The sequence below is a fragment of the Streptomyces sp. CB01580 genome (assembly GCF_001905795.1).
Taxonomy (GTDB): Bacteria; Actinomycetota; Actinomycetes; order Streptomycetales; family Streptomycetaceae; genus Streptomyces.
Genome location: NZ_LIXJ01000011.1, coordinates 1 through 56,315, shown reverse-complemented (window position 1 = coordinate 56,315; position 56,315 = coordinate 1). Strand labels below are relative to the sequence as shown.

Below are 56,315 nucleotides of genomic sequence, written 5' to 3'. Positions count from 1 at the left end.
AGTGCGGTGGTCAGCGGACGCAGCGCGACTGCGACGCCGATCCCTCCGGTCAGCCCCGCCACTGACGCAACCAGCCCGACGAGGAACGCCTCGATGAGGACGGAACGGGTCACTTGGCGGCGCGTGGCGCCCACCGCGCGCAGCAGCGCGAGTTCCTTGGTGCGCTGGGCGACCAGCATGGTGAACGTGTTGGCGATGAGAAAGGTGCCGACGAACAGGGCGATGCCGGCGAAGACGAGCAGGGTGGAGCGCAGGCTGCTCACGCGGGACTCGACCCTGAGAGCCTGGTCCTGCGCGAGGGTCTGGCCGGTGACGGACAGGACTTCCTGGGGCAGCACCTTGTCGACTGCGGACTGCAGGTCGTCCGGCGAGGTGGCGGGGGCGGCCTTGACGTCGATCTGGCTGAATGTTCCTGGACTGCTGAACAATTGCTGTGCGGTCCGGGTGTCGAAGAGGGTGAGCGAACCGCCTGCGGCGACCTCGCCGTCGTCGGTGGTGAAGACGCCGACGAGCTTCTCCTCGCGCACCGGGCCGTCGACGGAGATCCGGACGGTGTCGCCGACCTTGTAGCCCGCACGCTCGGCGGTCGCGGTGTCGAGCGCGATCTCGTCGGGGCCCGTGGGCGCGCGGCCGTCGTCCATCGGGTACCGGGCGTCTTCGCCACTGGTGCCCGGGCAGTAGTTGGCACCCTGGGTGGACCAGCCGTGGCCCAGTAGTGCTCCGTTCTTGTCGGCGACGGCTGTGAAGCCGTGTACCGCGCCCGTCACCGACTGCACGCCGGGCAGCTTCGCCACTTCGTTCAGCAGTGCGGAGGTGAGCTTGGGCTCGGCATCTGGCCGGGCGTCCGGGCCGGGCTGGATGGCGACGTCGACGTCGACGAAGCTCTTGTGGAAGCTTCTCGCGTAGGCGTCGGAGACGGTCGAGGTGTAGACCAGGGTGCCGGAGACGAAGGCCACGCCGAGTACGACGGCGAGCACGGTCATCAGCAGCCGGGCCTTGTGCACGAGCACATTGCGCAAGGCGGTACGGAACATGGTCAGGTCGTTCCTCTGGGAGTGGGCCGGGGGCAGGTGGCTGTCGGCTGCTGATCAGGTCGTACGGCGCCTGGCGTCGAAGCCCTTCATGCGCTCGAGCACCCTGTCGGCCGTCGGGTCGGCCATGTCGTCGACAATGCAGCCATCGGCAAGGAAGACCACCCGGCCCGCGTACGAGGCCGCCACCGGGTCGTGGGTCACCATCACCACGGTCCGGCCCAGCAGGCGCACGGAGTCGCGTAGGAAGCCCAGGACTTCGGCGCCGGAGCGGGAGTCGAGGTTTCCGGTGGGCTCGTCCGCGAAGACGATCTCCGGCTTGGAGGCGAGGGCTCGGGCGACGGCGACGCGCTGCTGCTGGCCCCCGGAGAGCTGGTGCGGGCGGTGGGTGAGGCGCTCGGAGAGGCCGACGGTCTCGACGACCGTGTGCAACCATTCTTTGTCGGCTCTGCGGCCGGCGATGTCCATGGGCAGGGTGATGTTCTCCAGCGCGTTGAGCGTGGGCAGCAGGTTGAACGCCTGGAAGATGAAACCGATCTTGTCGCGGCGCAGTTGGGTGAGTTGCTTGTCCCTGAGCCCGGTCAGCTCGACGTCGCCGATCCGGGCCGAGCCGGAGGTGACGGAGTCCAGGCCTGCCATGCAGTGCATCAGGGTCGACTTGCCGGAGCCGGACGGCCCCATGATCGCGGTGAACTCGGCGTGCCGGAACTCGACGCTGACGCCGTCCAGGGCGACCACCTCAGTCTCTCCCGTGCCGTAGACCTTGGTGAGGTCCGTGCTGTGAGCAGCCGGCGAAGGCGCGGTGAGTCGGCGCGCCGACTGTGCGATGAGGGGGCGGACTGTCTTTCCCGAGCAGGGCTTCATTACAGAGGGCTCCAGCGTGGCTGACTCGCGCGACCAGCGAGATGAAAGGAACGAAGGCGGCAGGTGAAGACACGTTCCGGCGTGTCCCGCATTCCGATGATCCGACGCAGTGGCGCTGCGGCGGATCAACCGGAAGACCGAAACCGTCAGGTGCCGGATGTCGGCCGAATGGCCGGGACGGCGGTATCCGGTGCGGCAGTACGTTGGATGCTGTGATCCATGCCTTTCGCGCCTGTACCCGAACCCAGCAGTTCCTGCTCGGTCTGGCGGGTGTCCTCGTGCTCGCCCTGCTCGTCGCCGAGGGACTCGCGACCGGCTACGCACCGACGACCGCGGCCACCGTCGCGAGCGGAGTTGTATGCGTGGCAGCACTGCTCGTGCCCCCGGCACGCTTCCCCCTGACCGCAGCCGCTGCCGTGGTCATGTCCTGCGCACTGTCCGTGGTCAGCATGCAGCTGACCCACCGGCCCGAGGTCACCCCGGGACTGACCGAGCTGGCCGCGTTGCTGCTGGTGATCACCCGCGCCGTGCGTCAGTACCCGCCACTGCGGGCGGTCACGCCGGCGGCCGGGGCGGCCTTCGCAGCAATTCTGCTGCCCCTGCGGCTTCCGGAGCAGGAGTATTCCCATGTGTCCGCCTACCTGGAACCGGGGATCCTGTTGGCCATGGTGCTGATGGTCGCACTGGGCCTGTATCTACGCCTCGCCGATACGCTGCGCGATCGCGAGAGGGCGGCCGACCGGCAGGCCCAGCGTCTGGAATACGCCCGTGACCTGCACGACTTCGTGGCCCACCATGTCACCGCGATCGTCGCTCAAGCCAGAGCCGTGCGCTTTGCCTCCGAGGCGGGACACGCGCCGAGCCCTGAGGAGCTGGACAAGACCTTCGCCCGGATCGAGGAGGCGGGGATGCAGACGATGGAGTCCATGCGCGGCATGGTCTCGGTCCTGCGTGATCCCGTGGTTTCGGTCGCCACCGGTCCTGTGGGCGACCTGACCCGATTGCGGGATCTCACCGAAGAGTTCTCCCGGGCCGGCTCACCTGCCGCCCTGTCCCTCGACGCGCGGCTCGCCGACTACTGCTTCCCGCCCGAGCTCACTACCGCAATTCACTGCGTCGTACGCGAATCCCTCACCAATATCCGCAAACACGCCGACCATGTCGGTCAGGTCACGGTAGACGTTCACGTGCGGCCCGGCGACCCCGAGCGGCTGGAGGTGGAGGTGCGCGACGACGGCCGGAGCAACGCATCGCAGCACAGCCGGAAGACGGGCAGTGAGGGATACGGCCTCCTGGGCCTGACCGAGCGGGTCGAAGCGGTCGGCGGCCGCGTCTCCGCAGGACGGCGTATCGACCACGTGGGATGGCAGGTAGTCGCTGACCTCCCCCTCCCCGCACGACGCTCGCCTCTGCCGCGACCTGTAATCATGAACTCATGACAATCCGGGTCCTGATCGCGGACGACCACGAGATGGTCCGGTGCGCGTTCCGCATGATCCTGGACTCGCAACCGGACTTGGAAGTCGTCGCCGAGGCGGCCGACGGCGCCGCCGCCGTCGAAACGGCACTCCGACTCCGTCCGGACGTATGCCTGCTCGACATCCGGATGCCGGAACGGGACGGCCTCGAAGCGACACGGCTGCTGGCCGGGCCCGGCGTCACCGACCCGCTGAACGTCCTCATCGCCACTACCTTCGACGACGACGAGTACGTCTATCGCGCCCTGCGCAATGGCGCCTGCGGCTTCCTCCTCAAAGACGGAGCCCCTGCCCTGCTTCCCGAAGCCGTACGAGCAGCGGCCGCAGGCAACTCCCTGATCTCCCCGTCCATCACCGTCCGGCTCCTTGAGCACATGACACTGCCTGCGCCGAAAGCCTCCGGCTCAAGACGCACCTCCACGAGGCGCAGAATGTCCCGGCTCCCCGAACCTCTGACCCAGCGCGAAGTCGACGTCGTACGCCTTGTGGCTCACGGATTCACCAACGAAGAAGTCGCCGCCGAGCTCTACGTGACCCTGTCCACGGTCAAGACGCACCTCGGCAATATCCAGCGCAAACTCACCGCCCGCAACCGCGTCGAAATCGCCGCCTGGGCCTGGGAGACCGGGATCTGCACCAGAGGCTGCTGACCGGTTGCCAGACACCGGCAGCGATCCGCCGCGTGGACAGTGGGTGGCTGACCGCTTGGCTGCGCAACCCTAAGGTCTGCAACGCTGCTCGCCCTCCTCGGCCAGGCCGAGAAATACCTCACCACCCTCGCCGACGAGAACCCCTGGCCGCCGCCCCGGAACGCCTCACCCAGCAGACGGCCGGCGACGTCACGGTGCAGCACAGCCAAGACCACGGTCTCCCCCAGCCACGGCCTCACCGCTTCAGCGGGGCCCGCCGATGGGCGCGGCCGGCGACGGCCCTTCTGCCATGTACGGGAGCGCGTCAGAACAGCGAGGCCTGTCCCTCATCAGCCGACGGACGCAGCGGGCGCGGGCCTTCGCCCCCACCGCGCCTCAAGGTGCTTGCGCCGCCCCTGCGGAGGCGGCCACGGCATGCCCCTCGCTGCCATGGACTCATCGCGCTGACACATGTCGCGTGCTGATCAGGGAAGTCCCGGTCGGGTGACGCGGCAACAGTGAGGGCAGGTCGTCTGCCTCGGCCACGTCCCTTGTCGAGGCTCAAAGCAGCGTCGGCCCACAGGGCTGTTAGCATGAAGGCATGCTGATTGAGGTCGACAGAATCTAGCCACCGAACTGCCGGTGGCCATCACGCGCGGGAGCACTGCTCCCTTACCTGTGATATCTGTCACTCCCTCTGACAGAGCAGTTGATCCGCCCGTTCATCCGGCTGGTCTTCCTGCTGAGCTGCGCCGACACGTTCGCACTGTACCGACCTCGGTCAATAGTCTGTGCTCGCGAGCGCACGTGATGTCGGCCTCGCCATTTCTTTGGTTCTCGCCGTATCCGACCTGCATCCCCACCACGGGGCATGCTGTCAGGTCTCTCGACCCCGCATCGGCTCCATTACCGCACTGACGCTTGGACTGTGGTCGGTTGCCCATCAGCTCTGCTGAATTTTGCAACCACTCACGGAAGACCATTGCCATGCAGCACCGCACGTCCCGCTCCCGCACTCGTCACCGTCGCGCGCACTGGAAGGTGAGCGCACCGGTTCTCACTCCCTGCACGAACTCCGCCTGCGGAAAGCTGACGCCACCGCACCGCGCCTGCCAGCACTGCGGCTTCTACCGCGGTCGCGAGGTCCTGCCTGCGGACGGTGACACATGAGCACCATTCTGACAGCGCGCAGCCGCTGGATACGGATTCGCGATCACCTCATCGAGGCGGGAGCGCCGACGTTGTCCGTGCACTCGCCGTTCTCGCAGGAACGGGCGCGTGATCCCGCTGGAAGAACGCTTCCCGCTCGCGCGGAACGCGACCAGGCGACGTCAACTCGGCACCACCATCGATGCCGCCTGTGGTCAGCTCCACGCCGAATACCTCGTGATCAATTCGCGACGCGTCGCACCAGTCGACACCGAACCGATCCCGATTCTCCCGTCTCGTGTTGACGGGAAGAAAGCAGAGAACCACCAACCATGTTCAGCAAGTCCGCCATCACCCTTCGTGACCTGACATTCGAGTGGCCCGATGGCAGTACCGCGCTCTCGGACGTGAACGGCACGTTCTCAACCGGTCGCACTGGCCTGATCGGCCGCAACGGCGCCGGAAAATCAACACTGCTACGGCTGATCGCAGGCGTCTTGTCCCCGACCTCCGGCCACGTCGAAACGATCGGCGAGGTCGGCTATCTGCCGCAGACACTGACTCTTCGGAAGGAGACGACCATTGCTGGGCTCCTCGGCATCGACGACATCATCGCCGCGATGAGGGCGATCGAAGCCGGCGATGTCGACGAGCGGCACTTCGACACGATCGGCGACGACTGGGACATCGAGGCGCGAGCCGATGAAGCCCTGCACCGGATTGGCTTTACCGCCGGCGACCTCGATCGCCGCGTTGCCGAGGTCTCCGGCGGAGAGGCGATGCTCATCGCCATGACAGGTCTGCGCATCCGCCGCACGCCGATCACATTGCTCGATGAGCCCACCAACAATCTGGACCGGACCACCCGTGCCAAGCTCGCGGAGTTCGTCGACGAATGGCCCGGCACGCTCGTTGTCGTGAGCCACGATCTCGAACTTCTGGAGCACATGGAGAGCACCACCGAGCTCTACGGCGGAGACCTCAACACGTTCGGGGGTCCATACAGCGCGTGGAAGGAGCACATGGAACAAGACCAGGCCGCTGCCGTGCAGGCAGCCCGATCGGCTCAGCAGGCACTCAAAGTCGAGAAGCGTCAGCGCATCGAGGCCGAGACAAAATTGGCACGCAGAGAGCGTACTGCCAGGAAGACCCAGAAGGATGGGGGCATCCCGAGGATTCTGGCGGGCAACCGGGCCAGCAAGGCCCAAGCATCTGCCGGGTCGTTGCGCTCCACCCTCGACGACAAGGTTCAGGCAGCACAGGCCACAGTTGACGCCGCTGGTGCCCGTGTCCGCGAGGAGCAGCACATCAACCTCGCCCTTCCCGATCCCGACGTGCCGCGTGGGCGTCGCATCGCCGAGTTGTACGACGAAGACCGCACCATCGTGATCCAGGGGCCGGAGCGAGTCGCACTTGTGGGGGCGAACGGGTCCGGAAAGTCGACGCTCATTGAGCAACTCGTCCATGGTGCGGCTCAGGCTCCTGGGCGGCCACATGGTCGTCTCCTGACGAACCTCGTGGGATACCTGCCGCAGCGGCTGGACGGGCTCGACGAGGACGCGAGCGCTCTGACGAACGTGCAGGCCGTTGCTCCCGGAACGCCGGCCGGGACGATTCGCAACCAACTTGCCCGGCTGCTGCTCCGCGGAGCCGGCGCCGACCGTCCCGTCGGCACCCTTTCGGGTGGGGAGCGGTTCCGTGTCTCCCTCGCGAAACTTCTCCTGTCCGAACCCCCCGCCCAGTTGCTGGTTCTCGACGAGCCCACCAACAATCTTGACATCACCAGTGTCGAGCAACTCGCGGAAGCGCTCGACGTCTACCGCGGTGCGCTCCTCATCGTCAGCCATGACTTCGCGTTCCTCGAGCGGATCGGGATCGACACAGTCATCGAGCTCAACAAGAATGGACGCATGCATCGGCGACGCGACCTGAATTTCTGAGCGGTTCCGCGGGATGGGCGGAGCATCGTGGTGAGCATGCGGACGGTGGTGCTGCGGTGCTCACCGCGGTGGCCGCACCGCCGTGCGGATGAATACGCACGGCGGTGCGGGCGGTGGGGGCACGACGGCTGGAAACCGGGCGCAGTTGCTTCCGTCTCGGCGCCGGCCGGGACTGCCGGGGCCGACCGTGTCCTGCTCAGCCGGGCTGAACGACGGTGGTGATCCTCCCGGTCGCGAGGTCGTACGTGTAGCCGCCGATCTTGATGTTGCCGATGGCCGACGCGAGCTCGGGTGCCGCGCGCAACTTGGCGATGTCCTTCTGGACCGTCTTGGACGGCTCCAGGACGGCCATCTCCGAGGAGGTCTGTTCGTCCCAGCCGCCGCGGGCGGCGTAGCCGGCGCGTAGACCGTCGTCGGCGAGAAATCCCGAGCCGCAGTCGGTGTGGTGGATGACGGCGATCTCGAACCAGTCCGCGTCGGGCGTCTTGTTCTCGTGCAGGTGCACGATCCAGGCAAGGTCCTTGATGATCGCCGGCGTCACGCGGCCTCCGACGTTGCGTGCGACGATCGCTTCTCCGAGCCGGACGCCCAGCACGGCCGCGGGCTCCACGCGAGGATCGATGCAGATGATCAGGTACAGCTGCTTGAAGGGGACGAAGGGGATCCGGGGGACGTCGGCCTGGGCACCGGAGGCAGCGAAAGCCTGGTTGCGCTCCAGGTACGGGGAGAAGTTCGACATGGCTGATCCCTTCAGGAGGTGGTGGCAGCCTGGGGCTGTGAGACCGGCACCGTATGCGTGCTGTCGATCTGCGCGGGGCGCGAGCCGGCCCGTTCGGCCATGAACCGCACGGCAGCAAGCCGTCCCAGGCGCCACCATCGCCCACGAGGGGATCACGCGCCAGGCGGGCTCGCCCGGCAGGGGAGACGGCCGGGGCGGTGGTTGGCGGGCGGCGGGTGGGATCGAGGTCGGTCAGGGGCCAGCGGGCGGTATGGAGACGGTAGGCCGACATCCGGCCGCGCAGTGTCTTCTGCGATGCGCGATCTACTTCAGGCGCCGCTGACAGTGGGCGAGTTCAATGTGTTCGCCGGAGGGTGTGCGGTCAACGTTGAACCCTGTCTGCTTGAAGCCGCTGCGCTCCAGGCATCGCCGAGACGAGAGATTGCTGGTCGCGGTGCGTACCGTCAGTTCGCGTTCGGGCCACCAGCGGGTCGGCTCATAGCCGTGGGTCCGCAGGAGGCCGATGATGGGGGGTGGCCTCCTCCCGTGCGTCGGCGACGAGCCGGCCTGGCCGGGCAGACTCCCTGGCCCCGAGGTATTACAGGCCGCAGTCCTCCTGCCGGGCCGGCAGTGCGTGCCCTATGCCCTCGCTGCTGCGGCCGGGGGGCACAGTGGTGTCCAGGTCGACCCGGACCACGGTTCCCCGGCTCGCCGATGTGGTGGTGGAGCCGAAGGCGACCGCTCGCCCTGAGAGGTCGAGAACAACCACTGCGTCACGCTGCGGATCGAAGGCGTCGTCGTCGACCGCCTCCACCAACTCGTCCAGCACCACCGGGGAGCGCGGGAGAACGAGGAGCTGCGTGCGGCGGGCCGCCCCGTATCGTCGGCGGCCGGAGCGACGACCCGGGCGTGGCGGGACGAACTCGACGCGATCGCCCCGGGTGGTGCCCGGCCTGGGGCACGACGTGGCAGCGCTGCTACCGCCTCGTCCACAACCGCCTTCAGGCCGACGGAACGCTCCTCACGGCCGCGGGCACCGTCGTCGTCCAGGGCGAAGACCTCGGACGGTGGGTGACCGCGCAGCGGCACCGGTGGGAACGGCTCCTGCCCGCACAGCAGTGGCTGTTGGAGAACACCCTCGGGCTCGCGCCGGCCGGACGGGACGAACGGCCTGTGAAGCGGACACGGGACGACAAGTGGGCCGCGAACCTGGAGGCAGCCCGCCAGTTCCACACCCGTGAAGGGCACCTCAGAGTGCCCCGCGAGCACGTCGAACGCCTGGAGGCCGTGGTCGTCAAGCTCGGCACGTGGCTCGACAACGTCCGCAAACGGGTCGCGAAGCTCCCCGAACAGTGGCGCGCGGACCTCGACGCCCTCGGCATCCCCTGATGAACGGGCGGGGTCTTCAGGACCGTGGAAGGGGCTCGGATCCGATGCGGATCCGAGCCCCTTCCACGTCTGTCCGACCGTCTTCTCCCGGGGCGCCGGACGGGTGTCATGGCGCGCTGCACATCCCGGCGCAGCGTCGTCCGGGCGGGTGAATCCCGGCCTTCGTCCGCGGGCGGGTAAGGCTCTGCCCTCTACCCGATGCCGCGCCGTGCGAGGTCGGCGGCGATGCCGTCCAGGACGCCCGTGAGGCCCGAGAGGAAGAGGGCGTCGAGGTCCCAAGGGTCGGCGCCCGCGCGCATCGCGCGGCCGAGTCGTGGGTACGCGCCGGGCTCGTAGAGCGAACCGCGTGCATCGTCCGTGGCGTTCGCCGGGCGCCGGTCGGTACGTCGAGCCTGCCGTTCCGCCTCCACGTCGCTGACGTAGGTCAGGGCCACCCCTTGGACGTAGGAAGCGAACATGAACATGTAACGGAAGGCGTCGGCGGGTTCGAGGCCGAGCCCGTCGAATACGGCGAAGGTGCTCTCGCTGTCCGCGGCGAGTGCCCGGCTGGAGTGCGTGCGGGTCGTCACGAGGACCTTCGACAGGATCCACGGATGACGGTGGTACAGCTCCCAGTCGCGGTGGGCGGCCCGTTCGAGGCCGTGTCGCCAGTCCTGCGGCGGCGTGTCGGGCAGCGGGGCGTCGGTCAGCGCTGTTTCCACCATCAGGGCCACTAGGTCGTCCTTGGATGCGACGTGTCGGTACAGGGCCATGGTGCTCGCGCCGAGGTCGGTGGCGACCCGTCGCATGGACAGCGCGTCGAGACCCTCCGCGTCCGCGATGGCGATCCCGGCCCGCGTGATGCGCCCGGCGGTGAGATGGGGTGCGCCGGCCTCGCCTTCCAGGGCACTGTTCTCCGTACTGCCTGCCTCCGTCGGTGCTTCTGTCTTCCGCGCACGGTACGCGCGCGCCCGGCAGGCATGGGAGCAGAAGCGTCGCGGCCGCCCCCGATCCGCAGGCGCCAGATCTTTCCCACAGGCCGCGCAGACCATCTGCTCCGGCATCACCGCACTCCTTTTCGCCACACCCTGCATTCGTGACGAAATCCTAACTCGCCAGCAAGGCGAACGGCCTCCAAGGGTTCTTACCGGCTTCCAAATCATATTTGCCGTAGAGGGCAACCGCGTGCGTATGCTGTACACCGTGACGCGTACTAAGTACGCACGAAGTGACGTAACTGATCCGGCTGATTCCGCCAAGGCTGTCGGCCGAGGGAGCACGAGTGATGGACATGACGCAAGGAAGCAAGAGAGCCGGCACCCGGCAATGGACCGGACTCGCTGTCCTGGTACTGCCGTGCGTCTTGGCCTCCATGGACATGTCCGTCATGTTCGTCACGCTCCCGTCGCTGTCGGCCGACCTTCAGCCCAGCAGTTCGCAACTGCTGTGGATCATGGATTCCTACGGGTTCCTGCTGGCTGGTCTGCTCATCACGATGGGCACTCTCGGAGACCGGATCGGGCGACGGCGGGTACTACTGACCGGCGCCGCGGCCTTCGGCCTCGCCTCGGTCCTGGCTGCCTACTCGACCGGCCCCGAAATGCTCATCGCGACCCGCGCCCTCATGGGCATCGCCGGAGCCTCGCTGGCCCCCTCCACCCTCTCCCTGATCCGGAACATGTTCCTCGACGAACGGCAGAGGGCCACTGCCGTTGGCATCTGGACGGCCGGTTTCGCCGGCGGCGCCGTCGTCGGCCCGATCATCGGCGGTCTGCTCCTTGAGCACTTCTGGTGGGGCTCGGTCTTCCTGATCAACGTCCCCGTGATGATCCTGCTGGTGGTTCTCGGACCACTGCTGCTGCCCGAGTACCGAGACCCCGAGCCGGGACGCTTCGACCTGCCCGGCGCCCTGCTGTCCCTGGCAGCCGTCCTCGCCGTGATCTACGGCCTCAAGACGACGGCGGGACACGGCTTCGGCTGGACCGGGGCTGTGTGCGTGGCCGCCGGGCTGAGCGCCGGAACCCTGTTCGTCCGCCGTCAGCGCACGGCCGCCCATCCGATGATCGACCTCGCGCTGTTCCGCACCAGTCGGTTCAACGTGCCGCTGCTCATCGACGCCCTGGCGACCTTCGCGATGATCGGATTCTCTTTGTTCAACTGGCAGTTCATGCAGATCGTCCTGGGAATGGGGCCGTTCGAGTCGGCCCTGTGGTCCCTGCCCACCTTTCTCGTGATGCCTGTGGGCATTGCCCTGGCCACGGCGATGGCGCCGCGCATCGGCAAGCCGAACGTGATGACCGCCGGGCTGGCGGTGGCAGCAGCCGGCTACATCGCCCTCGCACTGATCCGGACCGACTCGGGCATCATGCACCTGGTGAGCGCCCTGGCTGTGGTCTCCGTCGGCATCGGGGGCGTGTCCGCCGTGGTCACAGAGGTGATCCTTTCCGCCGCACCGCCGGAGCGAGCCGGGGCGGCCTCGGCACTGGCGGAGACCTCCGCCGAGTTCGGCGGTGCGCTCGGCATTGCGGTCCTGGGCAGCATCGGCACTGCCGTCTACCGCTCGCAGACGGAGTCGCAGGCCCCCGCAGGCCTCACCCCCGGGCAACGGGCAGCGGCAACGGAAACCCTCGGCGGCGCCGCCGACACCGCAGCGACCCTGCCGCATCAGACCGCAGAGGCTCTGCGCAAGGTGGCCTTCGATGCCTTCAGCCACGAGATGCGGATCGCCGCGGTCGCCAGCGTCGTAGTGACGGCGGGCGGAGCCATTCTGATCGCCTCCCTGCTCCGCAACGCCGAACAGCCCGGCTCCGTGGTGGTCCCAGCAGCGGAGCCGGAGCACACGACAGGACACGGCGGCCAAGAAAATGCCAACGAACGGCCCGCCAGGACGCCCACGTCGTAGATGTGCGGTCGTAGGACGCCACGATTCCTCCCGGACCTCGGATCCCAACGGGGGAACGCGCGCACCAGGGCCACCGGCAGACCCCCGCCGATGCCGTGACCGCTGCCACCCGCGACAGCCGACGAGACGCCGCCACCGCCGTCGTGCTCCTTCACCGGTGCCTGTCCTGCGGCGAGTTCAGCGCGCCGAGCCCCACCTTCCTGCGTCGTGTGACAGAACACACCGACGTCTCCACGTCCACGATTCCTTCAGCTCGTCAGGAGAAGCAATGCGCCCCATGACCAGGGAAGAGGTTCGCGGCGCGATCGTGAACCGGGACCCCGCCGCAAAGAGGGTCCGACTTCCCGTCTGGTTCGACGACGTCCGGTGGCACCGGATCGACTACCTCGGGTGGCGGGACCTGCGCGCTCCGAAGCTCGCCTACCTCGTCACCGAGGCCGACGGCCAGGCGTTGGGAGTGCTGCTGAGGCAGGCGCCGAACGATGCCGCACTCGGATCGCGCGCGGTGATGTGCGACCTGTGCCGGTCCTCCCGCCGGTTCAACGAGGTTTCGCTGTTCACCGCTCGACGCCCATCACGCGACAAACGCGAACGCCTGAACGCGCTCGGTCTTCTCCTGTGCACCGATCTCGACTGTGCGGTCAAGGTGAACGCCAAGCCGATCCGCCAAGGATTCGATCCCCCGGTCGACGACCACATCGAGGCACGCCGCGAAGGCTTGCGTTCACGCACGATCGCCTTCATTCGTTCGGTGTCCGACACCGAACGAACCACGCGGCACAGAAGGTGATACTCGACCTGCGACAACGTGATGCAGATCTTCGCCCTTCCCGGGTGACGGGCCCTGCACGGTTCAACGGCGGAGTACCGGGGCGGCCGGCCCTGGGCCGTGAGTGGGGCGCGCCAACGGCTCGGTCCGCGATCGATGGTGGGCGTAGCTCCGTCTCGGGGACAGCTGATCCGGGGTGCTGCGACGACCGTTGATGAGCCCGGGGTGTTGTGATGGGCGGTGCTCGATCGGGATATTCGCTGGCCGCCGCTTGCTGGTGGTGTTCATACCGCCGCAATGGATCGGGTGACTCTTGAGACCGGCCGTCTGGTGCTGCGGGCCTTCACACCTGCCGACGTGGATGCGGTGTACGAAACCTGCCAGGACGAGGACATTCAGTTCTATACGCCGGTGCCGTACCGGCGTGCGGACGCGGAGAAGCGCATCGGCGAGGAACTGCCCGCGGGCCGGGCCACGGACAAGAACCACACCCTCGGCGCCTTCCGTGGGACAGTGGCGCCCTGGTCGGTTCGCACTGCCTGTTCGTCATCAGTCCGGGCGTCTACGAACTCGGCTACTGGGCGGTCAAGGAACAGCGTGGACGCGGAAGTGGGCGCAGAGGCGTTCCTTGCTGGTCCCGGCCCCGTCATCGCCCAGGCACTGGGCTACCACGACAAGAGCACCACCCGGATCACGATCGATGCAGGCGCCCCCTGGAAGAGCTACGCACCCGGCGAGCACACACGCTGAAACGGCCCCGCCTTGAGCTACGCGCCCGGCGAACGGTCGCCTCTCTCGGCTGCCTTCACCCCACAGTGGTGACCATGCTGAACCGAGTAGCCGTCCTGTCCGACATTCACGGAGTCCTGCCGGCCTTGGAGGCCGTGCTCGCCGAGCCAGACGTGCGCGCCGCCGACCGCATCGTGCTCACCGGCGACATCACCGCCGGCCCGCAACCGACCCAGGTTCTCGACCTGCTGACCAGCCTCGGCGACCACGTCATCTGGATCAGCGGCAACGCCGACCGCGAACTCCTGGAATACCGCCGGGGACAACGCGACACCATCCCCGATCCGATCGCCCCCTGGGCAGCCGAACAGCTTCGCGAGGACCACCTGGACCTTCTCGGCTCGTTGCCGCAGTCACTCTCCCTCCCCGTGAGCGGCCTGGGGAAGGTGCTGTTCTGCCATGCCACCCCTCGTGACGACGAGGAGGTCGTATTGGTCGATTCGCGCCTCGACCGCTGGAAAGAAGTCTTCAACGGACTCGACACCGACGTCCGCACCGCGGTCTGCGGCCACACCCACATGCCGTTCGTCCGCCTGGCCCACGGCCGCCTTGTGATCAACCCGGGCAGCATCGGGATGCCTTACGGACGAACCGGAGCACACTGGGCCCTCCTGGGCCCTGGCGTCGAACTCCGCACCACGAACTTCGACATCGAGGCCGCAGTCACCCAGCTCAGCCGGGCCTCCTCCTACCCCGAAATCGCCGAGTGGGCCGACTACTTCCTGCACGCTCGCGCGACCGACGCCGACGCCCTCGCAGCCTTCGCCCCACGGGACGGGCGCGACCACAGCCCGTGACACCCGCCCCTTTCCACGACAGCGGGCAGCCGAACACCGACTACACGATCAACGACGCCTACCGATCCCGAGGACGTGTCCTGCACCACTTCCAGAACAGGACCTATGCGCAGACGGCCACCGGCAGGATCCGGTCCGTCCACGGCGGACGCCGCAGCCCGGGGCCGTGGGCGGGGGTTCTCCCATCCGATCGGGTGTGGCTGGCCGCCCTTCGGTTTCGGTGTTTCCGCTCCGGTCCTCGATCCGCCTGGACGGCGCCCCGCCGGGTGTCCTGGTCGTCCGGACGCAGAAGATGGGCGGTTCGTACGGCTGCAGAAGGCGGAGAGCCCATCCCGTCGATCACCGACGCGACACTTGCCGACATCGCCGCTCACCTCCCCGACCGGCCAGGAAGCCGTCCTGGAACTGCCGCTCGGCTGACCGACGCCCCCGGCGGGTGCGCGTGCACCGAATCCGCCCGGTCACCTCCAGGGCCCGAGCGCCACGGCACACCGTCCGCAGCAGAACCGGCGCGGCCAAGGAGTTGGTGCCGAGCGGGAGAACGCCCGATCGACACCGGGCCGGGCGCATCGTAGCCGATGGCGGCAACGTGCCCGGCCAGGTCCGGAGCGATGGCCGCCCCTCGTTCGCGCAGCGTCGTGCCGGCGGCCGGGACTGCACAGGCCTGCTCGGCGACCAGCGCGGTGAGCGCCGCCGCCGCCGGGTCCAGCGACTCCCGCCCGCCGCGCCGGACGGGCGCACCGGTACGCGGCTTCGGCTGGGTGCGGTCAAGTGAATGCCCCAGGGGCAGAGACAGATCCGTGAACCCCCGGCACGGCGCGAGCTCGCTCCGGAAGTCCTGGAAGCCGCCGCTGCCGCTGCCCACCATGACGCTCGAATACCGCGTGCAGGCCTTGTCGACCGGATCGCCCCCGCCGACCAGGCGCTCCGGCAGGAGCGATCTTGCCTACCGCTTCAGCTCTCATCAACGAGGCCCGAGGCCACAGCGGACCAGCCCCCCAACTGACGAGAGCGGCACGGTTCCTGGCCCGTCCGACTGCCCCGGCCGGACGGGGCACCGGCCAGGGGGTGCGCGCCTACTGTCCGGGGGTGGCCGGGTCGGACGCACGGGCCGGAGTGTCGCGGACGCCGAGGCGCAGGTGCTCGACGTGATAGAGGGCCTGATCGAGGAGTTCGGCGACGTGGTTGTCGTAGAGGGCGTAGACGATCGAGCGTCCGTGGCGTTCGCCGGCGACCAGGCCGAGGTTGCGCAGCAGGCGGAGCTGGTGGGAGCAGGCGGAGGCTTCCATGCCGACGGCGTCGGCGAGGTCGCTCACCGAGCACGGGCCTTCCTGGAGTCGGGCCAGGATGTGCAGCCGCGAGGGCGTGGCGAGGGCCTGAAGGGTGGCGGCGACGTCGGCGGTGCCGCCCTGGCCGACGTGGGAGGTTTCACCTCCATGCCCGGCCAAGGCGTCACCGCCACCGTCGACGGCCGCACCGTCACGGTCGGCGCGCCCGCCCGGCTCCTGGACCGCGCCACCCACGAGCCGCACCAAAAGGCAGTGGCCGAACTGGAGGACGCCGGTCGCACCGCAGTGGTGGTCCTGCGCGACGGCATCCCCGTGGGCGTGCTCGGCATCGGGGACCGGCTCCGGCCCGACGCCGTGGCCACCGTCGCCGTCCTCACCCGCCTGACCGGCCGCGCGCCGGTGCTGCTGACCGGCGACAACAAGCGCGCCGCCCGGCGCCTGGCGACCGAGGCCGGCATCACCGAGGTCCGCGCCGGACTCCTGCCGCAGGACAAGGTCGCCGCCGTCAAGGAATGGGAGGCCCAGGGGCGGCGGGTGCTCGTGGTCGGTGACGGCGTCAACGACGCCCCCGCCCTGGCCGCCGCGCACTCCGGGATCGCCATGGGGCGGGCGGGCTCCGACCTTGCCCTGGAGACAGCCGACGCCGTCGTCGTCCGCGACGAACTGGCCACCATCCCCTCCGTCGTGCAGCTCTCGCGCACCGCCCGCCGCCTGGTGATCCAGAACCTGGCCATCGCCGGAGCGTTCATCACCGTCCTGGTGGCCTGGGACCTGATCGGCACCCTCCCCCTGCCGCTCGGTGTCGCCGGGCACGAGGGCTCCACCGTCATCGTCGGCCTCAACGGCCTGCGCCTGCTGCGCGAAGCCTCTTGGCCCCGCTTCACCAAGGACGCCTCGTGAGCGAACGCGCCGCTGTATTGGGGCCCGGGCCGGTGTCGGCCTGGAGCACGGAGCGCAGGACGGAACCGCAGTTGATGCCGGTCAGTACGCATGCGACGTCCTTGTGGGAGTCGAAGAGGCCGACGTTCTCGTAGGCGCGGTCCAGGGCGCGTTCGAGTTGTTCTTCCGGGATCTCGGCGACGGTGTCGGTTGGGGCGATGCAGAACTGGCCTTCGTCGACGCGGACGGGCCAGGGGCCGAGCAGGTGGGCCATGGGTGCCTACTTTTTCCCGTGCACCCATGTCTGGACGAGATACTCCTCGCCGTTGGCCGTTCGGCGGGCGTGGACGCGTATGCCGTACTGACGGGGGCCGTGCAGGGCTGCCCCCTCGCACTCCTTCGTGGGGCCGTCGGTCGAGCACAGGACCAGGTGACCGGTGGTGGAACGGACGACGGCTTGCTCGATTTCGTCCCACTGAAGCGGATCGGGCCGCGGGTCCCGGTCAGCGGGATGCAGGGTGACCGTCACGGTGCCTGGCGATGTCCTGGTGGTGACCAGGGCCCAGTCCTTCTCGGTCGAGACGAGCCCGGCCGGACGCGGAATGGTCTGCGCCTCGGGGTCCCGCAGGGAGAACGTCCCGTCGATGACAGCGACGGTGAGCGGGCCGGCCCAGTCGTCCAGGGACCACTTCGCGCCTCGCTCGCTCATCGCCGCGAGCCGGGTACGCAGCGCGTGGCCGACGGTGTCGGTGGCTTTGTGCACGGTTTCGGGGGCGGCCGGGGCGGGCCAGATGTGGAACAGGTAGTGCTCGGTGGGCTTGGAGTTGCGTCGTCGGCTCACGCCGGGCTCGGAGTCGCGGCCTCTGGCGTGCAGGCGCAGCCGGTAGGAACCGGGGCCCTGGTGGGCGACGTTGAGGTCGAGGGCGTGCTCGTAGGAGCCGATGAGGGCGTGGCCGGTGGTGGAGGTGAAGGTGGTGTCGATCACCTCGTCCCAGTCGCTGACGTCCAGAGCGGGTTCGGCGTTGCAGAGCCGGGCTTCGAGGTGGACGTTGCCCTTCTTGATGCCGGTATGGATGCCGGCGGCGTTGCGGGTGACCGCGATGAGCCCGTTGACCGGCTCGCCGAGCGGCGGTTGGATGTCGGGGCTTTCGTCCGCGTCCGGCTCGGTGGGGTCGATCTCGAAGCGGCCGTTTTCCACGAAGAGTTTCATGGGCTGGGACGCATGGGACATCGCGGCCACCCTTCAGCTCGGTTGAGGCAAGCCTATGCGGCGGCGATGACGGTGACTGTTCTTTCCTGCCACAGGGGCGGCCACCCGGATTGCGGGGCTACTTCAAATGACCACCGCGCGAGTGACCACGGCGCCGAACCCCCTCCCCTGCGGGGGAGGAGGTTCGGCGCCGCAAAGGAGGGATACGTGTGCGTGCGCAGAGCACGTAGCCCCTGCGTTCATCAACCCTCGCCGTGCGCAGTGCCTGAACCACAGCGCAGGGGCCGGATCGCTTCATGGATTCATGCAGTTTACCTGCACCGAGCTTTCCGGCATTTGAGAAATTGATTCCCCGTCTCGCCGATACGGCCCGTCGCCGGATGGGTGATCCCGGAGCTCGCGAATAAGCATCCGAAAATTACCATCACGCGACACCGGGAGCGGCGCTTTCGGTTACTTACCAGCTGACGCCGATGCCGACGCCGAAGGCGCTGACTCCGATGGAGAACGTTGGGTGAACGCCATCGGATAGAGGGACAGGCTGCTGGATGGGTTTGACGGTATCCGCGATCAGAAGCGAGCGGATAGGGACTCCGGAGCTGCTCCGCCAACGGAAGTCCGTGTCGACGCCGTTGGCCAGCGTCCAGAATCCGTTGTAGAGGGCCATCGGGTCGGCCACTGCAGCCGGTGCAATACCTTGGGTTTCGGCCAGGTCCCTGACTGCTGTGGCGAAGGTGTTCGGGTCCTTGAGCTTCTGGAGGATAGCCGTGATGGCGTCCGAAAATCCCTTGCTCACGACTTGGGTGACGGTCTGATACGCCTCGTAGTCAGCGTCTGTTGCTGGTGCCGGTACTGGTGCTGTTGCTGGTTGCGTGGCGACCATATTGAATTCCCTTTCTGATTCGACCCCAACTCTGCACCGATGATGGCGCAGGGGGTGCGGATGTGGCGCCCCCTCGTCGATATCAAGCCATGGATTCCCGGACTCCCACTAAGAAAACCTGCCTGGAACCGGCATTGACAACCGACGTCTGTTTTTTAGTGAACCTCAGTCACGCCCGATCAGCATCCCGAGATACGCCGAACTTCCCCCGAATTTCGTCACACTCATGTTCGTGACAAAAAATGGTGAAGGAAATTCAGCAGCCGAGCCGGTGGAGGTGATCGAGCAGGAGACACTGGCGATGTGCGAGGGGTGCGGCGAGCCGCTGCCGCCGCCGAAGCCAGGCCGAGGGCGGCCACGGGAGTTCCACAGCGGGAAGTGCCGGATGCGGGCCCACCGCAGGAAGCACCAGCCTGGCCCCGACGCCCTGCGGGCCGAGGCCCTGGCAATCCTCGCCGACCTGCGCCTACCGGCCCTGGGTGACGAGTTGGACCAGCTCGACGCCGAGACACTGTCCGAGGTGGTCCGACAGGCCCAGGCCGCCCGCGCCGCTCTCGCCCGCCTCGCCGAACTCGTCCCTGTCACCAGCGTGCCGCCCAGCTGGCCGAGTTGGAGCCATCCACCACCATCGACGAGCCCATGACGCAAACCCCGGCGGCCGTCGTCGCCGCGCCGCTGGCCCCGGCCCCAGAGATTCGGGTACGCGAGGCGGCCGGCTTCGGGTCCGCGCCTGGTGGCGTTCCTGCGCGGACAGCAGGCGGCAGCCGCCGTGATGACGGATGACCGGCGTGCGGCTGTGGCGCGGCTGCGCGAGGCCGAGACGGCGCTCTCGCGTGCCGACAACCGGCGGGACACGGTCAGCGGCGGAGCGCGGCGCGCACCTCACCGCCCCACGCGCCGGAGCCCTGGCGGCCGGTCTGCCGACAGTCACCGTGACCGGTCCAGAACTGCTATGGGCTGGTTCGCGGGGCCCGCATGCGGTGATCCGCTCAAGATGACGGCAGTGGGGGCGTTGCCCCCGTCGTCGGCGGTGGCGGGGCGGCCGTAGCAGCGAGGCCGACGGCGGCCATGAGCGCCGCGAGATCAAGAAGATGTCGACTCACCGGGCCGGCCCACAACAGCGTCGTGTCCGGCCTCGGCGAGACCCCTCTCAGAGCTCTTCGGTCCCACGGGTGGCGGCAGCGCCGAGTACACCGTCGGCCCTCCGAACATTGACCTTCATGGGCATACCGGGCCGGCAGCACACCGGTTGGTCATGCATGGGTTCCTGATGCCCCGACGGGTCAGCCGGTCCGGGAATAGTGCTGGAGGTAGAGGAAGATCGAATTCCAGCCCGAACCCACGTGCACGATGTGCAGCTGACCTGCCGAACCGAAGTCCCAGGCGGCGATCCCCTCGACCTCGTCCCCGGACTCGACGTCCTGATCGAACGCATGGGAGACCTGTCCGGAGGCCGCATCGATCGAGTAGACCGACTTGGCCGAGTCGTCCACGGACGCGTAGAGCTTGCCCTGCCACATCGCGGCACCCTGGATCCTGCTCAGGGGCTGCGACAGCGTCACGGTGTTCACCACCGGGAGCGTGGAGCCGGCCGGAAGGGTCAGCAGATCGTTCAGGCTGTATGCGACCAGTTTGTTCGTCCCCTGTGCGGCGTCCTGGGTCCAGGGCGCGGTGTAGACCAGTCCGGCGGCTGCGTCCACCGCGACCCACGGCACGCCACCCGGCATCTGCGCGAGCGGCAGTTGCACGTAGCGGCCCGTGTAGCTCAGGTCACTCGCGTTGTACAGCGCCAGCAGCGGATGTCGGTAGTCACTGCCGCCGTCCTCGATCGGCGCGATCACGTAGCCGTCGTGGTACTCCACGTCACCTATGTGATCGCTGCCGTACGTCCGGCTCATCGCCGACGGAATTGGGAACATCGACGACGCGACTTCCGAGTCGTTCGCGACGGTGGCCTTCACCATTCCGCCGGGTCCGGCGTAGTAGAAGTACGTCCCGTCCGTCGCCACGCCCTGCCCGCGTTCCAACGCGTTGAACCCGGTCCAACGGTAGTAGTCCCCCGTCCGCGTCCAGGCCGAAGCCATCGCTGGAGACGCCACACCCCCGACGGCCAGCACGATCGTGGCCGCCAAGGCCGTCGCGGTCGCTGAAATCCTGCCCGGCTTCATCTGAGCCCGACCTCCTTCGTCCGGTGTCACACACCTACGTCTGCCGTGAGCAAGAGCGGTGGCATCCCGATGCCGAGCCACGGTGCTTCCTGCTCATGCGCCGAGGACGTGGTTGCGCATGGTGGCGACGGCCCGGACCGTGTGATGCCATCCGTCCTGCCAGGTGGTCACGGCGTGGGAAGCCGCCCCGAGCCGCAGATCGCCGCTGCCTCCCCCACACCACCCGCAACAACCGCTCGCCCGCCGCGTCCGCGGACCGGGAGAAGTCTCACACCACAACGCTCGGACCTCAACACCTCATGCAGACAAGCGAACTGCCCCGATCACAGCCTCCTGCACCACACGCCGGGCCCCGGTCACCAGCACGGCTCTGCCCGGCGGGCTCTCCGTGCTGAAGAATGCCGCGATCGCCGTGCTGGACATCACGGGACATCAGGGCTGGTCTCCTGTCGGCGTGGACGACGCCCTGGACGTGATCGCTCCACCTCGTGGCGGAGGGTGGCCTCGACGAGGAGTGACCGTCGCGGACATCGCGACGGCGACGGGGGCGCGTCGAAGGCCGTTCTCGCGAGTGCGGACAGCAAGAGCGCCATCCTCAGCCGGGTGGTCGACAAGAGGATTACCGCGTCGGGCTACGAGCAGACCATGAAGCAGGTTCTCGCCCCGCGGACGCCCGAGACGGTCGTGGAAGCCCTCGCCCGGGGTACGCGGTTGGGCGACAAGGGACAGTTCGCCGTGCACGAGGCGATCCGCAAGGCCCTGCCCTCGCACGAGCACAGTGAGGTGCTGTGCGAGCGTGCGTTTCGCCACTGCCGAGACGCGCTTCGTACCGTGGGCCGTCACCTCCGCACTCCGGCTCCACCGCCCTGCTGCACGGTGGAGGAGACGGCGGGCCCGATGTGGTTCCGGTTCGGCCCCAGTGGCTGGCGCACGCTGGTGTCGGGAACGGTTGGTCGTGGGACCGGGCCGAGGCATTCCTCCACCGAACCGCAGTCGCCACCCTGTATGGGCACTGCGTACGGCGGTGCTGCCCGCAGGCCGGGAAGGGGGACCAGGGGCGGTCACGGGTGCGAGTGACCGCTTCGTGCGGGATCGTGGCAATGAAGCGGCGGTTCCGCGGTACGGACGCGGCCCGCGAACCTGGACGCAGGAGTGATCAACGATGGCGAAGCTGCTCTTCGTGCTGACCGGATCTCCCTACTGGACTCTCAAGGACGGCACCCGGCACGCCACCGGCTACTGGGCCGAGGAGTTCGCGGCGCCGTACAAGGCACTCACAGAAGCCGGCCACCAGGTCGTGGTGGCCACTCCCAACGGCGTGGTCCCCAGCGTCGACATGATGAGCCTGCGCCCTGACATGGCGGGCAGTGCCCAGATCGCCCTGGAGATGGAGGACATCATCCGTTCCGCGGAGGAGATCCGACGGCCGATCCAGCTGTCCGACGCTCGCTTGGAGGACTACGACGCCGTCTATTTCCCGGGCGGCCACGGTCCTATGGAGGATCTGTGGCTCAACGCCGACGCGGGTCGGCTGCTGACCGCGGCGCTCGCCTCGGGCAAGCCGCTCGCAGTGGTCTGCCATGCCCCCGCCGCGATGTTGGCCACCAGGGTGCGCGGGGCTTCTCCGTTTGCCGGCTACCGGGTCACAGCCTTCACCAACGACGAGGAGGACGCCGTCGGACTGGCGTCCAAGGCCCGCTGGCTGCTGGAGGACGAGCTGAAGGAGCTCGGAGTACAGTTCGAGCGCGGAGAGGTCTGGAAGCCGTACACGGTGGTCGACCGCAATCTGTACACAGGGCAGAACCCAGCCTCTGCCAGCGCCTTGGCGCAGCAGCTGCTCGACGTTTTGAAGTAGGCGGCAAACTCTGGAAGGCCCTGACCGACCTGCGGCACCGTGCGTGCCGAATGCGTCGCCGAGGAGCCGAACTTCGACCGGGCGGCGGCCCGGCTGCAGATCGCCGGCCCGTCGCTGTCCCAGCAGATCAAGGCGCTCGAACGCGATCTCGGGGTGGTCCTGTTCGACGGGACCGGCGTTCGGTCGCGCTCACCGCGGCGGGTACCGCGTTGCTGCCGCACGCCCGCGCTCTGCTGCCGCACGCCCGCGCCCTGCTGGACCGGGCCGACGATCTCAAGCGCCGGGCCGGGCGGCTGTCCGCTTCGCAGCCGGTCCGGCTGGGCTACGTCAACTGGCTGCCGCCGGATGCGGGCTGCCGGCCTTGCACACGCCGGTGGCGTGGGGCGCACACGTGCCCGTCACCTCAGCCTGGGCACCGGGGCGAGGAACGCTGCCTGCCGGTGCAGGACCGGCGGGCCCGTGGCGGGATCCCGAAGTCGGCAGTCGGCCGTGTGATCGCCGACATGGGACCCCGCCCGGCACCGCGGCCGAGGCGCCGATTTCGGCGGGATACGTGCTCATGATGGGCGGCGCCCTGGCGCCCACCCGCGACCACACGGTGGCCGAACAGTCGAAGGACTACGGGTACTCCACCAACCACCAGGTCGTTGTCGACGTCGGCGGCGGGAGGAGCGGTTCGATCAGGGCATCGACTCCGGGCAGCGGGCCCGCACCGGAGCCGGGTGTCAGACAGCCTGCGGGGCGACGGCCGTGTTCTGGCCGGCCGCGATGCGCCAACCGTCCACCTGCCCGGCGATCACATGGAGCGTCGCTCCCCGCGAGCCGTCGACAGGGTTGCCCGTGCTGTCGGTGGGCGTCTGGACCACGTTCACCGCGATCACGTCGGGGGCTGTCTCCAGCATCTTGACCACGTCGTACCGGGCAAAGGAGTCGTGCAGGAAGCTCTTCATCGCCGGAGCACTGAACCCGGCGATCTCTTCCCTTCCGTCAAGACGCGTACCCCTCGCGTTGGTCCAGGAGGCGTGCTGGGTGTACTGCTCGCCCAGCGCAACCGGGTCTTCAGTCAGGCGCGCGGTCTTGGAGGAGGGCCGTTCTGAGCAACGGGGACCGACAGGTGCAAGGGCGGTATGACCCGTTCCAGCTCTCTTCCCAGTCTCTGGGCTTCGCCACGCACCTGGGCAGGGATATCTCCCTGCTCTGCGATGAGGCGGTTGTAGATCGGGGTCTCGTGAAACACGGGCGTATCTGCTTTCTGGTGGCGACGGCGCCTTCTCGGTAACCGTCTGTGGAACGGGGACGCCGCGAAGGCGGTGGAGCGGTCAAAGCTGCGGATCGAGGCCGAACTGCGTCGTCGGATCGGCAGCGGCCCGGCGGACCATGTCGGAGTCCGGTGGGCCGGGAGCAGCGCCGAGGTGCTCATGCAGTCGTGTCCAGGAACGGGTCATACCTCGCAGCCTAGAGGCCGGGGCCGACAGCACCGGACCGGCAGAACCTTGTCCAAGGCATGCGTGCCGGGTGCAGACTGATGGTCACGGTGGAGGCAACCGGGCACACCCCGCGCACGACGGCGCCGCAGGGGCAGCGCCCACGACGCGTACACCGGACGACAAAACACCGCCGGGCCGGGCTCAGACTCAAGCGCCACGCCGCTTCCTGGTGGGGCCAGGCGACCTTCTGGTCGGTACGGATTGCGATCCCTTCGCCCGAACCAGTCAGGCGGTTCAGCTGATTCGGACACCCACCCAGAGGTTTTACGTTTCCTTTACCCATGAATGGCGCTGACGGTCAACAGTCGGTCTCCGGCCAAACACGGACGACGGCGCCCGCCGCTGACTCACAGGTCGATCCGGATGAAAGGCCCCGCTGCTCTGGGCCCCTCGTGCCCAAGTGCCCGGGACAGGGCTCCGAGGCTGTGCCCTACCGTGTACGTAGCAGTGCGTCACCGGCGCATTGGACTCCGCATGCCCAGTGATGTCGATGGCAGTGGTCACTACGCCCCCTCCGCCTCGGCCGTGACGGCGAACCGGACAGGCTGGATGTGGCTCTGCGCGCGGTGAGCGCGGACTTCGGCCTCGGCGAAGCCGGGCATCCGAGGTACGGCGGCCGTCATGGCCGGCCCCTCCACGAAGCAGCGCACCTTGCCGCCCCCGACGCTGTAGCGCAGCCGTACGGCCGGAACGCCGTGCGCGGCGTAGATGTGGGCGGAGGTGTGCTCGGTACGGGCGCGGACCTTGCGGCGTGAGCGGTTGTGGTCCTCTTTCCAGTCCGGGAGGTCGGTCCGGCCGCGTTCGCGGCGGTGCGGGATGACCAGGCCGGTGCCGCGGTAGCCGCCGTCCGCGATCATCGTGGCCCTGCCGACTGCATCCTTCGCGCCGGACAGTTCCCACGCCTTGCAGTCGTTGCGGTTGCCCGGCAGCGGCCGACCGACGGCGACGACCAGCCGGGGGTCCGCGTCGCACGCGATAGCCGTCGAACTCGGCCTCGAAGGCGAGCCCGCCAGGCAGCATGCCGGATCCGGGGACGGATCGCCGGTGGCCGTAGCACCCGGATCCTCGCCGCGGGGAGGGAGCCGTGCCGCTTGAGGGTCGGCGCGGCTCCCGGCAACGGGGCAGCCTGCCCGGTCCTGTCAGCGGACTCGGCTGACCTTCATGTCCACGGGCCGGGAACGGGTCGCACGACCGCCGCCTCGGCCAGCGGCACTTGAGCTGTCGATGTCAATCACGGATCCGGGTTCCACCTGCTGCGCGACTGTCCAGCGGAGTTGGCCGAAGCCCTCCGGCACTCGCTTTCCCGACCGCCGGCCCGGCCACGGACGGTCAGAGTCTGCGGTGCACGGAAACGGCGTACTCCCCGTCGTTGTAAGAGGCTCGGGACCAGGTCGCGTATCTGGCTTCAAGGGTGAGTCCCGCCGCACGGCAGTGAGCGTCGTAGTCGTCCAGCGTGTAACCGCGGTCCAGGGAGAACCCCGCAACAAGATGGCCGTACGGACGGACGTGACCTGCCACCCCGGCCACCAGGGCCGGTTCCGTTCCCGGCGGGGTGAACAGCGGAACGTTGCCCGCCATCACCACGACATCGAACAACAGCCCCAGGTCGAGGCCGACCAGATCGTGCTGGTGCCAGCGGATCTCCGGCGCCAGGCGCCGGGCGGTCGCGATCATCGACTCGTCGACGTCCACGCCGACCACGGCGTTCCACGTCATGCGTTCACCGTGGCACACTCCCCGCTCCGACCCCAGCCCGACCTCCGAAACCTCCGTCACCAGCCGCGGCCGGCCTGGCGGGGGTGCGAGCCTGCGCCGACGTGGGCTTCGACGGCCCGTGGTCTGCGTGTTCCGCTCCAGCGGGTTCAAGAAGCGGCGCCGGAGCGTGGGCGATGTCGAGCAGCAGGTACGCCTGTGCCCGGGAGATGCCGGACTCCACGGTGCGGTACGCCGCCCACGACTTCTGTGTCGAGTTCAGCGTGCTGGGGCTGAAAAGGGCCTTGCGTTCCGCACGTGCGGGTGCTCAGGCAGCGGCGCGGTGCGGCTGAGCACCCTGGGATGCGCGGGTCAGCCGCCCTGACCGGCACTCCCCATCGGGCCGACCTTCACCTGGGAGCCGGAGCCGTCCGTGACGGGCAGCGTGTCGGCGCCCGGCCAGTCGAGGGTGACCGACTTCGTCTCGTCCGGCGGGGTCACCACCAGGCCCGTGATGCGGACGCCGGAGCCGCCCGACTTGTTGATCGGGTAGTTGATGCCGAAGTACACCGACTTCCCGTCCTTGAGGGTCATAGGGGTGGCCTTCTCACCGGTGCGCTTCGCGGACAGCGTCCCCGCGCTGGTCTTCAGGTCGACGCCCGCGTACCCGGAGAGCCCGCAGTCCCGGCCGCCGCCGTTCTTCAGCTCCACCGCGACGGTGCCGTCGGGGTCGCCGTCGATGGTGCTGTCCATCGCCGTGATCTCCAGCTCGTCGGTGCGGCACTTGCCGACCTTGCCGTTCTCGTTGGAACCGGTCCCGGCGGCGGTGCCCTGCCCGCCGGACTCCTTCCCTGCGGGGTTCTTCCCGTCGCCCTGATCCGAACCGCTCGAGCCCGAACCGCCGCTCGCGGAAGACGCGCTGGACACGGACGACGGGGCGGCCTGTCCCATGTCGTCGCCGTTCTGACAGGCCGTCAGCGAGAGACCCGCGGCAACGGTCAGGGCTGCGAAGGTGAGCTTGTGTACGCGCATCGTTTCTTCCTCAGTGTCAGTGGGGGGTGTCGGTCGCTCGGTACGGGTCGGTACGAGCGAGCGTTTCTGCCCACCCAGAGCCGCCCGGCCCGACGAGGCGTTCCGCCCAACCACCCGCTAATACACCCCTGTTACACGCACGGCCGGGCACAACGCGCACCACCACCGGGCGCACCCCGCCCGCGCCCGTCCCCGCCGCACCCAGCCCCTGCAGCCGTCCGGCGCGGAATACAGGGCCCGAACACAGCGCGCCGCAACGCTCACAGGCACGCCACCGACGGGCCGGGACGGCGGTTCCCGCCACCACCGCGCACCTGCTCGCGGCCAACGCCCGCTGGGACAGACCCGTAACTCGGCAGATCTTGACCACAACCGGTGACAAGCCCACCGGGCGAAGCACCAACCCGCCACGCTTCCCTGTCCGATCCGCTTCAGCACGTCCGTCCAACAGAAAACGATTCGTAACCGAGCTGACCCGGACGGTGCCCGCATCGCACGGACGGCTTCCTCGACAGCCGGGTCGGCCGGCTGCAGGGGCCCGCCGAACGAGGCGAAGACGCCACCCGGCTCCAGCAGCGCGGCCATGCGCGACCACCGGCCGTCCGGCTTGGTCCAGTGCAGCGCTGCTCCCGGGTGAACCAGCCTGTACTTCTCGCTTGGCCGCAGGTCCTCGAACGCTGCCCGCGCTGTCCGGACGTCCGTCGGCACGTGCTTGCGAGCGTGGCCGCGTCGGGATCGGTAGCGATGACCGCGACCCCCTGTTGAGCGAACAGGCGGGTTGCCTTGCCTGTCCCGGCGCCAGTCTCCAGGGCGGTCCGAACCGGAGGACCCGCGTACGCCATCACCATGTCAAAGACCTCCGCGGGATACCCCGGCCGGAACCGTTCGTACGACTCCGCCGTTGCTCCGAAGCCCAGTGCGCGATCAGGCATACGGGGCAGCCCGACATGAGCTGCATCGTCCGCGCTCGTCCCTCTTCGAGTGTCCCGGCCGCCCGACGAGTCCGCGTCTGAGCTTGTTCTGCTTCATCGGTTCATGCCCGCATGGTGGATGCCTGCGGCTCGTGTCGGTTTCGGCGGCGTACAGCGCGGAAGCCGTTCCGGAGCAGCATGCCGAACGGGATGGCACCGAGCAGGATGACGGACAGTGAGGTCAGGACGTTCTGGACGCGCTCGCCGTCCGCGTCGGAGGCGTCGGCTTCACCGACGACCCGCCCGTCCATCACAACGTTGCACCGCACCGTTTCCGAGGGGGTGCAGCCCGGGTCGGTGTCGGACAGCAGGTTCACCCCGAAGACCACCACAGCGGCCGAGAGGACCACGCCGGCCGGCCAGGCGACGACCAGTGCCGCCTTGCCCAGCTTCCGTCGTCCGCGCAACAGCGGGCCCAGCACCCTCGCCGCGTACTGAGCCAGGAGAAGAGCTGGGAAGACCAGCAGCGGACGCCAGTCCATGAGGGCGAGCGCCGTCGGGGCCCCGAAGAGTAGCGCGCCGTACCCTGCGCAGCCGAGGTCTTCCCTGAATTGCTTCCCGCTCGTTCTCCACTCCGGATGTCGATCCTGATCGCCGGTATTGGACGGTCCCGCTCCCGGCTGGAGTTGACGCCACTCGGTGCCCACTCCGTCGGTCTGGCGGATGCCTGCACGGGGCCGCCGCGGCGGCGGGTCAACCCACGGCCGCCTTCAGCGTGACGACGGGCGTCTCCCCGTACTTGAGCGTCTTCGACGGTTGGGTCGACTTCACGGCTGGGCGCGTCGCTGGGCGGCGTCGAACGCGGGCGCGAGCGGGGCCAGCGCCGCGCGGAGCTGGTCGGGCAGTGAGCCGGAGGGCACGACCAGTCCTCCGGCGCCGAAACTCCCGTCTTCCTCTGCGTTCCCGGCCGGCCGGAGCCAGCCTTCCAACGCGATGCGAACCGCCGCGGCCACGCTTGCCGCGAGAACGCGGGCCGTGTGCGCTCCGGCGTCGGCCAGGCGTTCGGCGATCACCGCCGCGAGAGGGGGCTCGATGCCGACGGTGGTATCGAGGAACGCGTCGCGCAGCGCGGTCCGGGTGGTGATCAGCAGCAGCGCCTCGTGTTCGCGCTCAGCGGCGTTCGTGTACTGCTCGACCACTGCTTCGGTGACGGCGTCGGCCAGGCACACTCCTGCGGGCCGGGCCGCGACCGCCGCCGCGATCCGCGCCTCCCGGTCCGCGGTGACAGCGGAGACGATCGCCTGCTCGCGGCTGGCGAAGTAGTTGTTGTAGGTGCGCGGCGAGACCCCGGCCGCCTCGGCGATGTCCTCCACCCGCACCTGGTCCGGGCCGCGCTCCATGGCCAGGCGCAGGGCCGCCTCGCGCAGCGCCTCGCGCGTTGCCTGCTTCTTCCGCTCCCGCAGTCCTGGCGATGGTGTCGTCACGGTGTCAGCGTTCCACACAGGACTGCGCACACGCAAACTTACGTACAGGCAAACTTGCGCACAAGTAAACTTGCGTACACGCATTTTCCCTGTCAATCTCGACCCGCCCGAGAGCGCCAGAGAGGACGTCACCATGCGAGCAAGAGGAATGACCTACGACACCGGGTTCGTCGTGCACGGCCGGATGTCCCGCGAGCGCTCGGACCCCGCGGTGGTCCGGCGCGAGCTCGCCATCATCCGCGACGACCTGCACTGCAACGCGGTCCAGATCATCGGCGGCGACCCGGACCGACTGGAGCTGGCCGCCGGTGCCGCCGCCGAGCTCGGCCTGCGAGGAGGACGCCACGAGAGACCGTGGTGCGCGCGTTCCTGCCCCGGCGCCTCGGCACCGACGACGGGGGCCTGTTCTTCGACGAGACGGGGCAGGCCAGGAAGGGGCCGAAGACCGCGGCCTCGGGTCGGCAGTATTCCGGCGCGATGTGCCGGGTCGAGAACGTGATCGTCGCCGTGTACACGATGTACGCGACCGAGCGGGGCCACGCCCTCGTCGACCGGGACCTGTACGTGCAGGTCGACTGGTTCGCCGATCCGGCGCGGATGGCGACGGCGGGTTCCCCAGGAATCACGCATTCGCCACCAAGCCGGCGCTCTCCCTCGCACAGGCGAAACGGGCGCCGGCCGCCGGGATCAGACCGGAATGGGCGACCGGGGGCGAGGTGTACGGGCGCAGCCGGGAGTTGCGCGTGTTCTTAGGGCGCCGCCATGACTGAGGACGGCGATGACTACAGGCTTCGGGAATCGGACTCGGACCTTCAGGCGTTGGTGCGCCTCCGCGCCTTCTACGGCGGGGCGACGTGACGATCTGGTCGATTCTGCAGGCGCACTGACATATCGCAGCGTGAGGATGCCCGGTGGGGGTCTCGAACGGTGGCCCGTCGGCGGTGGTCAGTCGTGCCGGGGGCGACGGTCGGTCGTACCGGTGTCGAGCGCCTGCCGGGCGAACCGCAGGGCGTACGGCAGTGCGGCCCGGGTCAGCGGGCCGGCGCCGACGGCGCCGACCGCGGCGGAGAGCAGGGGCTCCGCGCACACGACGGCGCGCAACAGGGTGACGGGAGCGGCGCACAGCCGGGCGGGCAGGTCAGGGAGGTCCGGAAGTACGAGGGTCAGGGTCCGATCGTCCGTGTCGGGACGCGGCCAGGTGAGTTCGATGCGCATGAGGCGGCCTCCGCAGAAGTGGGAATCGAAGCCCGAGGCCCGGACGGCGTCGCCATCGCTGTGCCTGTGGGGCGTCTCCCCCGAGCGGCGGACATTGCCTCGGCTCGTCCGGCGGAGGGAATCGCGCGGCGAGGCGCCGCATCGTCGAGTCCGTCCTCCGATGGGGTAGACACTTTCAGAGTTGCCGAAATTGCCGGATCTGGTCAAGGTTGTCGAGAATATGAGGTATGCCACAACCTCGATGCATGCCTCACCTGTCCTACGGAGGGAGTGCGGACCATGACTGACAGTTCCCATGCGCACGGCTCAGGGGACACGAAGGAGCGGCATCCCGTTCAGGAGACGCTCACGCACCCCATGGAGACGATGACGGCGGCAGTGGAGAAGGTTCCTGGCGCGGACCGGGCCAAGGAGTTCGTCGACGGTGTGCTGGACTCCGTCGGGATCGTCTCGCCCCGCGCGCGGCGCGTCGCCGCGTACACGGGTGCCGGGCTGCTCGGTGTGGCTGGTGTGATCGAATGGCCGCTGGCCGCGGCGGGCGCCGCAGCCGTGTGGCTCACCCAGCAGCGTCCCAAGGACGCCGCGGCGGCCGACGAGGCCCGTGCCGAGGAATCGCGGACGAAGCGCACCGGCAGGTCGGCCAAGGCATCGACCGTCGCAGGCAAGGCGAAGTCCCGTTCCGGCAAGGCGACGACCCGTCCCAGTAAGGCAAGTGCGGGGACGGCGAAGAGCCGCACGCCCAAGTCGGCGAGTACCAAGGCCAAGGCCCGCCCGTCCGGGCGGACCACCAAGAGCACCGCGGCGGGCACCTCGCGTACCCGGGCGGGTGGGCGGAAGAAGACCTGACGACGCCCCGCCCGCTTCGGCGGCCGAACGTGGGAGCCGGCCATCGCGCCGCCGTCCGCCACAGCGGCCGATCACCACGACCATCACGCGCTCGACGGCCGGCCGCCGTGTCCGCAACCCGCTCGACGACCCCGTTCGACGATCCTTACTCCCCCGCTCCGACGACCCACCGTCCGTACCGCCCCAGCCCAATGCGGCAGGCTCGCGAAGGTGACACATGCTGCTCCGCTTGCTGACCGGGCTGCCCGCCGTGGTCCTGCAGAACGCCTTGGCGGCCCCGGTCGGGGCCGCACGCCGGATCGCCCCGCCGGCCACCAACACGGCACGAATGGCCGCCGAACTCGTGAGCGCCGGTGCGCGTGGCGTCTTGAGCGGTGCGGCGGAGGTGTCGGAGACCGCGGTGCGGGTCGGCAGAGTCGCCCGCAACGCCATGACCCCGCGGACCGGTCACTGGCGTGCCGGGTCCCGCATGCACCTCGCGCTGCGGCGGTCTCCGGAGACGCGGAGACCGGCCCTGGAGCAATTCGAGGCCGCCTGCGAGAAACTGGCCGTCGAACTGGCCGAGCACCCCGATGTGCTGGTCGCCTACTGGGACGGCGGCCTGGAACGGCTGGTCGTGCAGACCACCGAGGCCGCGGTCGATGAGCAGTTGGTGGACCGGGTGTCCGAGATCGCCGCCCGGCACGGGCTGGTGCGCGTCGACGACCAGGCGCTGGAGCACACGCACCCGGGGACGACCGGAGGTGTGCGCGTCAATGCGGTCGCCGTGGCCTGCGACGCGGTAGGCATCGCCACCGCCCTCGTGGCCAGGACGATCCCGCTGAGATCCGTGCCGGAGATCGTCGTTGCCGCAGCCGTCGTGATGCGTGAGGACTCCCGCGTACGGGGGGCGCTGAACCGGACGCTGGGCCCGGACCTGGCCGACCTGGCACTCGCCGCCGCCCATGCTGCCGCCTGCGGGATCGGGCAGTCGCCGAGCCCGCTGCTGCTCGACGCGGCCTTGCGGATCGCCCAGCTGACGGAGTCCGTCGCCCGGCTCGCGGCATTCGACGCGGCGCACGACACCCTGTGTGTCCCGGGCAGGCCGACGGTGGGCGGGGACGACACCGTGCGCCCGCCGCTGCGTTCGTGCCCCGGCGAGCAGTATGCCGACGCCGCGATCAACGGAATGCTGGGCGGTGCCGTCACCGCGCTCCTGTTCACCCACAGTCTCGACGGGGCGGCGGAGACCGCACTCGCCGGTTCGCCCAAGGCCGCGCGCTACGGCCCGGCGGCCTTCACCGCAGCGCTCGGCAGTGTCCTGGCACGCGAGAACGTGCTGGTCCGCAGCCCGGAGCGACTGCGCCGACTGGAGATCGTGGACACCGTCGTCCTCCATCCAGGAGCGCTGCGCAGCACCCGGCGCACCGTGCTGGAGGTCCATCCCAGCGCGAGCGGATGGGATCACCGCCGACTGTGGCGGGAGGCCACAGCGACCCTGTGCACGCCCGAGGACGGGGCGTTGGTGTCCCGGGCCGGGAAACCGGGGCTCGGCCTGCGGCCGGTGCCCGACGAGGCGGCGCCGTACACGGAACCGCCCGACACCGGCCTGATGATCGCGTCGGTGCGCGGCAGGGATGTCGGCACCGTCCTGGTCGGCCGGGAACTCGATCCGATGGCTGAGGCCGTGCTGGACGCCGCGCGCCGGGCCGGTCTGCACGTCGTCGTGCCGGATGACCGCTCGCTCGGCGAGTTCGGGACCCTGGCCGACCAACTCACCCCTCCGGGGCTTCCGTTGGCCGAGGTGGTGGCCGGATTACGGAACGGCGGGCGGACGGTCCTGACGGTGGCGCGCGTACCGATCGACCGGACGGCGGCGGAGGGGGCGCCGACCGACCGGACGGCGAAGGAAGGAGCGTCGGCCGACGCCGCCCGCGACGTGCTCGAAGGGCTGCTCGGCAGTGATGTCGCCGTGGCCCTCGCCGACGAGCGCGGGGCCGTCGTCTGGGGTGCGGACGTCCTGCCTCTGCAGGGTCTGGAGGGTGCGTGGCGGCTGCTTTCCGCCGTGCCCGCGGCACGGGCGGCCGGCCGTCGGGCCAAGTTCCTCGCCGAGGCGGGTGCCACGCTCTCCGAACTCCTGGTGCTCACCCGCGGGGCCCGGACCCAACCGGTCCCCTTCCCCCTCGAACTGCGGATCAGCCCGGTCACCATCGCCGCCGCCGCGGCTCTGGTGTCCGGCTGGTGCGGCGCGCTGGGTGCCGCTTCCGGCGAGTCCCCGCATCCCGGACCGCGGGTGCCGTGGCACGCCCTGCATCCGGAGGAGGTCATGGCCCGGCTGGCGAGGGCGCCGCGGGCCGCGCCCACGACGTGGGAGGTGGTGCGGGGCCGGACCGGCCACGCCCTCAACGCCGCTGCCGCCCACCCGATCCTCGCGCCGGTCCGGATCGGCGCGCGTCTGGCGGGCGCCACCTGGGCCGAACTCGACGACCCGTTCACCCCCGTCCTGCTGATCGGCGCCACCGCGTCCGCGCTGCTGGGGTCCGTGGTGGACGCGTTCCTCGTCGTCGGCGCCGTCACCGGGAACGCCCTGGTCGGCGGGGTGCAACGGCTACGCGCTGAGCGGGCGCTGGCCGAACTCGCCACGGGGCAGCGGCGCACGGCCCGGCGCCTGCCCGACGTGTCGGCGGACGAACCAACCGTCGTCGAGGCCGGACGACTGTCACCCGGCGAGGTGATCGAGCTGCGCACGAATGACGTGGTGCCGGCCGACGCACGTCTGCTGGAGGTCAGCGGCTTCGAGGTCGATGAGTCCTCGCTGACCGGCGAGTCGCTGCCCGCGCCCAAACAGGTGGCGCCCGTGGCGGAGCCGTCCGTCGCGGACCGCAGTTCGATGGCGTTCGAGGGCACCACGGTGGTGGCCGGGCACGCCCGCGCCGTGGTGGTGGGCACCGGCGACCAGACCGAGGCCGGCCGCGCGGCGTCCCTCGCCGCCCGGGTCCCCCCGTCGGCGGGGGTCCAGGCGCGGCTGCACCAGCTGACCCGTCGGGCGCTTCCCCTGACCCTCGCGGGCGGCGCCGCGGTGGCGGCTCTGTCCCTGCTGCGCGGCCGCCCGGTGCGTACCGCGCTCCAGGGCGGGCTGGCGGTCGCGGTGGCCGCCGTTCCCGAGGGCATGCCCTTGGTGGCGACGGTGGCACAGATGGCCGCGGCGCGGCGGCTCAGCCGGCTGGGCGTCCTGGTCCGCACGCCGCGCAGCCTGGAGGCCCTGGGCCGGGTGGACACCATGTGCTTCGACAAGACCGGGACCCTCACCGAGAACCGGCTGCGAGTCGTCTGCCTGGTCACCGCCACCGGCGCCGAGCACCAGACCTCGGCCCCTGAAGCGGAACAGATCCTTCGCATCGCCGCCCGGGCCTGTCCCCGCGCCGCCGAGCAGCCGGGCGTCCACGCCCACGCCACCGACGAGGCCGTCCTGGCCGCCGCCCCGCGGGAGACCGGGTGGACCGTCCTGCGGGCCCAGCCCTTCGAAGCGAGCCGGGGCTACGCGGCCGCCGTCGGAAGAGACGCGGACGGCACGGACACCCTGGTCGTCAAGGGAGCTCCCGAGGTCATGCTGCCGTGTTGCCCCGACGCGGATCCGGCAACCGTCGACACGGCGCGTGCCCTTGCCGCCCGGGGCCTGCGGCTGCTGGCCGTCGCCCGACGCCACCTCGCGGCGCAGGAGGCGACCGAGGCACTCGACAAGCCACTCGAACTGCTGGAACTCGTCGGGTTCGTGGCGCTCGCCGACCGCCCTCGCGCCAGTTCGGCCCCGCTCGTGGCCGGACTCGGCGAGGTCGGCGTACGACCCGTCATGCTCACCGGCGACCACCCCGAGACCGCCCGTTCCGTGGCGCTGGCCCTCGGCTGGCCGCCGGACGTCACGGTCGTCACCGGCGACGAACTCGCCGCGCTCGACCGGGCGGGGCGGGCGCACCTGCTCCGGGACTGCGGCGTCGTGGCCCGCGTCGCACCCGAGCAGAAGCTGCTGGTGGTCGAGGCGCTCCAGGAGGCGGGGAGCGTCGTGGGCATGGTCGGGGACGGCGCCAACGACGCCGCCGCCATCCGTGCCGCCGATGTCGGGGTCGGCATCGCGGCGCGTGGGTCGGCCGCCGCGCGCAATGCCGCGGACCTCGTGGTCACCACCGACGAGCTGTCGGTGCTCATCGACGCCATCGGCGAGGGCCGTGCCCTGTGGCGGAGCGTGGCCGACGCGATCAGCATCCTGCTCGGCGGGAACGCCGGAGAGGTCGGCTTCTCCGTACTGGGCACCCTGCTGTCCGGCACCTCGCCGCTGTCGACGCGACAGCTGTTGCTGGTCAACCTGCTCACCGACATGTTCCCTGCGATGGCGGTCGCGGTCACCCCGCTCGACCCGGAGCCCACCCGCGAGCCTGCCGACGTCGACGAACCCGTAGGTCTCGCCGTCCTCGGGCCGGCGCTGACTCGTCAGATCCGCCACCGCGGCGTGATCACCGGGGTCGGCGCGGCCGTCGCGTGGCTGCTCGGCGGGCTCACCCCCGGCTCGGTCCGGCGTACCAGCACGATGGCCCTGTGCGGTGTGGTCGGCGCCCAGCTCACCCAGACCGTCGTCGGGCGCCGCCACAGCCCGCTGGTCCTGGTCACCGTCCTCGGGACCGCCGTGCTGCTCGTCGCCCTCGTCCAGACGCCGGGAGTCAGCCACTTCTTCGGGTGCACACCGCTGGGACCGGTGGCGTGGACCGGCGTGGCCGTCGCCGTCGGTACCGCCGCCCTCGGACCCCGCGTACTGCCGCAGGCCGACCGGCTGCTGTCCGACCTCGCGGCGCGGGTGCGTCCCGCGGTGCGTTTCGTCCGCTGAGGGCCGCTCGGTGAACCCTCGCCTGGTCGACGTGCGTTCTTTGAACCGTCGAGGCAGCCGCGGCGGTCCAATCGCCGACCTTCGACCGCGACGCTACAAGCATCGCGAGGTCGTGGGACGGTGCTTCAACCGCCTCAAGGTGCGACACGAAGTCGCACACGTTAAGTGGGAAAGCCACGAAGGAAGGAGAAATGTGCTGACCCCGGATTAGTGTCCGTATCCGTTCCCGCGCTCACATGCGTCGCCGGTAACAGCGGGGTGTGAAGCTGAGTGTTCAAGCCCAAGAGTTTCCCGGCCACCGGGAAGCAACAGGCTAGGGAAAGGCTGGACGGGTGAACCGCGTGAACCCCTGTTGATGTCTCGTAAGGTTGAAGCTGCCTGGTGGTTCGCAGTCGGCAGCTATAGAACCCGACGCTGAGAGGCGTCAGGCGACTTCCGGAGATTTGAGACCGGAAGGAGGACACCGCCGGTTCCGGGATAGAGGGGGCACCCACCCCAGCCGTAACTTACGTGTGTGGAACGTGGAAACCCCGATGGAGTCCGGGCCTCGGCCCGGTAAGTCAACCGCAAGGAAGGTCCAATTCTCCAGCGGGAACAGGATGGTCCAAAAAGCGAATACCGGTAGATCGAAAGATCAGGGGAAAACTGGAGGCGACCTTCACGCCTCCAGCCATAACCCGCCGGATACGGGTCCCAGTGACCCGGCCCGAAAGGGCGCCCACGTGGACCAGGTGAGCCTTTGCAGTATCCCGAGTAAAGCAGCCAGAACCTGACGGACAAGTTAGACGCGAAGGGGGAACCTACAGATGGAGTTACCCAAGCCTGTTCGGACTTCCATAGCGAACGGACCCCAGGGCGGACATCTCGACTGGCACAGCATCAACTGGGCCGAAGCCGAGGAGAACGTACGGCGCCTGAGACAAAGGATCTTCAAAGCGACACAGGAAGGGGACCTCAAGAAGGTTCGCAATCTGCAAAAGCTCATGCTGAGAAGCCGCAGCAACACGCTCGTGAGCGTGAAGCGGGTAACACAGCAGAGCAAGGGCCGCAAGACGGCAGGGATTGACAGGGAACGTGCTCTCACTCCCAAGGCGAGAGCACGGATGGCAGTTGAAGTTGACCGCCAAACACAACCCTGGCGGGCCCGGCCCGTTAAGCGGGTCTACATCCCAAAGAGGAAAGGAAAGCAGCGACCACTCGGAATCCCTGTCATGCGTGACAGGGTCATCCAGGCACGTGTGAAGAACGCGCTGGAGCCTGAGTGGGAAGCTCGGTTTGAATCACGTTCTTACGGATTCCGGCCGGGCCGCGGCTGCCACGACGCCATCCAGGCGATCTTCAGCACCGCGAAGGGCAAGGCGGCCAAGCGTCAGTGGGTACTGGACGCCGACCTGGCCGCCGCGTTCGACCGCATCGACCATCCCCACCTGCTCGAAGTCGTCGGGCAATTCCCAGCCCGGGAATTGATCCGGCAGTGGCTGAAGGCTGGTGTGATCGATGACGGACGCTTCACCCGGACCGAGGAGGGAACCCCTCAAGGCGGAGTGATCAGTCCCTTGTTGCTCAACATTGCTCTGCACGGGATGGAGGAGGCCGCAGGAGTCCGATTCGCTACCCGCAAAGGAAAGGTCATGTGGGCTGCGAAAGGTACTCCGATCCTGGTGCGTTACGCCGATGACTTCGCCGTGTTCTGCACGAGCGAGTCAGAGGCGGAATCCGTCAGGTCACGCCTGGCTGAATGGCTGAAACCCCGAGGGCTTCGCTTCAACGAAGAGAAGACGCGAATCCTCCACCTGTCGGACGGGTTCGATTTCCTGGGGTTCAACATCCGCCGCCATGGTGACAGACTGATCATCACGCCCAGCAAGGACGCGGTCAAGAGAGTCCGGAACCGACTGAGATGCGAGATGCAAGCCCTGTTGGGGCAGAGCATCACGGTCGTACTACGCCGTCTCTCCCCTATCGTTAGGGGCTGGTCCGCGTATTACCGGACAGTGGTGTCCAGTCGCACGTTCTCGGCGCTGGACAGCTACGTGTGGACGCTCACCTACAAGTGGGCCAAGCGCACCCACCCGAAGAAGCCGAAGCACTGGATCGTGAATAAGTACTTCGGCAGGCTCAACCGATCCAAGATGAACAACTGGGTATTCGGTGACCGCGCCACGGGCGCACACCTTCCCAAGTTCGCCTGGACCAACATCAGGCGGCATCAGTTGGTCAGGGGTAAGTCGTCACCTGACGATCCTGCGCTCCTCGACTACTGGAGTCAACGCCGCCAGACGCGCACACCACCGCCCATGGACAAGATCAGCCTCACTCTGGCAGCCCGCCAGAAGGGCATCTGCCCACTGTGCGGTCAAGCGCTCATTGCCGGCGCGGAATATGAGCCCGACAGTCCACGCGAGTGGATTGACTGGTTCGACGCGATGAAGAAGCGGTTGCATAAACACCACTTCACCTACCGGCGGCACGGCGGTTCTGATGAGAGCAAGGACCTTCGGCTCGTCCATTCGGAATGCCATCGCCAGCACCACGCAGGCGACAGTGACCGGAAATGAGCAGAACCTGTGAAGCCTTCGGGCTTGCTTGAGCCGAGATGCTTGGAAACAGGCACGTCCGGTTCTGAGGGGGCCGGGTCATGGCGACGTGACCCGGCTACCCGACCAGTGGTGCGGCATCGCCGCCCGGTACGACAAAACAGCCCAGTCCTGCAAAGCAGCCCTCACCTTCGCATCACTCCTGATGTGGGCCCGACACTCTGACGACAGGTCCTCACACACCGGGTGTGGCTGCCGCTGGGATGCGCGGCAAGGCCGCTGGACGGGCCTCGCCGGTGGTCACAGTCCGGTCGCGCCGGTGGAGTTTCTGACTGATGAGCAGGCGAGGCCCGGACGCCGTCGAGAACGACGAGGCCCGACGGCCGGCATGCCACCCCTTCCGGGTACGAGCTCAAGCGGGCCGTGTGCCCGGGGACCACACGCCCATCCACTGTTCGGCGCCCCACGCCTCGTACCGTTGCACCTCGGTGAACCCCAGCTTTGCCGCGAGGCGCATCGAGCGGTCGTTGGCGGTCTGGGTGCAGAGCACCACCGGCTCACCGGGAAGCGCGTCGGCGAACCAGCCGAGCACCGCCCCGCACGCCTCGGCGGCGTACCCGTACCCCCATGCCTCCGGCAGGAACAGGTAGCCGAGCTCGGCCTCCCCGGCATCCGGACGGACATGACTCCGACGCTCCGCGTCGCGCCGGTTGAGCTCGATGGTGCCGATCATCGCTCCGTCGAGCTCGATCACGAAAAGGCCGGGGCGCCTCTCGGGCGTCTCCGGCAACGCACGCTCGCACTCATCACGCGGTCGAGGGCCACCTATGTAGGCGCCCACCTCCGGCGAGGCGAACAGCTCGATGAACGCCGCACGGTCCCGAGCCTCGGACTCGCGGAGCAGGAGCCGCTCGGTCTTGATCGGGGCGGGTGGCCAGGCGACGGACCCGAGTTCAGTCATGGCGGGGAACCTATCGCACGCTCGCCGAGCAGTACGATTTCTCATCAACTCGGTTCTGACACACGTTCCGTGACGACGATCACCGGGTTCTGGGTCGGTGACGTACCGTCATCCGTCCGCAATGCTCACCCGGTCTGGAGCCGACCCAGCCAACTGCGTACTCCACATCGGGCAGGCCGTCATCACCGCGTCCGGGGCGACGTGATGCCGGGGCTCATGGATGTGAGGTCAATGAGTGCGGGTCCAAAGCGGAACGGTGCGCGCAAGGGTGCCCGGCGGTCGAGGAATCCAGCGCGTCGGGAGGCGGGGCGCCTGTACTCGGGGAACGTACTGGGCGAGCGAGCGCAGGTACGCCGCCGCGGCCGGTCTGCCGGGGTTCAGCCGGGAGACGTCATTCCGGTGAGCGTCCCGGCGCTGGCGGACGGCACCGTGGTCCGGGACGACCCGCGCCGACACGGTCCCGCTGGAGACTGTGATCCGGCCGGGCCGACCTGGACAGCCCCGACGGCTTCCTGGCGGGGGTCGGAGGCGGGCGCTTCTATGTCGCCCACCGGCTGCGCCGGGTGGTGGCGACTGCGGTCGTGGCCGCAATCGCGAGGCAGAGTGGCGAATAGGCGAGCCGGTCAAGGCGCCGGAAGCGCGGTGAGACCGATCCCGGGGACAGCAGGTCGGTCCGTCCCGAAAGCCCGGCCGCACCGCGCACGCCGAGTACGGCCGCGACGCCGGCCGCGCCGAGCCGGGACAGCGCCGGATGCCGCCGAGGCCGTCCCGCGACCAACAACGCCGCGGTTCCCAACGCGCCTGCCACCGCGAAGCACGCCACAGGGCCGGGCGCCGCCGGGCGGCCGACCACCACGTCCGAGAAGGTCTTCCGGTCGGGCAGCGGCCAAGGCGAACCCAGACCCCACGCGACGTGCACACCGGAAAGGGCGGTCAACACCGTGACAGAAACCCGACCGGCAGCACGCTCGATATTCATGGTGCCCACGCTATCGCCCACGCCGAGCGGCCGGTGAACCAGGTAATGCGCCTTCCCTGTTCCGTATCACCCGGCAGCTGTCCTGTCTCAACGAGGTCAGTCGTACGCGCGCCACTGACCTGCGTGGACTCGGTTCGAGGCAGGCGGACGGGCTCATGTGCCGGCAAGGCGACAAAAGTCGGTGCCGGCCTCGATGAAGGTGCCGTTGAAGGTGAGACGGTCGACGACGACCGCACAGAGCCGGGGGTCGGTGAAAGTCCTGGCCGCCGAACGATTCGTTCGAGGCAATTGCGCCGGCTGCCGCACCAAAGCCATCGACCGCGGCGCCCGTCTCGGCATCGATGTCGGAGTTGAAGTCGCAAGGCGCGTTCGGAGCCACCCGGACGTATGAGCGGCGCAGGCCCATCCGCCCGGAAATCTCTCCGTGATTCTCGGACCAGGGCGAGCGGTCATCCCCTGCGCGTACGGGCTGGACGTACGCGCAGGCCCTTTCTGACGTGGGCATTCAGCAGAACTTCGCCTGTTCTTGGTGCGCTACCAGCAGTACCCCGACCACGCATCCCAAGGGGGCCGGCTACCGCATCGGGACTGGTGGCTCGATCCGACGGGCCGGGACAATGGATCTCATGAACGCACCACCCACGCTGTCTGCCACTGAGATCACCACTGATCGTCTCCGGCTGCGAAAGGCGCGCGACACCGACATCGACGGCCTCATCGAGCTGCAGACCGATCCACAGGTCCGTGCCCACCTCGGCGGCCCGCGGCCCCGTAGCGTCGTCGAGCAGTACTTCGACGCGAACGGCATCAGCGCTATTGCGGGCAAGCCCGGCACCTACGTCATCGCCGACAAGGAAAGCGACCGGTTCATCGGGACGCTCGTACTCGACCGCCGCTCCGCCGACCTTCCCGGACACGTCACCGAGGAAGGCGGGGAGCTGGAGCTGGCCTACCTGCTCCGGCGCGGAAGCTGGGGTGCGGGGCTGGCATTCGAGGCCGCTACGGCTATGCTGCGTGCCGCCGCCGGCGAGCTGCCCGATCAGCCGGTCCTGGTGGTGACCCAGACGGCCAACGAGCGCTCCCTCAAACTCGCCACCCGTCTCGGTTTCCAGCCCATGGGCACCTTCGAGGCATATGACGCGGAGCAATCCCTCGCTGTAGCCGACCTGCACTCGTTCAAGGTCCGGTCTCCTGTCTCTTGACCCGCTCTGAAAGCAGGGCAGCCGTTGCGCCCTACGACGTGTGGCAGGGTCACGTTCGGCAACGTGCCGGGCGACCGCGTCGGCGCCGGGGCGGGCATACCATCGAAGATCTGGCACGCCATCACTGCCCGCGGCGGCAAGACAGGCTCGCCAACGAGATCATCATCCCCACCGACCAGGACCCGCAGGCCGTCAGCACCTTCGTTGACGGCCGCCGTCGTGCTCCCGCGCATCCGCATCACCCGGTACTCCCGGGGACCGCGCGTCCCGCACCTGCCATCACTGAACTCGCCCCGCCATGAGGAGCGCCGTAGCATGCCGCTGTGAAGATCGCGATTCTCGACGACTACCAAGGGGTCGCTCTCGACTGCGCCGACTGGGACCGTCTGGACGCCGAGGTCGAGGTGTTCACCGACCACATCGCGGATGCGGACGACCTGATCCGCAGGCTCGCCGGCTTCGAGGTGGTCGTCGCGATGCGCGAGCGCACGTGGTTCACCGCCGAGGTTCTGCGTCGGCTGCCCGATCTGAAGCTGCTGGTCAGCACCGGCCCACGAAACGTGGCGATCGACGTGGCGGCCGCCACTCGGCAGGGCATCGTGGTCTGCGGGACGGGCTACTTCGCGGCGCCCACGGCCGAACTCACCTGGGCGTTGATCCTCGCCGCCGCACGCAACCTCCCGGTCGAGGAACGCGCGATGCGGGACGGCGGCTGGCAGCACACGGTCGGCACCGGGCTGCACGGAAAGACCCTCGGCCTCCTGGGACTGGGAAACCTGGGCAGCAGCGTCGCCAGGATCGGCCAAGCGTTCGGCATGGACACCATCGCCTGGAGCCAGAACCTCACACCCGAACGTGCGGCCGAGCACGGGGTGACGGCCGTGACCAGACAGGAGCTGTTCGCCGACGCGGACGTGCTGTCGGTGCACCTGGTGCTCAGCGACCGCACCAGAGGACTGGTCGGCAGTGCGGAACTCGCCGCGATGAAGCCGTCCGCCATTCTGGTGAACACCTCGCGGGGTCCGATCATCGATCAGGACGCCTTGCTGACGACCCTGCAGCGCAAGGCCATCGGGTGCGCGGCACTCGATGTCTACGACGTCGAGCCGCTACCCCCCGACCATCCCTTCCGCACACTGCCGAACACCGTGCTCACCCCGCACATCGGCTACGTGACCCGCGAGCTCTACGAGGTCTTCTACGGCGACGCGGTCGAGAACATCGCCGCCTTCCAAGCGGGACGACCGATCCGCGTCGTCGGCCGAGCTGTCGGGACGTCGGTTGACGATGGCGGTGACCGGCCGAGGCCCGGTCGGCGGTCGCCCGGGCAGTGAGCGGGTCGGGTACCGGATTCGTGGTGAGAAGGCACCGTCGCGGCGCCGACTGAGGTGCCGGCATCTCCGGCATGCGTCGCGAGGCGTGCGGGCTACGATCGCCGCGTAGGGCTGATCGTCGTGAACGGGCAAGGGGGATACCGGGCGGAATGCGCTGCGGTTCCTGCGGGTGACCTGTTCCCGGTGCCCGAAGAGATCCCCGATGAACAGGTGGCCTCCTTCGTCATCAATCCCGCCTCCGCGATCCTGATGGTCCGCCGTGTGCCGGCCGTCCCCAGGCGTGAGTGGCTCCGCCGGTCCGCGGCCGGTTCCGAACTGGGACGCATGGTCATCAGGCCGGCCAAACGCGACGGTATCCGGACCTCGAACGTCGTACGCAGACGCGAATCGGTGGCCGAGCTGGAAGCCCTCGGCGCCGACGCCGTCATCGTGTCCACCGAGGGGCCGATCGACGAACAGGTCCGCAAGATCGTCGGGCCGGAAGGTGTCAGGTACGCCATCGATCCGGTGGTCGGAGAAACCGGACGCGGATTTTCAAGTCGCTTCACGAGGATGGGCGGATGCTGGTGCACGGCTCCGTGACGGGCGAGCCGATCCGGGTCGGCGAGGACCCGCGTTACATTCTTGCGGGCCGCCGCATCGTCGAGGTCTACCGGCTCGGCTACTGGCTCCCGGGTCCGGCCGACGTCCGGCGGGCTGGTCACAGTTGGGGAGGTGCTTCGGCGCCGAGGAGGTTGATCAGCTGGGCGAGGAGGGCGTCGAGTTCGCGGCCGACCCCGGTGATCCGTGGGTCGCCGTAGCTGGTGAACAGCAGGCTGGGTTGGTCGACGGCGAGTTTGGTGTCGCCGTCGGGGTCCGCGTAGAGCAGGGTCCGCAGTGGCGCGTGCAGCATGACCGACGGGTCGTGGCGGAACATGCGTTCGGCGATGGTGTGGTTGCCCATCAAGTACTGCGTGGCCTTCCAGGAGGAGGCCGAGCCGGCCATGACGGCGGTGATGTCACTGCGGTAGTAGCGCATGAACCCGTGCGGGGCGTTGATCTCGGCCAGCTCGAGCGTGGCCGACCAGGAGGCCAGCTGGAAGAAGCGGTGGAGATCGGTCTCGGGGACGAGGGATTCGTAGTGCTCGCGCGCTGCGTCGTAGGGACGTGACAGCGCCACGACGAGCCGCCGGGCGGGGTGGTCGATGACTGCGGTGTCCGTGGTCATGGCCGTGCCTGTTCGTCGTCGGATCGGACGAGCTCCACATCGTGGATGTCGAGCGTGATGGAAGGGAGGTTGAGGTTGACGCTGTTGTCGGGGGTGCGGCGGAAGACCCGTCGGCGCGTGGCCACGAGCAGCCCGTCGAAGCTTCGCCGAGTACACCGATCGTGCTGTATGTGGTCACCGCGCGCTTCCTTGATCGTGTGCAAAGCCGGTCCGAGTTGCCCCGTACCGGCTCGTACAGCCGATTTGTCGCAGTATTCAGCCCTTCGGGGACCTCGGCAGACTGCCGTGCGCCCGCACCCATCACGTGCTGGACGCGCTGAGGACCGAAGTCCACGAGGACTCTGACATTGTTGTGCATGCATGCCGACTGCGGCGGGATCCGGTGGCTCGGGAATGTCGACCGCCTCCGGCTCTGCTCGGGCTTTGACGGACACCGTTGGTTTGTCCCGCACGCGGCGCCGGGGCTCCGCCCTCACCCCGCTGAGTCGCCGCTTCCCTCGTCCCATACCTGTGCGTCGGCGTCGGCGAGGCCGGTGGCAAGCAGCAACGCCGTATTGGTTCGAGCACTCTCAGGTCAAGGTGAGGAATTCGACAGAGCGGGTTTGCCCCATGCCGTGGCCGGGGTGGGGAAGGACACCGACGAGATCCTGGAGCGACTCGTCCCATATCTTGATCGAATCTCCGGCGCAGGACCCCGGAGGATTGGTTCCAAAGGGTGTCCGTGAAGACGCGAACGAGGGTGTCCAAGGTCGTTGCGCGACGAACGACGAACGACCTGGGCACCCTCGCGACCGCGCAGCGGCCGGGCTACAGCGAGCTCATCGGCCGCGGTTCCGCCATCATTCGGCATGCTCCGAGGCCAGCGCGGCGAACCCCTGACCGAGGTCGGCGATCAAGTCTGCTTCGTGCTCAAGGCCGACGGCGAAGCGGATCAAACCACCGGGCACTCCGGCCTCGGCAAGTTGTTCCTCGGTCAGCTCGTTCGACCACATCGCGGCGGGCCGCACCAGCGTCGAGCGGGTGCCGCCCAGGCTGGGGGAACGCACGGGAAGGCGCAGCGCCGAGATGAGTTGCTCGGCCGCCGGCCGGCCCCCACGAAGTTCGAAGCTCAGCAGTCCGCCGAAGCCCCGCATCTGCCGCTTCGCGAGGTCGTGCTGGGGATGGCCGGGGAGCCCCGGGTAGTTCACCGTTCGTACCGCGGGGTGACCGGCCAGGTACTCGGCCACGGCCTGCGCGCACCGGTTCTGCCGCTCCGCCCGCAACGCCAGCGTCCGCAGGCCACGCAGCGCGAGCCAGGCATCGAACGGGCTGACGACCGAGCCCACCATGGTGTGAGCTTTCCAGAGCCCTTCGATCAGCTCGCTGCTGCCGAGCACGATCCCGGCTTGCACGTCCGCATGCCCGGATATGGCCTTGGTGACGCTGTGCATGACGAGGTCCACGCCCTGCTCCAGTGGCCTCTGGTTGAAGGGGGTCGCAACGGTGTTGTCGGCGAAGGTGAGGATGCCCCGGGCGCGGGCAAGCGCGGTCACCGCTTCCACATCGGTCAGCCGGAGCAGCGGATTGCTGGGCGTCTCCAGCATGATCAGCTTGGTGTCCGGCGTGAGGGCCCGGGCGAAGGCATCGGTGTCGGTCTGGTCCACGAAGGTCACCTGGACACCGAAGCGGGGCGCGACATCCCGCAGCAGACTCAGTGTGCCGCCGTACATGCTGCGCTGGGCGACGACATGTTCGCCCTGGGACAGCAGGGCGACCAGGATCGTCGTGATCGCCCCCATGCCGGACGCCGTGGCCAGGGCTGCCTCAGCGCCCTCGACAACCGCGACAACACGCTCCAGCCGGGCCTGTGTCGGGTTGCCGTATCGCCGGTAGTAGCGCTGAGGCTGGGACTGCTCGTTGAGTGCGTGGAAGTCCTCTGCCGTGGGGGCCGAATAGTTCACCGCCTGATGGATCGGGGGCGCGACGCCCAGTTCGTCCGGATCGACATCGGCGTGGGCAAGGAGCGTCTCAAAGGTCAGGAAAGAGTCCATGGTTTGAGCATGCAGGTCCATTGGCATTGTTTTCGATATCCAATCAGGGCAGCATTGGACCGCATGGATGCCTCAGCCTTGCCCATTGGTCTCATAGGTGACTCGTCTGGACCTCTCTACCAGCGGTTGGCCGAGGGCCTTCGTGGTGCCGTGCGCCGGGGCGAGGTCGGTGCCGGCTCCAAGCTGCCCTCCGAGCGCGTCCTCGCTCGGAGGCTGGGTGTGAGCCGGACCACCGTGATCGGCGCCTACCGGCTTCTGCGCGAGGAGGGCCTGCTGGAAAGTGTGCGCGGCAGCGGTACCCGGGTCGTCGCCTCCGTCCACCGGATCGGTCCGGCGGTCCCCGCCGCGACCATGCCGTCGGTCAAACTGACGGGCGAGTTGGCAGCCGGTGTCGTGGACCTGTCCGGATCGCTCGTCGCCGGCCCTGAAGCGGTCCCCCACCTGACACCGGACCCCATCGACCTGTGTGAGCCGGCCACCGATCTCGGTTACCAGCCGCTCGGCCTTCCCTCCCTGCGGGCTCGGATCGCCGCCCGCTACACCGGACTCGGACTGCCGACCACGGTCGACGAAGTGCTCGTCACCAGCGGAGCACAACAGGCGATCAGCCTGCTCTTCACGCTGTTCGGCCGCGACGGCGGCGTCATCGCCACCGAGAACCCCACCTACGCCGGCGCCCTCGACGCAGCCCGCGCCGCGGGGGCGACGCTTCTGGCGCTGCCCACCGACTCCGAGGGCATCAAAGTACGCCCGCTACGCGAGACACTCGCCCGGTCCTCCGTCTCACTGCTCTATGTGATGACGACCTGCCAGAACCCCACCGGCACGGTCATGAGCACCCAACGGCGCACCGAGATCGCCCGGCTCGCCGAGCACGCCGGTGTCCCGGTCGTCGACGACACGACACTCGCCGACCTGGCCTTCGAAGGACGCTGGCACCCCCTGCCGACCGCCGCCTCCGGTGTCGTCGTCGGATCCTTGAGCAAGCTGTTCTGGCCCGGCATGCGGATCGGCTGGCTGCGGGCGCCCAGACCGCTGATGACCAGGCTCGCCCGTCTGAAAGTCGTGGCAGACCTCGGGTCCTCACACGTCGGCCAGCAACTGGCCGCCCAACTCCTGCCGGTGTCCGGGGACATGGCCACGGCACGGCGAGGGCAACTGACCGCACGTCTCGACCTGATGAGCGACCTCTTGCGGTCACGGTTGCCGACATGGTCGTGGACCCGCCCGTCAGGCGGTCCCTTCCTGTGGGTCCAGCTCCCGTACGGCGACGGCGAGTCCTTTGCCCAACTCGCGCTCACGTACGGAGTGCAGATACTCCCAGGCGCCAGAACCTCGACCGACCGCAGTTTCGCCGATCACCTCCGACTGTCCTTCGTGGCCGAACCCGCCGACCTTCGGATCGCCGTCCACCGGCTCGCCGAAGCCTGGACCGCGTTCGAGTCCCTCCACGGCTCAGGCCGCCTCCCCTTCGACGTCGTGGTCTAGACCAGAACTGCTTGGCGTACGGATAGCTGCCGGTTCCGGGCCGGGCCTCCCAATCCACATGGGAAGACCCGGCCTTGGCCGTAGCCGGATGCGGCACACACCGGGTGTGAAGCCCATGGTGGCCGGTCTCCGAACGAGACACGCCCCCACCGCGGCCGGAACCACAAACCCGGCAAGCTCCACGCCGACAAGGCATACGACACACTCGACCTGCGTAAACGGCTCCGCGGGAAACGTATCGGCGTCCGCATCGCCCGCAAATGGCATCGAATCCAGCAATCGACTCGGACGCCGAAGGCGGAGTATCGAACGCACCATGTCCTGGCCGACCGGCTACCACCGACTCAACCATCGCTACGAACGCGTCACGCCCACAACTGCCTCGCCTTCCTCGGCCTCGCCGCCGCCAGGCATCAAAAGGGCAGCAGGATGGTGAATCGTCCGGGCGACGGCCAGCTGCCGGACGCAGTCCTACGTCCGGGGCCTGGTGGAGCGGGTCAGGTCACGGCCGCGGGTCTCCTTGATCACAGCGACGGTGATGGTGGTGATCACCGCGGCGGCGCAGAGGTACAGGGCGATCGGCGTCCCGGAGTCGTAGTCCTTCAGCAGTGCGACGGCGATGATCGGTGCGAGGGCACCCGCGACGATCGAGGCGAGCTGCGATCCCATGGAGGCACCCGAGTAGCGGACCTTGGTGTCGAACATCTCTGAGATGAAGGCGGCTTGGGGCCCGTACATGGCGCCGTGCAGCAGGAGTCCGACGGTGACCGCCAAGGTGATCACAGTGAACGACTCCGAGTCGACCAGGGCGAAGAATGCGAAGGCCCACAGGGCCATGCCGATCGAGCCGATCAGGGTGACGGGCTTGCGGCCCAGCCGGTCGGAGAGCGCGCCCCACAGCGGGATGGTGATGAAGTGGACCGCCGAGCCGATCAGCACGGCGTTCAGGGCGGTGCTCTTGGGCAGTTCCAGGTGAGTGGTGACGTAGACCAGGATGAAGGAGGTGAGGATGTAGTAGGAGATGTTCTCGCCGAACCGGGTGCCGATGGCACCGAGCACCTCACGCCAACTGTGCCGGAACACCTCGACGACCGGCGGCTTCTCCTCGGCCCCTTGTGCGATCTCCGCTTCGGCCTTGGCCTGCGCGGCGAGGAAGACCGGAGACTCGGACACCGAGACGCGGATCCACAGCCCGATCACGACCAGGACACCGGAGAGCAGGAAAGGAACGCGCCAGCCCCAGGACTGGAACGCCTCCTCGGACTGCACAGCGGCCAACAGCGCGAGGACACCCGTGGCAAGCAGGTTGCCGCCCGGTGCGCCGGCCTGTGGCCAGGAAGCCCAGAAGCCACGGTGCTTGTCACCACCGTGCTCGGAGACGATGAGCACGGCACCGCCCCACTCGCCACCCAGCGCGAAGCCCTGGATCAGTCGCAACACGGTGAGAAGGATCGGGGCGCCGATGCCGACGGTGTCGTACGTGGGCAGCAGCCCCATGGCGCAGGTGGCACCGCCCATCATCAGCAGGCTGACCACGAGCAGCTTTTTGCGGCCTATCTTGTCGCCGAAGTGTCCGAAGACCACGCCGCCGAGCGGCCTGGCAGCGAACCCGATCGCATATGTGATGAAGGCGATCAGCGTTCCCACCAGCGGGTCGCTGGACGGGAAGAACAAGACGTTGAACACCAGTGCGGCAGCGGAGCCGTAGAGGAAGAAGTCGTACCATTCGATGGTGGTGCCGATCAGGCTCGCACTGACGATCCGGGCGATGCTGCTGGAACGGAGCACGCCGGGCGGGGCTGGGGTGGTCTCGGTCATGGGGTCGGTCACCGGCTTCTCGTGTGCGTACGGGAATGGGAAGTGAAGTGCGGGACGGGGGCGGTCGGCTCCCCAACCGCCGTCCAGGGGCAGCGAGGCAGCGGTGATGCAACTCGCGTGGTCCGAGCACAACCACATTGCGGCCACTGCGGCTTCGTCCGCTTCCAGGAGGCGCTTGACGGGAGAGCGGGCGGGTCAGCCATCCACGACCAAGGCGAAACGGGATGCCAGATCCCTGCCTTCCACCGCCGCCCAGCGGGAATGGGATAGAAACTCACTTGTCATGGCCGGATACAGTAGGGACCCCGCCCTGTTACACCTATGTATGTGCCAGCCATAAAGAGCGTTGGCCTCATTGTGAAGGCAACTACTCGACCAGGGCGTGTATCGGGTTGTGATCGATCTGCGGGATTCGGCTTCGTGGCGGATCCTGATCCGGTGGATCGTCTTGGGCGACACGAGCGCAACTGACCGATGCGGAGCGGGAGTTCCTCGGGTCGTACCTGCCGATCGGCCGGTACGGCCCGTTCCCCGAACGGCTGCGGCGGCAGTTCGAGGGAGTGATCTGGCGGTTCAGGACAGGCTTTCAGTGGCGGGAGATGCCACAGGAGTTCGGTGCCTGGTCGACCGTCCACCATCGCTTCCGGCAATGCAAGCAACAGGCACTCGCCGCGGAAGCGGATCACGGGCGGAGCCATGTTCGGATTACTGCTGCGCTGACGGTGCCGTGGAAGACGTGGGCCCGCATGTCGTAACGGGTCATGGGAGCAAGGGAGTTCATGCGCTGATTGATGGTCCGTTCAACCTCGTTGCGACGTCGGTAGCGGTCGCGGTCGAAGCCGGTGGGTCCGCCGTCGGCACTGCCTTGGCGCCGGCGGTTGGCCCGCTGGCCCTTCGGTTCCGGGAGCGTGTGCTCGATGTCGCGTCGTCGCAGGCAGCGGCGGTTGCGGCGGGAGTTGTATGCCTTGTCGCCGCCGACGTGGCCGGGCCGGGTCCGGGGCCGTCCGCCGACCAGCGGCGATGCCGCTCGTAGACGGTCTACCAGGAGCCTTAGCATTCCGGCAGGTCACGCCACGGAACAGCGGCCCGGATCCGGGACACGATCCCGCTGAGCACCCGCCGGTGATCGTTCCACCGACCCTCGCCGCCCGCCTGAAGGCGGCAGATACCCGCACCGTGCTCCTGCGGATCGCGTACCGATCGCAGGTCGCAGACCTGGGTGAACGCGGCGGACGTGTACTGCGAGCCCCTGTCCGCATGGAAAATGACCCCGCCGACGTGGCCGCCGCGGGTCGCTACCCGTTCTTCGCCGACAACGTCGCCGCGATGCTCCGGGCCGGGCGGGAACACCGTCACCACGCGGGGATCGAGCAGGCCGTCGCGGACAGCGAAGCCTCCGCCCGGGCACAACTGCCCTCCGGGCACCTCCATGCCAACGCCGCCCGGCTCACCCTGTGGCCGCCGGGCCGCCAAGGTCTACGACGAGGCCCGGGGCCGCCGGAAGCGACAGCCCCACGCGATCCGCATCCTCGTCCTCGCCCGGCTCCGCGTGATGTGGGCCTGCTGGAGCGACGGCGTCTGCCACGCCCCGTGCTCCACCAGACCAACAGCACGATCAACAAGCCCGAAGAAACGTCGCCGGTGGCATAGAGGTCGGCTCAGGGAGCCCATGCCCCTTCTCCCGTTCCACTTCAGGCGGGGCTTGCTGTGCGTGGAAGTCATCGCACCTCCTTTCGACCGCGGTCCTGGGCGAACACAGGGGGAGCCATGGCTGCTGCCCAAGGGCTGCGACGATGTCCGGGGCGCCGTTTCCCGGGGAAGTGATGTACGGACCCTGTGTACGTACGCTGTTGAACAAGCCGTTCGATGTTGGCGCGGTAGACATCGTCAACCTCGGCGTGCCGGCCGGGCTCGCGGTCGAGCCAGAGGCCGGCAGGATGAATCGGCCGGTCGTACATCCGCCGGAACAGCTCAGTGCGAATGTCCTTGAGCCGGTTCGAGTTCCCATTCATCAAGCGGTGCCGGCACAGGGCCTCGATGTCCACCGGCGCCGTGCTGATCGCGTTGGCGCCCGATCGCTCCTGCCCGATCACCTGACCGCAGTAGGCGATGACATGCCGGCGGGCTTTGCATTGATCGACGATGTAGGTGTCATCCAGCCGCACGAGTGCGGCAAGTCGGTCGGTCTCCGGGCCCGGGATACCGATGGAGAGTTCTCGTGTGCGGTGTGCGTGTGGCAGATCGAAGATCTCGTCGGTGAAGCCGGTGAGCGCGCGCCTTCGGCCAGAGAGATGAGTCTTACGGGCAGGTTGATGCCGGTGATCGAGACCGCGGCGTGGATGGTCTCCTCGATCGTGTCGAGGTTGCGCGCGATGTGGTCACGCGCTCCGATGCCGTGGACGAGGGTCGACGATCCGATCGCCATGTACGGTGCGATCGGCGAGAGCTCGGCGGTGTCGTTGTTCATGCCGCACCGCACCATTCGATCGCCGTCACCGCGTATGCCTTCGCGGCGTCGACCATCTCGTCAATCGCGCACCGTTCATCGACGGCGTGTGCCATGGCCTGGGCGCCCGGCCCCAGCCCGACGGCGGGTATGCCGGCGGCGGTGAACCAGGTGAGATCGGTGGCCGAGGGGAACGGCAGCACATCGGCCGGGCCGGTGAACGAGGTGCCGAGGGCCGCTTGCTCGCGAGCGGCTCGCACTGTTCGGCAGAGCGGATGATCCCGGTCGGTCCGCCCGCCCGGATAGTGCATCGGCCAGTCGATGCGCGGAGGGTTGACGCGCAGCCAGGGATCTTTCCGTGCGATGTCCCGCACCGTGCGCCCGATCTCCGACCTGATCTCGGACACGTCCGTCGCGGGCGGGTAGAAGATCGCGTATTCGAGGGTCGTCCTGTCCGGGATGAACGCGACGTTGCGGCTGCCGTGCGCGGCGCCGTCGACCACGTTCAGACCGATGGTGAACTGGCCCTTTTCGAACAGTGGGTCCGTCCGGCTCTCGACCCATTCGGCCTCGAGCCGGCGCAGCCCGTCGTGGATCCGCAGAGCGGCGTCGATCGCGCTGGCAGCGACGGGGTCGGCGGCGTGTTCGTCGGCCATCGCCCGGGCGCGCATGCGTGAGCGCATCGACGCGTGCGCGCTGCGCCCCGTCACCGCGATGCGCATGACCAGCACGCCGGGGGTCGTCGGCATGACTGTCAACGGCCGGTCGGCGCCGGTGGGCTCGGCGATGATCGCTCCGTCGGCGGTGAAGCCGCGGTCCAGGACGGCGGAGGTCCCCAGATGGTGTTCGAGGTTCTCCTCGCCGACCACGCCCTGCAGGATCAGGTCGCCCCGCAGCCGTGTCCCGGTCTCGGTCAGTGCTCTGGCGGCGAAGGCCTGCGCGACCAGTCCGCTCTTCATGTCCGCTGATCCCCGGCCCCAGACATGGGTCTCGTCGATGAACGCCGTGAAGGGGTCGTGGGCCCATTGCGCGGAGTCGTCCGCCGGTACGACGTCGACATGGCCGTTGAAGATCAGCGAGCGCCCGCCGCCACTACCGCGCACCACACCGACCACGTTGTCCCGGCCCGGCACCTCACCGAACAGCTCGGTCTCCGCGTCGGCCTGCCGGTACAGCCTCGCCAGCAGCCGGGAGACCTCCGTTTCGCCACCGACCAGATCGTCGTAGTCCTGATCCGGATAGGTTGGGTTCACGCTTCGGATGGAGATGGCCTCGGCGAGCGTGGCCACCATCTCCTCACGCATGCTGTCGATGCGGGCGAGCACCCGGTTCGTCAGGTCGGCGGTCATGACGCCACTGCCTGCGTCTCCTCGGCAGGGCAGGAGAGCTCCCCGCTGTCATGGACGGTCCTTCCGCCCAGCAGCGTCCGCAGCACCCTGGTACCACGAAGGTCCTCCACCGGGCAGGTCACCGGATCGCGATCCACGATCACCAGGTCCGCGTGGTTTCCCGGCGCGAGCGAGCCGATCTCGGGCCAGCCGAGCACGCTCGCCGCCCCCGTCGTCCACATGCGCAGCGCCTCGATGCGCGAGAGCTTCTGATCCGGCCCGTCATTGCGGTGATCGCTGCCCGCGAAGCGGTGGGTCTGCGCCAGTTCGATCTGCTCCCACGGATTCTTCGGCCCCCAGTCCGAACCGCCCGCCAGATCAAGCCCGATATCGCTGAGACGGTGCAGCGGCTCGAGGTCGCGCCAGACGTGAGTCCCCATGCGCTCGCCGTACATCGCGCCTTTGCCCCAGGCGAATCCCGCGCTGGTCGTGACCTGGAAACCGAGTTCCGCGTATCGGCGGGCCTGCTGCGGCGTGATCGTCATGGCATGCTGGAGAATCCAGCGCCGATCACGGAAGTCGTGTTCCCGCACAACGCGTTCCGCGATGTCCAAAAAATCGTCGTGCTCGCGGTACGCGCCGAGGCACAGGTTCGCACGGATGCCGTTGACGGCACAGAACCTGATGAAGGTCTCCTCCTTGTCCAGGGACAGGAACCGCACGCCACGGGTGGGCCGGCCGAAGGGGTCCGCGTAGGGCTCGTAGGTCGCGAAGTATCCCGAGAAACAGGGACCGCCCGGACTGAACGTGAGCCCGCTGACCCGCAGCATGTCGTCGCCGTCGTCCGAGATCTGACCGGCGAGCTGCCCGAGGCGAGCGGCGAATTCGCCGTGCGGCAGCGGGTCGAACGGATAGAAGATGACCGACTCGGCGTCCAGCGTCGCCATCACGCGAAGGGGCAGGGCATCGGTCGCGCGCAGCTGTTGGTAGAGCGCGATGTGTTCCGGTTCCATCGCGTGCCCCTCGTACACGGTGGTCACGCCCTGCGCCGCATAACGTGCCAACTCCGCGGTCGTACCGGCGACGGCGTTCTCCATGCTCGGTTTCGGCAGCTTGGTCAGGATCTGCCCCCAGAAGGGGTCGTAGGTGTAGTAGTTGGTGACAGGCCCGCGCAGGATTCCGGTCAGGTCACCGGCTTCGTTCTTGTCGATCTCGACGTCGCAGACCCGGGTGGGGAGGAAGGAGGTGAGCCCGACCGCGCGCAGGCCCGCGCTGTTGAACGCGACCACGTTCGGCATGCGCGGCGCCCACGCCTGGATCAGCACCGGATGGGCGTCGGTCGCCGAGTCGAGGATCCATCGGTCGGGCAGACGCCGTTCGGGCAGATCCCGTTCCGAACGGCGCACGAAGTAGTGCGGCTCACCGACCGGGGTGCACATGATCCACTTCCCCGGTGGTGTGTTCGCGGCCTCGGCCCGGATGCGCGCCACGATGTCCGCGTGATCGACGGCGTCGGTGAGGTCGACGAGACCGCCCGCCAACATCCCGAAATGCATGACATGCGGATGGGTGTCGATCAGGCCGGGCATCACCACGCCGCCTTCGGCATCGATCTGGCGGGCGTCGGGACCCGCCACTTCCGCCATGGCCTCCCGGTCCCCCACAGCGAGCACACGCCCGCCGGACAGCACCAGCGCCTCGGCCTCGGGTGTGCCCGGATCGAGCGTGCGTACCCGCCCACCTGTGATGATCGTGTTGGTCATAGCTTCCCTCCGCGGGTGATGGCGGTGTCCGATGGGCACACCGTACCGCAGTTTTTCTCCATCTGGAGAAAAACTTTCGCCACCCACGCCGGTACGATGAACTCCGTGACAACGCCCATGCGCGAGCCTCAGATGGCCCGAGGGGCCGCCCGCCGCGAAGCTCTCCTGGACGCCGCGACCCGATTGCTGGCACGGGAAGGCGCGCGCGCCTTGACCCACCGGGCCATCGCGGCGGAGGCCGGCACCACACACGGGATCGCCCGCTACTACTTCGGCACCCTCGACCAATTGCTCGACGAAGCCCTGCGGCGATTGGCCACCCGGCAGATCGAGGAGGTGCGCGTACTGTTCCACCAGTTGCCGGACGTCGACATCCCGCAGCGGATCACCCGCATCGTGCAGTACGTGACCGGATCCCTGGCCCGTGACCGGGACTCCGGCATCGCCCGGTACGAGTTCTTCCTGGAAGTCGCTCGCCGCCGCCAGCTACGGGACAGCCTCGACGAATGGGGAGTTACCCAGCGGGCGGCCTTCGCCGGCGAACTGCGCGGGGCCGGATCCGCAGACCCCGAGGCCGACGCCGCGGATCTGCTGACCATCATCAATGGTCTGCTTTTGGAGCAACTCGCGCTGCCCATCGACGACTTCGAGAACGCCCGGCTGCGACCGGCCATTGGGCGTTTCTTTCCGGAGGGCTGATCACTGCGGTGCGGCGTGCGGGTGTGTGCGTGGATCGGTACCGACGTTCCGACGAGCTCGCGGATGAAGATCTCGTCGTGGGCGTACCGGCGTGGGCTTCGATCCTCGCAAGCCGGTGCTGCGGGATCGGCAGGCGGGTGAACGTCTCGACGATGACCTCGGGACGTCGCCCGAAGCACTAGGACTTGTCCTGAGTCGTGATCAAGGCGTGAGATGCCTCTTCCGTTGATCGTTCGCGGCGGGTAGGAATCTGGTATGGCGTGTACTGAACTCACTGACGATG

50 protein-coding genes and 7 pseudogenes (1 of these 57 running past the window's edge) are annotated in these 56,315 nt (G+C 68.6%); 27 read left to right on the top strand and 30 right to left on the bottom strand.

The genetic code is table 11. The features are described 5' to 3' along the window. Positions 1-1,034 carry the 5' portion of an ABC transporter permease gene (locus AMK22_RS17650; protein WP_073786110.1) on the bottom strand. The gene continues 1,504 nt to the left of window position 1, outside the view, so 1,034 of the gene's 2,538 nt are visible here — the first part of the coding sequence; its start codon is at positions 1,032-1,034; the stop codon falls past the left edge of the window. 54 nt (positions 1,035-1,088) lie between these two features. Continuing rightward, a complete protein-coding gene (locus AMK22_RS17645) occupies positions 1,089-1,895 on the bottom strand; it encodes an ABC transporter ATP-binding protein (RefSeq protein WP_073786108.1) in 807 nt (268 codons plus the stop codon). 278 nt (positions 1,896-2,173) lie between these two features. On the opposite strand from AMK22_RS17645, the gene AMK22_RS17640 reads away from it, so the two are divergent. The 4 genes from AMK22_RS17640 to AMK22_RS17620 all read left to right on the top strand — a co-directional run bounded on the left by AMK22_RS17640 (position 2,174) and on the right by AMK22_RS17620 (position 7,091). Next, the gene (locus AMK22_RS17640; RefSeq protein ID WP_242434018.1) at positions 2,174-3,334 is read left to right on the top strand and encodes a sensor histidine kinase; all 1,161 of its coding nucleotides are present in this window, start codon (positions 2,174-2,176) and stop codon (positions 3,332-3,334) included. After that, positions 3,331-4,023, top strand: a complete 693-nt coding sequence (locus AMK22_RS17635; RefSeq protein WP_073786105.1) for a response regulator — start codon at positions 3,331-3,333, stop codon at positions 4,021-4,023. Before AMK22_RS17640 ends, AMK22_RS17635 begins: the two co-directional genes overlap by 4 nt. Before the next feature lie 966 nt (positions 4,024-4,989). Further along, positions 4,990-5,172 carry a 50S ribosomal protein L32 gene (gene rpmF, locus AMK22_RS17625; RefSeq protein ID WP_073786101.1) on the top strand — a complete coding sequence of 61 codons (183 nt, stop codon included), beginning with the start codon at positions 4,990-4,992 and terminating at the stop codon, positions 5,170-5,172. Between the two features lie 311 nt (positions 5,173-5,483). Next, complete coding sequence (locus AMK22_RS17620) at positions 5,484-7,091, top strand: ABC-F family ATP-binding cassette domain-containing protein (protein ID WP_073786099.1); 1,608 nt, start codon at positions 5,484-5,486, stop codon at positions 7,089-7,091. A 196-nt stretch (positions 7,092-7,287) separates the two neighbouring features. Here AMK22_RS17620 and AMK22_RS17615 read toward each other — a convergent pair whose 3' ends face one another. Both AMK22_RS17615 and AMK22_RS40095 read right to left on the bottom strand, forming a co-directional pair. After that, a complete protein-coding gene (locus AMK22_RS17615) occupies positions 7,288-7,830 on the bottom strand; it encodes a carbonic anhydrase (protein WP_073786097.1) in 543 nt (180 codons plus the stop codon). A 577-nt stretch (positions 7,831-8,407) separates the two neighbouring features. Then, positions 8,408-8,638: a hypothetical protein gene (locus AMK22_RS40095; protein WP_073786095.1), complete on the bottom strand. Its 231-nt coding sequence runs from the start codon at positions 8,636-8,638 to the stop codon at positions 8,408-8,410. An 80-nt stretch (positions 8,639-8,718) separates the two neighbouring features. On the opposite strand from AMK22_RS40095, the gene AMK22_RS17605 reads away from it, so the two are divergent. Further along, positions 8,719-9,198 carry a helicase associated domain-containing protein gene (locus AMK22_RS17605; RefSeq protein ID WP_073786094.1) on the top strand — a complete coding sequence of 160 codons (480 nt, stop codon included), beginning with the start codon at positions 8,719-8,721 and terminating at the stop codon, positions 9,196-9,198. Positions 9,199-9,389: 191 nt separating this feature from the next. On the opposite strand, the gene AMK22_RS17600 is transcribed toward AMK22_RS17605, so the two are convergent. Then, a complete protein-coding gene (locus tag AMK22_RS17600; protein WP_073786092.1) occupies positions 9,390-10,241 on the bottom strand; it encodes a TetR/AcrR family transcriptional regulator in 852 nt (283 codons plus the stop codon). Positions 10,242-10,468: 227 nt separating this feature from the next. Between AMK22_RS17600 and AMK22_RS17595 the strand changes: the two genes are divergently transcribed. From AMK22_RS17595 to AMK22_RS17580, 4 genes are all read left to right on the top strand, one after another. Next, on the top strand, positions 10,469-12,079 hold the full coding sequence (locus AMK22_RS17595; protein ID WP_242434017.1) for an MFS transporter: 1,611 nt from the start codon (positions 10,469-10,471) through the stop codon (positions 12,077-12,079). A 268-nt stretch (positions 12,080-12,347) separates the two neighbouring features. Beyond that, positions 12,348-12,869 (top strand): FBP domain-containing protein, encoded by a 522-nt coding sequence (locus AMK22_RS17590; protein WP_073786088.1) that lies wholly within the window; start codon positions 12,348-12,350, stop codon positions 12,867-12,869. Positions 12,870-13,088: 219 nt separating this feature from the next. Beyond that, positions 13,089-13,598, top strand: a complete 510-nt coding sequence (locus tag AMK22_RS40935) for a GNAT family N-acetyltransferase (protein ID WP_242434015.1) — start codon at positions 13,089-13,091, stop codon at positions 13,596-13,598. A 74-nt stretch (positions 13,599-13,672) separates the two neighbouring features. Continuing rightward, the gene (locus AMK22_RS17580) at positions 13,673-14,434 is read left to right on the top strand and encodes a metallophosphoesterase family protein (protein ID WP_073786404.1); all 762 of its coding nucleotides are present in this window, start codon (positions 13,673-13,675) and stop codon (positions 14,432-14,434) included. 1,076 nt (positions 14,435-15,510) lie between these two features. On the opposite strand, the gene AMK22_RS17575 is transcribed toward AMK22_RS17580, so the two are convergent. Then, complete coding sequence (locus AMK22_RS17575) at positions 15,511-15,882, bottom strand: ArsR/SmtB family transcription factor (protein ID WP_073786402.1); 372 nt, start codon at positions 15,880-15,882, stop codon at positions 15,511-15,513. Here AMK22_RS17575 and AMK22_RS17570 point away from each other — a divergent pair. Continuing rightward, positions 15,835-16,623: pseudogene (locus tag AMK22_RS17570) on the top strand (HAD-IC family P-type ATPase); the annotation flags it as partial. The gene AMK22_RS17575 and the pseudogene AMK22_RS17570 overlap by 48 nt on opposite strands. Here AMK22_RS17570 and AMK22_RS17565 read toward each other — a convergent pair. From AMK22_RS17565 to AMK22_RS17555, 3 genes are all read right to left on the bottom strand, one after another. After that, positions 16,604-16,876: a hypothetical protein gene (locus tag AMK22_RS17565; RefSeq protein ID WP_073786086.1), complete on the bottom strand. Its 273-nt coding sequence runs from the start codon at positions 16,874-16,876 to the stop codon at positions 16,604-16,606. The pseudogene AMK22_RS17570 and the gene AMK22_RS17565 sit on opposite strands and share 20 nt — an antisense overlap. Before the next feature lie 6 nt (positions 16,877-16,882). Next, a complete protein-coding gene (locus AMK22_RS17560) occupies positions 16,883-17,833 on the bottom strand; it encodes a hypothetical protein (protein WP_143203577.1) in 951 nt (316 codons plus the stop codon). A gap of 436 nt (positions 17,834-18,269) precedes the next feature. Further along, complete coding sequence (locus tag AMK22_RS17555) at positions 18,270-18,695, bottom strand: hypothetical protein (protein WP_143203576.1); 426 nt, start codon at positions 18,693-18,695, stop codon at positions 18,270-18,272. Positions 18,696-18,927: 232 nt separating this feature from the next. Between AMK22_RS17555 and AMK22_RS17550 the strand changes: the two genes are divergently transcribed. Next, positions 18,928-19,338, top strand: coding sequence for a hypothetical protein (locus AMK22_RS17550; protein WP_143203575.1), 411 nt, complete (start codon positions 18,928-18,930; stop codon positions 19,336-19,338). A gap of 640 nt (positions 19,339-19,978) precedes the next feature. Here AMK22_RS17550 and AMK22_RS17540 read toward each other — a convergent pair. Then, positions 19,979-20,863 carry a hypothetical protein gene (locus tag AMK22_RS17540; protein WP_073786076.1) on the bottom strand — a complete coding sequence of 295 codons (885 nt, stop codon included), beginning with the start codon at positions 20,861-20,863 and terminating at the stop codon, positions 19,979-19,981. A gap of 1,162 nt (positions 20,864-22,025) precedes the next feature. Between AMK22_RS17540 and AMK22_RS17530 the strand changes: the two genes are divergently transcribed. Together AMK22_RS17530 and AMK22_RS41805 are read left to right on the top strand one after the other, a co-directional pair. Continuing rightward, positions 22,026-22,718, top strand: coding sequence for a type 1 glutamine amidotransferase domain-containing protein (locus AMK22_RS17530; RefSeq protein WP_073786072.1), 693 nt, complete (start codon positions 22,026-22,028; stop codon positions 22,716-22,718). A gap of 39 nt (positions 22,719-22,757) precedes the next feature. Further along, positions 22,758-23,077, top strand: a pseudogene (locus AMK22_RS41805) (LysR family transcriptional regulator); the annotation flags it as partial. Positions 23,078-23,443: 366 nt separating this feature from the next. Here the strand turns inward: AMK22_RS41805 and AMK22_RS17520 are convergent. The 4 genes and pseudogenes from AMK22_RS17520 to AMK22_RS17510 form a co-directional block, all read right to left on the bottom strand. Then, positions 23,444-23,764: an SgcJ/EcaC family oxidoreductase gene (locus tag AMK22_RS17520; protein WP_242434033.1), complete on the bottom strand. Its 321-nt coding sequence runs from the start codon at positions 23,762-23,764 to the stop codon at positions 23,444-23,446. Positions 23,765-24,037: 273 nt separating this feature from the next. Then, on the bottom strand, positions 24,038-24,163 hold the full coding sequence (locus AMK22_RS41800) for a hypothetical protein (protein ID WP_274535427.1): 126 nt from the start codon (positions 24,161-24,163) through the stop codon (positions 24,038-24,040). Positions 24,164-24,912: 749 nt separating this feature from the next. Beyond that, a pseudogene (locus AMK22_RS17515) lies at positions 24,913-25,182 on the bottom strand (transposase); the annotation flags it as partial. Positions 25,183-25,534: 352 nt separating this feature from the next. Then, positions 25,535-25,957 (bottom strand): class I SAM-dependent methyltransferase, encoded by a 423-nt coding sequence (locus AMK22_RS17510; RefSeq protein WP_338014174.1) that lies wholly within the window; start codon positions 25,955-25,957, stop codon positions 25,535-25,537. Between the two features lie 137 nt (positions 25,958-26,094). Between AMK22_RS17510 and AMK22_RS39535 the strand changes: the two genes are divergently transcribed. Beyond that, entirely contained in the window at positions 26,095-26,250 is a 156-nt protein-coding gene (locus AMK22_RS39535) for a hypothetical protein (RefSeq protein WP_158072059.1), read from the top strand. A gap of 19 nt (positions 26,251-26,269) precedes the next feature. Here the strand turns inward: AMK22_RS39535 and AMK22_RS17505 are convergent, their stop codons facing one another. The 3 genes from AMK22_RS17505 to AMK22_RS17490 form a co-directional block, all read right to left on the bottom strand. Continuing rightward, positions 26,270-26,929: a DUF4232 domain-containing protein gene (locus tag AMK22_RS17505; protein WP_073786070.1), complete on the bottom strand. Its 660-nt coding sequence runs from the start codon at positions 26,927-26,929 to the stop codon at positions 26,270-26,272. A gap of 1,033 nt (positions 26,930-27,962) precedes the next feature. After that, a complete protein-coding gene (locus AMK22_RS39530; protein WP_073786068.1) occupies positions 27,963-28,382 on the bottom strand; it encodes a hypothetical protein in 420 nt (139 codons plus the stop codon). A 285-nt stretch (positions 28,383-28,667) separates the two neighbouring features. Further along, on the bottom strand, positions 28,668-29,324 hold the full coding sequence (locus AMK22_RS17490; protein WP_073786066.1) for a TetR/AcrR family transcriptional regulator: 657 nt from the start codon (positions 29,322-29,324) through the stop codon (positions 28,668-28,670). A 148-nt stretch (positions 29,325-29,472) separates the two neighbouring features. Between AMK22_RS17490 and AMK22_RS40925 the strand changes: the two are divergent. Together AMK22_RS40925 and AMK22_RS42330 are read left to right on the top strand one after the other, a co-directional pair. Further along, positions 29,473-29,655 (top strand): annotated as a pseudogene (locus AMK22_RS40925) (hypothetical protein); the annotation flags it as partial. Between the two features lie 23 nt (positions 29,656-29,678). Continuing rightward, positions 29,679-30,077, top strand: coding sequence for a transposase (locus tag AMK22_RS42330; protein ID WP_158072058.1), 399 nt, complete (start codon positions 29,679-29,681; stop codon positions 30,075-30,077). 192 nt (positions 30,078-30,269) lie between these two features. On the opposite strand, the gene AMK22_RS17475 is transcribed toward AMK22_RS42330, so the two are convergent. Further along, positions 30,270-30,539, bottom strand: coding sequence for a hypothetical protein (locus AMK22_RS17475; protein ID WP_073786062.1), 270 nt, complete (start codon positions 30,537-30,539; stop codon positions 30,270-30,272). 279 nt (positions 30,540-30,818) lie between these two features. On the opposite strand from AMK22_RS17475, the gene AMK22_RS17470 reads away from it, so the two are divergent. The 3 genes from AMK22_RS17470 to ltrA all read left to right on the top strand — a co-directional run bounded on the left by AMK22_RS17470 (position 30,819) and on the right by ltrA (position 38,798). Further along, positions 30,819-31,385, top strand: a complete 567-nt coding sequence (locus tag AMK22_RS17470) for a hypothetical protein (RefSeq protein ID WP_143203574.1) — start codon at positions 30,819-30,821, stop codon at positions 31,383-31,385. A gap of 217 nt (positions 31,386-31,602) precedes the next feature. Beyond that, positions 31,603-36,240, top strand: a complete 4,638-nt coding sequence (locus AMK22_RS17465) for a cation-translocating P-type ATPase (RefSeq protein ID WP_073786058.1) — start codon at positions 31,603-31,605, stop codon at positions 36,238-36,240. Positions 36,241-37,046: 806 nt separating this feature from the next. Beyond that, on the top strand, positions 37,047-38,798 hold the full coding sequence (gene ltrA, locus AMK22_RS17460; protein WP_073786056.1) for a group II intron reverse transcriptase/maturase: 1,752 nt from the start codon (positions 37,047-37,049) through the stop codon (positions 38,796-38,798). 391 nt (positions 38,799-39,189) lie between these two features. Here ltrA and AMK22_RS17455 read toward each other — a convergent pair whose 3' ends face one another. From AMK22_RS17455 to AMK22_RS38405, 3 genes and pseudogenes are all read right to left on the bottom strand, one after another. Beyond that, entirely contained in the window at positions 39,190-39,738 is a 549-nt protein-coding gene (locus tag AMK22_RS17455; RefSeq protein WP_073786054.1) for a GNAT family N-acetyltransferase, read from the bottom strand. Positions 39,739-40,276: 538 nt separating this feature from the next. Then, positions 40,277-40,717, bottom strand: coding sequence for a DUF3995 domain-containing protein (locus tag AMK22_RS17450; RefSeq protein WP_073786400.1), 441 nt, complete (start codon positions 40,715-40,717; stop codon positions 40,277-40,279). A gap of 153 nt (positions 40,718-40,870) precedes the next feature. After that, positions 40,871-41,009: pseudogene (locus tag AMK22_RS38405) on the bottom strand (IS21-like element helper ATPase IstB); the annotation flags it as partial. Positions 41,010-41,343: 334 nt separating this feature from the next. On the opposite strand from AMK22_RS38405, the gene AMK22_RS17445 reads away from it, so the two are divergent. The 3 genes from AMK22_RS17445 (at position 41,344) to AMK22_RS40085 (ending at position 43,835) form a co-directional block, all read left to right on the top strand. Further along, a complete protein-coding gene (locus AMK22_RS17445) occupies positions 41,344-41,919 on the top strand; it encodes a GNAT family N-acetyltransferase (RefSeq protein ID WP_073786398.1) in 576 nt (191 codons plus the stop codon). 323 nt (positions 41,920-42,242) lie between these two features. Beyond that, positions 42,243-43,253 carry a D-2-hydroxyacid dehydrogenase family protein gene (locus AMK22_RS17440; RefSeq protein ID WP_079186220.1) on the top strand — a complete coding sequence of 337 codons (1,011 nt, stop codon included), beginning with the start codon at positions 42,243-42,245 and terminating at the stop codon, positions 43,251-43,253. A 183-nt stretch (positions 43,254-43,436) separates the two neighbouring features. Continuing rightward, on the top strand, positions 43,437-43,835 hold the full coding sequence (locus AMK22_RS40085; protein WP_199883248.1) for a zinc-binding dehydrogenase: 399 nt from the start codon (positions 43,437-43,439) through the stop codon (positions 43,833-43,835). A gap of 118 nt (positions 43,836-43,953) precedes the next feature. Here AMK22_RS40085 and AMK22_RS17430 read toward each other — a convergent pair whose 3' ends face one another. The 3 genes from AMK22_RS17430 to AMK22_RS17425 form a co-directional block, all read right to left on the bottom strand. After that, a complete protein-coding gene (locus tag AMK22_RS17430) occupies positions 43,954-44,460 on the bottom strand; it encodes a DUF302 domain-containing protein (protein WP_107430576.1) in 507 nt (168 codons plus the stop codon). Then, positions 44,457-44,585 carry a hypothetical protein gene (locus AMK22_RS41795; RefSeq protein WP_274535426.1) on the bottom strand — a complete coding sequence of 43 codons (129 nt, stop codon included), beginning with the start codon at positions 44,583-44,585 and terminating at the stop codon, positions 44,457-44,459. Before AMK22_RS41795 ends, AMK22_RS17430 begins: the two co-directional genes overlap by 4 nt. 714 nt (positions 44,586-45,299) lie before the next feature. Then, complete coding sequence (locus AMK22_RS17425) at positions 45,300-46,511, bottom strand: trans-sulfuration enzyme family protein (RefSeq protein WP_242434014.1); 1,212 nt, start codon at positions 46,509-46,511, stop codon at positions 45,300-45,302. Between AMK22_RS17425 and yczR the strand changes: the two genes are divergently transcribed. Next, on the top strand, positions 46,407-47,978 hold the full coding sequence (gene yczR, locus AMK22_RS17420; protein WP_143203573.1) for an aminotransferase class I/II-fold pyridoxal phosphate-dependent enzyme: 1,572 nt from the start codon (positions 46,407-46,409) through the stop codon (positions 47,976-47,978). The two genes, AMK22_RS17425 and yczR, sit on opposite strands and share 105 nt — an antisense overlap. 103 nt (positions 47,979-48,081) lie before the next feature. Beyond that, positions 48,082-48,386 (top strand): annotated as a pseudogene (locus AMK22_RS40920) (transposase); the annotation flags it as partial. Positions 48,387-48,449: 63 nt separating this feature from the next. On the opposite strand, the gene AMK22_RS17415 reads toward AMK22_RS40920, so the two are convergent. Continuing rightward, positions 48,450-49,796 (bottom strand): MFS transporter, encoded by a 1,347-nt coding sequence (locus AMK22_RS17415; RefSeq protein ID WP_073786394.1) that lies wholly within the window; start codon positions 49,794-49,796, stop codon positions 48,450-48,452. 467 nt (positions 49,797-50,263) lie between these two features. Here AMK22_RS17415 and AMK22_RS42325 point away from each other — a divergent pair, with 467 nt between their 5' ends. Next, entirely contained in the window at positions 50,264-50,551 is a 288-nt protein-coding gene (locus AMK22_RS42325; protein ID WP_079186219.1) for a transposase, read from the top strand. Here AMK22_RS42325 and AMK22_RS17405 read toward each other — a convergent pair. After that, a pseudogene (locus AMK22_RS17405) lies at positions 50,479-50,805 on the bottom strand (IS5/IS1182 family transposase); the annotation flags it as partial. The gene AMK22_RS42325 and the pseudogene AMK22_RS17405 sit on opposite strands and share 73 nt — an antisense overlap. A gap of 248 nt (positions 50,806-51,053) precedes the next feature. Here AMK22_RS17405 and AMK22_RS40080 point away from each other — a divergent pair. Next, the gene (locus AMK22_RS40080; protein WP_199883262.1) at positions 51,054-51,446 is read left to right on the top strand and encodes a hypothetical protein; all 393 of its coding nucleotides are present in this window, start codon (positions 51,054-51,056) and stop codon (positions 51,444-51,446) included. A gap of 68 nt (positions 51,447-51,514) precedes the next feature. On the opposite strand, the gene AMK22_RS37550 is transcribed toward AMK22_RS40080, so the two are convergent. Genes AMK22_RS37550 through AMK22_RS17390 form a run of 4 tightly spaced genes read right to left on the bottom strand, consistent with a single transcriptional unit; the run spans position 51,515 to position 55,552 of the window. Further along, the gene (locus AMK22_RS37550) at positions 51,515-51,961 is read right to left on the bottom strand and encodes a hypothetical protein (protein WP_079186217.1); all 447 of its coding nucleotides are present in this window, start codon (positions 51,959-51,961) and stop codon (positions 51,515-51,517) included. Further along, the gene (locus AMK22_RS39170; RefSeq protein ID WP_143203572.1) at positions 51,886-52,263 is read right to left on the bottom strand and encodes a hypothetical protein; all 378 of its coding nucleotides are present in this window, start codon (positions 52,261-52,263) and stop codon (positions 51,886-51,888) included. Before AMK22_RS39170 ends, AMK22_RS37550 begins: the two co-directional genes overlap by 76 nt. Next, positions 52,260-53,591: an ArgE/DapE family deacylase gene (locus tag AMK22_RS17395; RefSeq protein ID WP_073786048.1), complete on the bottom strand. Its 1,332-nt coding sequence runs from the start codon at positions 53,589-53,591 to the stop codon at positions 52,260-52,262. Before AMK22_RS17395 ends, AMK22_RS39170 begins: the two co-directional genes overlap by 4 nt. Beyond that, entirely contained in the window at positions 53,588-55,552 is a 1,965-nt protein-coding gene (locus AMK22_RS17390) for an amidohydrolase (protein ID WP_158072056.1), read from the bottom strand. Before AMK22_RS17390 ends, AMK22_RS17395 begins: the two co-directional genes overlap by 4 nt. Here AMK22_RS17390 and AMK22_RS39525 point away from each other — a divergent pair. Beyond that, positions 55,544-56,032: a TetR/AcrR family transcriptional regulator gene (locus AMK22_RS39525; RefSeq protein WP_242434012.1), complete on the top strand. Its 489-nt coding sequence runs from the start codon at positions 55,544-55,546 to the stop codon at positions 56,030-56,032. The two genes, AMK22_RS17390 and AMK22_RS39525, sit on opposite strands and share 9 nt — an antisense overlap. Positions 56,033-56,315: the final 283 nt, after the last annotated feature.

Excerpts from the sequence above, each read along its gene's own strand:
- AMK22_RS17645 (WP_073786108.1), bottom strand. The coding sequence starts at position 1,895 with ATGAAGCCCTGCTCGGGAAAGACAGTCCGCCCCCTCATCGCACAGTCG.
- AMK22_RS17635 (WP_073786105.1), top strand. The coding sequence starts at position 3,331 with ATGACAATCCGGGTCCTGATCGCGGACGACCACGAGATGGTCCGGTGC.
- rpmF (WP_073786101.1), top strand. The coding sequence starts at position 4,990 with ATGCAGCACCGCACGTCCCGCTCCCGCACTCGTCACCGTCGCGCGCAC.
- AMK22_RS17620 (WP_073786099.1), top strand. The coding sequence starts at position 5,484 with ATGTTCAGCAAGTCCGCCATCACCCTTCGTGACCTGACATTCGAGTGG.
- AMK22_RS17615 (WP_073786097.1), bottom strand. The coding sequence starts at position 7,830 with ATGTCGAACTTCTCCCCGTACCTGGAGCGCAACCAGGCTTTCGCTGCC.
- AMK22_RS17600 (WP_073786092.1), bottom strand. The coding sequence starts at position 10,241 with ATGCCGGAGCAGATGGTCTGCGCGGCCTGTGGGAAAGATCTGGCGCCT.
- AMK22_RS17595 (WP_242434017.1), top strand. The coding sequence starts at position 10,469 with ATGACGCAAGGAAGCAAGAGAGCCGGCACCCGGCAATGGACCGGACTC.
- AMK22_RS17590 (WP_073786088.1), top strand. The coding sequence starts at position 12,348 with ATGCGCCCCATGACCAGGGAAGAGGTTCGCGGCGCGATCGTGAACCGG.
- AMK22_RS17580 (WP_073786404.1), top strand. The coding sequence starts at position 13,673 with ATGCTGAACCGAGTAGCCGTCCTGTCCGACATTCACGGAGTCCTGCCG.
- AMK22_RS17565 (WP_073786086.1), bottom strand. The coding sequence starts at position 16,876 with ATGGCCCACCTGCTCGGCCCCTGGCCCGTCCGCGTCGACGAAGGCCAG.
- AMK22_RS17560 (WP_143203577.1), bottom strand. The coding sequence starts at position 17,833 with ATGTCCCATGCGTCCCAGCCCATGAAACTCTTCGTGGAAAACGGCCGC.
- AMK22_RS17555 (WP_143203576.1), bottom strand. The coding sequence starts at position 18,695 with ATGGTCGCCACGCAACCAGCAACAGCACCAGTACCGGCACCAGCAACA.
- AMK22_RS17540 (WP_073786076.1), bottom strand. The coding sequence starts at position 20,863 with ATGAAGCCGGGCAGGATTTCAGCGACCGCGACGGCCTTGGCGGCCACG.
- AMK22_RS17530 (WP_073786072.1), top strand. The coding sequence starts at position 22,026 with ATGGCGAAGCTGCTCTTCGTGCTGACCGGATCTCCCTACTGGACTCTC.
- AMK22_RS41800 (WP_274535427.1), bottom strand. The coding sequence starts at position 24,163 with ATGACCCGTTCCTGGACACGACTGCATGAGCACCTCGGCGCTGCTCCC.
- AMK22_RS39535 (WP_158072059.1), top strand. The coding sequence starts at position 26,095 with ATGTCGAGCAGCAGGTACGCCTGTGCCCGGGAGATGCCGGACTCCACG.
- AMK22_RS17505 (WP_073786070.1), bottom strand. The coding sequence starts at position 26,929 with ATGCGCGTACACAAGCTCACCTTCGCAGCCCTGACCGTTGCCGCGGGT.
- AMK22_RS39530 (WP_073786068.1), bottom strand. The coding sequence starts at position 28,382 with ATGGACTGGCGTCCGCTGCTGGTCTTCCCAGCTCTTCTCCTGGCTCAG.
- AMK22_RS17475 (WP_073786062.1), bottom strand. The coding sequence starts at position 30,539 with ATGCGCATCGAACTCACCTGGCCGCGTCCCGACACGGACGATCGGACC.
- AMK22_RS17470 (WP_143203574.1), top strand. The coding sequence starts at position 30,819 with ATGACTGACAGTTCCCATGCGCACGGCTCAGGGGACACGAAGGAGCGG.
- AMK22_RS17465 (WP_073786058.1), top strand. The coding sequence starts at position 31,603 with ATGCTGCTCCGCTTGCTGACCGGGCTGCCCGCCGTGGTCCTGCAGAAC.
- ltrA (WP_073786056.1), top strand. The coding sequence starts at position 37,047 with ATGGAGTTACCCAAGCCTGTTCGGACTTCCATAGCGAACGGACCCCAG.
- AMK22_RS17455 (WP_073786054.1), bottom strand. The coding sequence starts at position 39,738 with ATGACTGAACTCGGGTCCGTCGCCTGGCCACCCGCCCCGATCAAGACC.
- AMK22_RS17450 (WP_073786400.1), bottom strand. The coding sequence starts at position 40,717 with ATGAATATCGAGCGTGCTGCCGGTCGGGTTTCTGTCACGGTGTTGACC.
- AMK22_RS17445 (WP_073786398.1), top strand. The coding sequence starts at position 41,344 with ATGAACGCACCACCCACGCTGTCTGCCACTGAGATCACCACTGATCGT.
- AMK22_RS17430 (WP_107430576.1), bottom strand. The coding sequence starts at position 44,460 with ATGACCACGGACACCGCAGTCATCGACCACCCCGCCCGGCGGCTCGTC.
- yczR (WP_143203573.1), top strand. The coding sequence starts at position 46,407 with ATGGATCGGGGGCGCGACGCCCAGTTCGTCCGGATCGACATCGGCGTG.
- AMK22_RS17425 (WP_242434014.1), bottom strand. The coding sequence starts at position 46,511 with ATGGACCTGCATGCTCAAACCATGGACTCTTTCCTGACCTTTGAGACG.
- AMK22_RS17415 (WP_073786394.1), bottom strand. The coding sequence starts at position 49,796 with ATGACCGAGACCACCCCAGCCCCGCCCGGCGTGCTCCGTTCCAGCAGC.
- AMK22_RS40080 (WP_199883262.1), top strand. The coding sequence starts at position 51,054 with ATGGAAAATGACCCCGCCGACGTGGCCGCCGCGGGTCGCTACCCGTTC.
- AMK22_RS39170 (WP_143203572.1), bottom strand. The coding sequence starts at position 52,263 with ATGAACAACGACACCGCCGAGCTCTCGCCGATCGCACCGTACATGGCG.
- AMK22_RS17395 (WP_073786048.1), bottom strand. The coding sequence starts at position 53,591 with ATGACCGCCGACCTGACGAACCGGGTGCTCGCCCGCATCGACAGCATG.